This window comes from Maribacter sp. R86514, from assembly GCF_044597005.1.
Classification (GTDB): Bacteria; Bacteroidota; Bacteroidia; order Flavobacteriales; family Flavobacteriaceae; genus Maribacter.
This window is the reverse complement of sequence record NZ_CP138999.1, coordinates 1449287-1506957: the sequence shown is the minus strand read 5'-3', so window position 1 is coordinate 1506957 and position 57671 is coordinate 1449287. Positions and strand designations below refer to the sequence as shown.

Genomic DNA, 57671 nt, shown 5'->3' with positions numbered 1-57671 from the left:
TTACTTGAAAAGTATACTTATGCACTTTTTCAAAGAGGAACGGAAATTGCCGCTGAAAGAGGATTGATTTTGGTAGATACCAAGTATGAATTCGGAAAAACTAAAGAAGGAAAGATTGTTTTGATCGATGAGATTCATACTCCAGATTCTTCTAGATATTTTTATTCTGATGGATATCAGGCTAGGCAAGATGCCAATGAGCCTCAAAAACAATTATCGAAGGAGTTTGTAAGACAATGGTTGATTGCTAATGACTTTCAAGGTTTAGAGGGACAAACCGTTCCTGAGATGTCTGATGAATACATTGAGTCTGTATCTGAACGTTATATTGAACTTTACGAACATATAACTGGAGAGCCATTTGTAAAGGCTGATACTACTCATATTCATGATAGGATAAATAGAAACGTCTTAAGTTATTTGGAGAGCCTTTAAACTTATCTAAGTAAATATTTAAGCGAGAAGTTTTTCTTTTCCTTTAAGCGTGATATAATCTTTAAAAAGGCGACAGCTGTTATATAGGCGTCGCCTAAAGCAGTATGCCTGTCTTTTCTAGAAATGGAGAATTTTTCCGCAAGCTCATCCAGGGTATAATTGGATTTCGGTTGAACTAGGTAAGATTTTATTAATGTTTTCTTGTAAATCACTCCAGTATCTAAGACCATGTTTTTTAGTTTAGGTAGACCATGCCTTACTAAAGCAGTATTTAGCATTCCCATATCAAAACCTGCATGGTGTGCCACGATAACCGCATCACCAACATAAGCTAAAAACTTTTCAAGTGCCAAAATTTCACTGATACACTCTCGCTGTCCGTTTTTTAAAAGTCCGTGAACGTGGACAGTCTCTTTATTGAATTTTTCTTGCTCTAAATAGATATCGAATACTTCTTGAACAGAGATACTCTCATTTTTAATTTTTACCGCGCCAATGGAGAGGATACGGTCATCTTCAAAGCTAAAACCTGTTGTTTCGGTATCTAAGACTACAAAAATTTGGTCATTAAATTTTTTACTTTGAGTTTCCTTGAAAAGGCTTTCATAAGTTTTCCAAAATTCTGGTAGGTTTTTAGGTGTTCGTTTAAGTAATCCCATTACCCTAAAATATTAGTCACTTTAAAACGGAGCGTGATTAACTCTTGTATTTCCTTAATAGCTTTAAAGGTACGCTTCAATTTCATTTTTTCTTGCTTGCTCAACTGGTCTAGTTGAATAAACCTACCTGAATCATGATTAGCCAAACCTTGTCGTGTTCTAAATTTTACCAAGGCTTTTGTGGCGTAAGAGCAAGCCAAATACAACTCTTTGTTATTGGGTTCAAGTTCCGCTAATTTCTCATATCGTTCCCATGTATTGCTAATAGCTTTAACGGAATGTGATAGTATTAAAACACGCGCGGCATCAACCAAGGGTCGTAAAGCTCTTCTTTTTAAATCAAAGGAATCTTTGTGTTGACCGTCTTGCTCAACAACGAATTGCCTAAAAAAACCAGTAGGTGACGGACTTTGAAGTGCGCCGTTTGCCAAGTGCACCAAAAAAATAGGATAATTCTTAACGGTTCTAAATATATGGTCAGACATATTATCCAATAAACTTCTTTCTCCGAATGCCAAACTGTAATCAAAAAATATGGAAGACATTAAAACCTCGTTGGGTCCGGGGTTACCGATCCAATATGATAGTTTGTTTTTCCATTCTTCTAGACTTAAGCACCATTTTGGGTTAGAAGCCATCATATCCGCTGGGCAGTACTCATAACCTATAGTATTCAATCCTTTGGTTATATGTTTAGAAAGTTCAAGGAAGTAAGTGGTAGTTTTAGATAAATCTTCCTCAGGTACATTTTCAAATACCAAGGCATTATCTTGATCTGTATGTAAAAGTTGTTCACTTCTACCTTGACTACCTAATGCCAGCCAGGCAAATTTAACGGGTTGGGGCGTATCCATTTTAGCAATAGAAATTTCCACTACCTGCTTTATACATGTATCATTTAGTTCAGAGATGATTTTAGCAATCAGTCCTAATGGAATATTTTGCTCTAAGTATCCGGTTAAAAGAACCATAACACTTTTTCTGATCTGTTTTATTTTTTTAATGCGAGAGGTACGTTTAATCGCTTTTACCAATACTGCCGGGTTATCGCCTAAGGAAACCATTACGTCATGCTTGGATAAAATTCCTAATGCAGCCGAATTTGGCGTGCCATCTTCCGTAATGACCAAATGACTAACGTTGCTTTTCATCATCGCCATTTGTGCCTGTGTAATGGTAAGATTTTTTGGATACGTAATTACCGGGGTAGTCATTACAGTTTTTACTGAAGCAGTTATTGGCTGCTGACCTGATATTACTTTGTTTCTGAAATCTTTATCGGTAATAATGCCAACTGGTAAATCTTTACTGGTAATTAATAATGATCCAATTTTCTTCTTGGACATGATATCAGCAGCCTCTTTAATAGAGGTTCTTGTGGAACAGGTTACCAATTTTTTTGAGTAGTTAGCTAATTGTAGGTCTGGCAGTACCACTTCGGTAGTAACCTCTTCTTCACCTTCGTTATCATAAAGTTGCCCTTTTTGATTTTTTGCGTACGGATTACGGGTGTTGGAGGCAAAACTCTCCATTAAGAAAATAGTTACCTGATTGTTCTTCTTGGCAATAGGTTTAAAAATGTCGATTGGAATTCCGTAGAGAATACACTCTTCATGCGCTCTAGCTTCTAACTTATAATTTTCATTGGCAAAAAGCGGGCGTAACCCAAATATATCTCCTTCATCACAATAGTCAATAATATTTGAATTGGTAGGATTGTTTAAAGTAACCGCACCTTTATGAACCATATAAAAGTGTGAATGCTGAGGTTCATCAACATTGAAAATAATACTGTTCTTCTCTTTATAGACGATAAGTACTTGTTCAGCCAACTCAAAAAGAGATTTGCTGTTAAGAACATTAAAAGGCGGATAGTTTTTAATAAAATCGGCTACCCTTTCAGAAATCAGATTTTTCATAAATTAAAGTTAGCGGATTAAATGCAGATATAAAAAGACCTTCATATGTGCAACCACAAATTAAAGATTGCCTTGTTTAAAAAAAAATGTTAGCAATCGCTCAAGAAAACACCAACTGCTAATCCGCCTTCAGAGGTTTCTTTATACTTGGAACTCATGTCTTTTGCGGTTTCCCACATGGTCTGTACCACTTTGTCTAATGGTACTTTAGCTGCTGAAGGATCAGACCCCAAGGCTAGCTCTGCAGCATTAATAGCTTTTATTGCTCCCATAGAGTTGCGTTCAATACAAGGTATTTGAACCAATCCGCCAATAGGGTCACAAGTAAGCCCTAAATGATGTTCCATTGCAATTTCTGCAGCCATAAGTACTTGTTCTGGAGTACCTCCCAGTAATTCTGTAAGTGCTCCTGCGGCCATAGCCGATGAAACGCCTATTTCTGCTTGACAACCTCCCATTGCGGCAGATATGGTAGCTCCTTTTTTAAAGATGCTCCCAATTTCTCCTGCAACAAGCAAAAACTGTTTAACATGTTCAAAATTACCTGCGTGGTTTTCAATGACCATATAGTACATCAATACGGCAGGTATAACACCTGCACTTCCGTTAGTTGGTGCTGTGACTACACGACCTAAGGATGCATTAACTTCATTTACACTTAAGGCAAAGCAGCTTACCCACTGTAATATTTGTCTAAACTTTACTTCTGTCTGTCTTATGCTCTGTATCCACTCTTCGGGGTTGGAGTAGGGTAGGTCGCTTTTTAGTTTATTGTGCATTTCAAAAGCCCTACGCTTTACATGTAATCCGCCAGGTAAAGTTCCTTCGGTGTGGCAACCGGTAAACATGCATTCTAACATGGTAGACCAGATGCGATTTAATTCATGATCGATTTTCACATCATCTCGCAAAGATCTTTCGTTCTGTAAAACCAATTCAGAAATTTTTAAATCTTCGTTTTTACAAAAATCAAGAAGTTCAGTTCCTTTTTGTACAGGAAACGGAAACTTTTCAAACATGTCAACCTTGCGTTTGGCATTTTTACGCTCTTCGCTAATAACGAATCCTCCACCTATGGAATAATAAGTTTTTGAAATTTTTCTGCCCGATTTTAATTTCGCTTGAAACTTTAATCCGTTGGCATGAAAAGGAAGAAATTTTCTATTGAATATAATATGTTTGTCCGGGTCAAAGGTGATACGGTACGTACCATCTAAAAGTAAAATATGCTCGTTTTTAATTTTATTTATCAGAGGGTCAATAGTGTCAATAGGGATCAATTCTGGATCGGCACCTAACAGCCCTAGCATTACGGCATAGTCAGTGGCATGACCTTTACCTGTCAATGATAACGATCCGTATAAGTGCACTTCTACTTCTTCAACCTTCTCAAGATTGTCTTTAGAGTTCAATCTGGCTAACCACCGCTCTGCAGCACGCCATGGACCTAAGGTATGTGAACTAGAAGGACCTACGCCTATCTTTAGCATATCAAAAACACTAATGCTTTCTATCTCCAAATCTTATAAGTTTTGTAGGCTAAGGTACAATGTTTTGGTAATGTATTACCATACTATATTGGCATAATTATTATGTAGAAAAGTGTATTAATGACATCATGTCAGTTTTTCTGGCTTGGCATATTGTTTGTCAATTACTAATCGATTGTAAAATAAAGCACTTAATTTAAAACATATAAAATGAGTAAGATTATAGGAATAGATTTGGGTACTACCAACTCCTGTGTTTCCGTAATGGAAGGTAATGAGCCAGTAGTAATTCCAAATGCAGAAGGAAAAAGAACTACACCATCTGTCATCGCTTTTGTTGATGGAGGTGAAATTAAAGTTGGTGATCCAGCAAAAAGACAAGCGGTAACAAATCCTCATAAAACCATTTATTCTATTAAAAGGTTCATGGGTAATAAATATTCAGAATCTAGTAAAGAAGCTGAAAGAGTACCTTATAAAGTAGTAAAGGGAGATAACGATACACCAAGAGTAGATATTGATGGTCGTTTATATTCTCCACAAGAATTATCAGCTATGATTCTTCAGAAAATGAAGAAAACTGCTGAAGATTATTTAGGTCAAGAAGTTTCTCGTGCAGTAATTACCGTACCGGCATATTTTAACGATGCGCAAAGACAAGCTACTAAAGAAGCTGGTGAAATTGCAGGTTTAACTGTAGAGCGTATTATTAACGAACCAACGTCTGCTTCTTTAGCATACGGTATGGACAAAAAAGATACGGATCAGAAAATAGTTGTTTTTGACTTTGGTGGTGGTACACATGATGTATCTATCTTAGAGTTAGGTGACGGTGTTTTTGAAGTATTGGCTACTGATGGTGATACGCACTTAGGTGGTGATGATGTGGATCAAAAAATTATCGATTGGTTAGCTGAAGAGTTCAAGTCTGAAGAAGATATGGACCTTAGAAAAGATGCTATGGCTTTACAGCGTTTACGTGAGGCAGCTGAGAAAGCTAAGATTGAATTATCATCTTCTGCACAAACAGAAATCAATTTACCATACGTTACAGCTACAGCTTCAGGACCAAAGCACTTAGTGAGAACTTTGACAAGATCTAAGTTTGAGCAATTAATCGCTGATTTGGTAAAAAGAACTATAGAGCCATGTGAGACTGCTATGAAATCAGCAGGACTTTCTAAGAGCGATATCGATGAGATTATCTTAGTTGGTGGTTCTACTAGAATACCTGCAGTACAAGAAGCTGTTGAGAAGTTTTTTGGTAAGAAGCCTTCTAAAGGTGTAAACCCAGATGAGGTTGTTGCAATTGGTGCAGCTATTCAAGGTGGTGTTTTAACCGGTGATGTTAAAGATGTATTGTTATTAGATGTTACTCCGCTTTCATTAGGTATTGAAACTATGGGTAGTGTAATGACTAAATTAATAGAGGCTAACACAACAATACCAACGAAAAAGTCTCAGGTATTCTCTACTGCTGCTGATAACCAACCATCGGTTGAAATTCACGTATTGCAAGGAGAGAGACCAATGGCAAACGATAACAAAACAATCGGTAGATTCCATTTAGATGGTATTCCACCAGCAAAGAGAGGTACTCCGCAAATTGAAGTAACTTTCGATATCGATGCTAACGGTATTATTAAAGTATCTGCAACAGATAAGGCTACGAACAAAACTCAGGATATTCGTATTGAAGCTTCTTCTGGTTTAACCGAAGAGGAAATTCAAAAGATGAAAGCAGAGGCTGAGGCAAATGCTGAATCTGATAAAAAAGCGAAAGAAACTGCCGATAAGTTGAATGAAGCTGATGGTATGATTTTCCAGACCGAGAAGCAATTAGAAGAGTTTGGCGATAAATTATCTGACGATAAGAAAAAGCCAATTGAAGAAGCTTTGACAGAATTGAAAGCGGCTTACGAAACTAAAGATATCGCAGTAATTACACCAGCTTTAGATAAAATCAATGAAGCTTGGAAAGTTGCATCTGAAGAAATGTACAAAGCGCAAGCTGACGCACAAGGTGGTGCTCCACAAGGAGAACCAACTGCTGACGGTGGTGCTTCTGATGCTGATAATGTTGAAGACGTGGACTTCGAAGAGGTTAAATAATATAACTTTAAGTTGTTATAAAAAAAGGGATGGTATTTACCGTCCCTTTTTACTTTTATAGGATATTCTTTTATGCCTATTATTAATAAAGTAATTTTGTAGTATGGTTAAGAAACGACACTTTCTGTTTTTATCGGTTTTTATGGCAGCTTTCACTATTGTCAAAGGTCAAGAAATTCAAATCTTTACAATAGAAGATTTTGATTTAAAAGGTGATGTAAAAGTATGTTTGGTAAGTACCGATTACGGTAAAGAAGAATACGACTTTAATAAGAACGGCTTACTGACCAAATCTGTTACTAGGTATAATGAAGCAGATTATGATGTTGTTTATTATAAGTATAGTAAAGGAGAACTTTTAGAGAAAAGAGCGGAATCTTATAGGAACAATACTTTTGACCCAAGCACGTCTATAGCCCATTTTTATGAAATTGATTCTACTGATAATTTAAGTATTCAGGAGCGTATATTTTCTTACGATAAGCAGTTTTTAGATCAGTATATATATGGGTATGATGAGTTTGGAGATTTAGCCAGTATTGAGAGAACCAACAATGATGGTACAGATATTACTCAAGTAGAGCATAAGAAGTTCAAAGGAGAAAATACCGTTACTTACTTATTAAATGATGTTCCTCTAAAATCTATTCGTACATCAACCTTGAAACCAACGAATAAACCAGTTCAACGAGTAGTTTTGACCAAAGAGTATTTAAATGGTGAAGAGAGTAGTGCTTTTGAAGAAGTGTTTAGTATGGATGATAAACTAATGGCGCAACAAGAGTTTGAATACAATTCTGAATTGAAAAAATTTGAGCCAACTACCCGTACGACCTATGAATACGACGAAAAAGGTATGTTGATTGCTGGAACAGCTAAAAGAGGTGCCGGTATTATAAAGAAAGAATACATCTATCAATATGATAATTCTGAAGAAGGCAACTGGATCAAGCAAATTGTAACGCCAGATAATACATATACAACTAGAAAAATCACTTATTATCCAGCAGATACGAAAATTGTTGAAGAATAAAGCTTATTTATTGGTACTTAACCATTCTTCTTGCAGAAGGCCATAACAGCATGTATTTCTTTTAAAACCATCTAATAGGTACACGTCTTTTCTAAGTATGCCTTCTAAGGTGCATCCTAGTTTTTCTACTGCTTTTCTTGATGCCGTATTTCTTTCATCTACACGGAATTCAATTTTTTCAAAATCCAAGGTAGTAAAAGCATATGCTAGCATCAGCTTTTTCATTTCAGTATTTAAACCAGTACCCTGAAATTCACGTCCTATCCAAGTAGAACCAATGTGTAGTACTTTATTTTTACTGTTGATATGCATAAAGCGGGTAGAACCTGCAAAAGTATTATGTTCTCTATCATAAATGATAAACGGTATGCTTGAGCCTACTGCTAATTGCTGCAATGCCGTTTCTACATAATTTTTTAATCTGCTTGGTGTTTCAATATCAGAAGGGGAGTATTGAACCAATTTTTTCTGTGAAGCAATAGGAATCAGCTTTTCGTAATTTTCTAAGGTTAACGGACTCAATATAACCCGTTCGTTTTCTAAGGTTGGTGTATAGTTCATTTTGCCAATTGATTTATAATCTCTTTCTTAACCTCGTGTCCGCCATCAAAAGTGATGTTTTTAATACGGTCCCCAAAAAGTGTTTTAAGTTTGTTATTCTCTTCTGCTAATCTATTTGGTGTAAGGTACTCATCTTGGCTTCCGAAAACTGAAATAATTTCGGTGTCACTTTTCAAGTGGTTGAAATTAGCTGTTCTTAATTCCTTGGGAATTCCGCCTGCGTATAGAATCAATTTGGAACAACTTAATTCGGAATACGCCAGATAACGCAGTGCTATAGAAATACCTTGTGAAAATCCGAAGAAAAAAATATTACAATCAGACGGAAGCTTTTCATTCTCTAATACGGCATCTAAATAATTATAGAGATTCTTGGTTTCTTGTGCCGTATTTTCTTTTGTTAACCAACTTGCTCCTACATGCTTGTATTCATTCTTTAAATAGTATTTAGAAGGTGCTTGTGGTGCTATAATATAATTTTCTTTCTTAGGCAGTTCGTTGAAATACTTTAAGAAGAATCTACTTAAGAATCCTATGCCATGAAAAACAATCCAAACTTGTTTTGTATCGCTATTTAATTCATTTAAAGTTTCATACGTATTCGTAGTTTTATAAGTAACATTTTTTATCTGGTTCTCCATGAATCTATCATTACTGTTATACTTTTCTGTTGGTAATGTAATGCTTAATTTTACAAAAAAAAGGATGAACGACTACAAAGAGAAAATTCTAAAGATTTGTAACGAATCTTCTAAAGATACCTTAATGCAGACTTTAGAAATCGAATACATAGATGTAGGGGAAGATTTTTTGTTGGCTAAAATGCCTGTTACTCCAAAAGTCCATCAGCCAGACGGAGTTTTACATGGTGGGGCAACCGCTGCATTGGCAGAGAGTGTTGGTAGTGCGGCATCTTATGTTTTTTTAGATGGTAACAAATTTTTTGTTAGAGGTTTGGAGATTTCTGCAAATCACGTTAAAAGTGTAAAAGAAGGATTCGTTTATGCCAGAGCAACCATCTTACACAAAGGTAGAACTACCCAATTATGGGAGATTAGGGTGACCAACGAAGATGATCAACTGGTCTCTCTTTGTAAATTAACTACTATCGCTTTACCTAGAAAGTAGTATGATGCAAGAACTTTTTCATAGAGCTGAAAATTGCTTGAAAGAGCAGTTGCCGTTTGTGTTATATAGCAAACCTAATGATATTGAATTGGTCGGCGTTTTTCAAAATAACGATGACGTTCATAAGGTTATGGATTTCACGGAAACAGGATTCGTTTTTGCTCCGTTCGATTTGAATTCAGATGCTATTTTAATGAAAATGGATGCCGTAGATAAGGTTCCGTTAAATTTAAATGACGAATTTCAGGTCAGTGAGAAAAACATACCGGAAAGCGAAGCTACAGAAAAGGAAAGATATCTTATTTTAATATCTAAAGCCATTGAGAGAATTGGTAAAGGTGATTTCAATAAAGTTGTTCTGTCTAGGAAAATAGAAGTTGATGTCAAAGACAATTACTTTGAAGTGTATCAGCGAATTCTTCAAGTATATAAAAAAGCATTCTGCTACTTTTGGTACCACCCAAAAATTGGAATTTGGATGGGTGCTACCCCAGAAATCTTGATAAAAAGTAATGGTACTCAGTTTACTACAATGTCTTTGGCAGGTACACAAAATGCAATAGGTGCTAATGAACCAATGTGGGCAGAGAAAGAATTGGATGAACAGCAATTGGTAACCGATTATATTTTGGATACTTTAAAAGATAAGGTTATTTCTCTAAATAGTTCTGAACGAGAGTCTGTTAAGGCAGGCCAGCTTTGGCATCTTCGTACTGAAATTAAAGGCGCCTTTGCACCGAATAAATTTGGTGATATATTAAAAGCACTACACCCAACACCGGCAGTATGCGGTAGTCCGTTAGAAAATGCAAAGAATTTTATTTTAGAAAACGAATTGTATGAACGAAATTTTTACACCGGATTTTTAGGTGAGCTGAATACAAAAACAGAACTGCCAAGAAATAGCAACCGTCGTAACCAAGAGAATAGTGCTTATAGAAGTGTTATGAAAACCTCAGAGCTTTTTGTAAATCTACGCTGCATGCAATTGTTCAAAGAGAAAGTTGAGATTTATGTAGGTGGCGGTATTACTAGTGATTCTATACCTGAAAAAGAATGGGAAGAAACGGCTTTGAAAAGTAATACCATGTTTAGGGTTCTAGATGGTAAATAGATACTTAAGTTTTGGGTAATGACCTGCTTTGGTCGTATTTTTGAACTACATGAAATATTCCGCTATACCTACCGCACAATCTATTGTTCAACATTGCCAGGCAAAGAATATTTCTAATATCGTAATATCGCCAGGGTCAAGAAATGCACCACTGACAATAGCCTTTGCAGAGAATCCTTTTTTTACTTGTTATAGTATAGTAGATGAGCGTTGTGCCGCTTTTTTTGCATTAGGTATGGCACAACAATTACAAGAGCCTGTTGTAATTTTATGTACATCGGGCAGTGCATTACTAAATTATTATCCTGCAGTTGCAGAGGCGTATTTTAGTAATATTCCGCTATTGATTATTTCTGCCGATAGACCGGTTTATAAATTAGGAATAGGGGATGGGCAAACCATCAATCAGCAACATGTATTTGAAAATCATATTAGATATTCAGCCAATTTAAAGCAAGATGTCAGTCATGCTACATCAAAGGTTTTACAGTATAAGCCAGAGTGGATTTGCGATAGGGACATAAACCAGGTTCAACAGGAAGTTCAAAATTATAATGACGGCGAATTAAATCTCGCTTTAGAAATTGCATTGACCAAGAATAGTCCCGTTCATATAAATGCCCCTTTTGAAGAGCCCTTGTATGATACACTCTCAGAGCCTACAATAGCTCCGCAGATTAGTGCTCTACCTGCTGCAGTAGATAATATTGTTAATTTAGATCAGCACAAAAGTATTTGGAACTCCGCTTCTCGTAAAATGATTTTAGTTGGGGTAAATACTCCAAATATTATTTCAGATACGTTGCTAGAAAAATTAGCTAATGATCCCAGTGTTTTAGTACTAACGGAAACAACATCTAACATTCATAATCATAATTTTTTTAATAGTATTGATTCTTTAGTCGCTCCCATTGAAATGCATGCCGACAGAGAATTGGAATTTGAAAAACTAAAACCAGAAGTACTAATAACTTTTGGCGGCCTCATAGTTTCAAAAAAAGTAAAGGCATTTTTAAGAGATCATTCACCAGAACACCATTGGCATGTTGATGGTCAATTCGCAAACGATACTTTCTTTTGTTTAGAAGAGCACATTAAAGTTCCTGTACATGATTTTTTTAATGAAATGTATTCGGTTGATTCGACTATAAAAAGTGATTATTTTTCTCATTGGAATTTGGTAAAACAGCGCTATGAACAAAAAAGAGAGGCTTATTTAAAAGAAATTCCGTTTTCGGACTTCTTGGCTTTTGAACATATTTTGGCAGCTATACCTAATGATTATATGTTACAATTAGCTAACAGTTCTACCATTAGATATACGCAGTTGTTTCATTTAAATCCTACCTTAAAAGTATTTTGTAATAGAGGTACAAGTGGTATTGATGGTAGTACTTCTACAGCAATAGGTGCATCTATGGTAAGTAGTACACCTACACTATTTATTTCAGGTGATCTAAGTTTCTTTTATGATAGTAATGCGTTGTGGAATAGCTATTTAAAGCCTGATTTTAGAATTATTGTCATTAATAATAATGGAGGGGGAATTTTTAGAATACTTCCAGGAAAAGAGAATTCAGATGTTTTTGAAACTTATTTTGAGACAAGACATACTTTAACTGCCGAACACCTTTGTGCTATGTACGGCTTTGATTATAGATCAGCAGAATCATCTACAGAACTACATGATGAATTGAGTAACTTTTTCAAAGTGTCCAGTTGTCCGCAATTACTGGAAATTACTACACCTACAATAATAAACGATAAAATTTTGATTGATTATTTTCGTTTCATATCTTAGTGGAGTATTAACCATTAATTATAACACATTTAACATGAGTAAAAGAGACGATTTAATCGAAAAGTATGCTGCAGATATCAAAGATAAGTTTGGTGAAAATGCAGATATGGACTTGCTTAAAAAGGTAACTGTTGGTCTTGGGCCATCTATTTACAACATTGATGCTTCGAAAGTATCAGGTAGTGATCAAAAAGAATTGGATACTGTAAAGAACAATTACTTGATCAAGAAGTTAGGTCTTCCTGACAATGCTGAATTAGACGAGGCACTTGCATCTGTTATGGACAAGTATGGTTCATCTAACAGAAATAAGCATAGAGCGGTTATTTATTACAAGCTTTGTCAACATTTCAAAAAAGAATCTGTTTACGATAAATAGTCAGATGATAAATAAATTAAAGACCGTTGCCTTTTTGGTAACGGTCTTTTTTTTTAGGCTAAGTTTTTAAATATTTAAAATGTAATTTTGCAGCATGATAGAATTAGGACGTATAAACAACCTTGAGATTTTAAGAGACACCAGTGTAGGTCTTTTTTTGGGAGATGAAGAAGGAAATGATGTATTGTTGCCAAATAAATATGTGCCTAAGGCATATGAGATAGGTGAGAAAATTAAGGTTTTCTGCTATTTGGATTATGATGAAAGACCTGTTGCAACTACCTTGGAGCCAGATATTATGCTGGGCGAGTTTAGATTGCTACAAGTAGCTGAGGTTAATGAATTTGGTGCGTTTATGCAATGGGGTCTTGAAAAGCATCTTTTAGTACCTTTTCGTGAGCAACGCGTAAAAATGAAAGAAGGGCAGTGGTATGTAGTTCATTGTTATTTAGATGAACGTTCTGGTAGATTGGTAGCATCTAATAAGCTAGATAAATTTTTAAGTAATGATACAATTGACCTTAAAGAATGGGAAATGGTAGATTTGGTCGTTACCAGACAAACCGATTTAGGTTGGGAGGTAATTGTTAATGAAAAGCATAAAGGTCTAGTCTATTTTAACGAAGTATTTAAGCCAATAAATATAGGCGATGTAATACCTGGTTGCATCAAAACCATTAGAAAGGATAATAAATTAGATATTTCACTACAGCCGCTAGGAGCAAAAGTGTTGGAACCCGCTGCAAAAAAGATATATGAAGTTCTTGTTGAAAGCGGTGGTTTTCTAGGTTTACATGATAAATCTGCACCAGAAGAAATTAGGGATGTTTTTCAAATGAGTAAAAAGACATTTAAAAAGGGTCTGGGTACCTTGTATAGAGAACGAAAAATTAAGATTGAATCTGATGGTATTTCACTTTCAGATGATTAAGTCACAATTGTAGGAAAAATCTTTGATAATTGATTTTCAACAGAATATCTTAAATAAACGTCTAGTTTTTTGTAATACCTTACAATTAATTTTATTTTTGTTGTAAATAAAAAATTATTAACAATTTTTAGCTTACATTTAAGTTTTAAGCTTAAAAATTACCCCTGTATATATGCCTTTTATAGAAGAGAGTGATTTACTAGAATTACATAAAGATGTCGATAAAGCTCAGATTATTAACGAGCGTTTATTAGATCAAATAAAGTTTAAAAACAAAGAACTAAAGAAGAGTAAGATCCAACGTAATATTTTTGCGGGTATAACTGCTTTTTTTATTATCGGTGGATTAGCATTTACCTCTTATACAGCAGGTATTTCTAGTTCAGGTGGTTTCGGTAGAAATACTTCTAACGATTTGGTATTGACTTCAATAGATAGTGTAGATGCCATTAGAACCCGTTTAGAGAATTTAAAAGAGCAAAACGAAGAATTAAGCTTAGTAAAGGAATTTTATTTAGCAAAAGAATTTTTACAGAAAGAAAAGATATATTCTGTTCAGGTAAAATCTTTCGTAGATAATAATGTTACTTTAGCTTCAGAAGCTTTGACCAATACGCTCTTCGTTAAAACCAATCCATTTTACTCTTATTCTCTTGGTAATTTTGAAACTTTAGAAGAAGCGCAATCTTTTAGAAAGCAATTGGTAAATATTGGTTTTGGAGATGCTTTTGTAGCTTCATATCAAGACGGTAAAAGAGTTCAAATAGAAGATCCGTATTAGTGGCAATAGTTAAAGCTTGGCTCAATGCAGCAAGACTAAGAACACTTCCATTATCCATTTCAGGTATACTTGTAGGTACTGCTCTGGCAGCATATCACGGAATAACGAATTCCACTATTTTTATTTTAGCGATTTTGACCACAATTGGGCTACAAGTAACTTCCAATTTTGCCAATGATTATGGCGATGGGGTAAAAGGTACCGATGGTGACGATAGGCTTGGACCAAAACGCGCTCTACAAAGTGGTCTTTTAACAGCATCACAATTAAAATCTGGTATCTATATTAGTATTATAGTAAATGTAATTCTCATTGTAGCTTTAATTGTAACCTCATTTGGTTTAGAAAATATGCTATATCCCCTAGTATTTTTAATATTGGGAGGATTCGCGATTTGGGCTGCAATCAAATATACCGTTGGTAAGTCGGCTTATGGTTATAACGGGCTTGGCGATGTTTTTGTTTTTATTTTTTTTGGTTTGGTCAGTGTTCTAGGTTCTATGTTTTTGTACCTAAAAGCTATTTCTTTTATGACCTTTTTACCGGCTATTTCAATAGGGCTTTTAAGTGTAGGAGTACTTAATCTGAATAATATGAGAGACATTAAATCAGATGCTGCCGTAGGTAAGAATACCTTGGTCGTTAAAATGGGTTTGTCTAAAGCTAAAAGGTACCATTATACACTATTGATTATATCTTTTTTGTGCCTGTTTTGTTTTCTTCTTACAACAAATGGCTCACATTTACGTTATGTAAGTCTTACTGGCTACCTTTTTGTATTTATACATTTAAGAAAAGTGGTAGTTACAAATAACGAGGCAGAACTTGATCCAGAGCTTAAAAAATTAGCTTTAAGTACCTTTTTCATCGCCCTGTTGTTTTTTATTAGTTATTTTTATTTTTTGTAATTTTGAGTATAACCCACAAACCAATTTAAACCTTGGAACAACCCATAAAAATTCTAATTGTTGAGGATAATGTTATCATCGCCGATGATATGCAATCTATGTTAGAGGAGATAGGATATGAAATAGTCGATAACGTAATTGTTTACGAACAGGCTGTTGAAGTTCTAAAAACGCAGCAGGTAGATTTAGTATTGATCGATATCATATTAGCTTCAGATAAAACTGGTATTGACTTGGGTAAGCACATAAGAGAGAATTATGATATTCCTTTTATTTTCGTAACCTCTAATTCTGACCGTGCAACAGTTGAAAATGCTAAAACAGTAAAGCCAAATGGTTACTTGGTTAAACCATTTGAGCAACAAGATTTATATACATCTATAGAAATTGCATTATCTAACTTCATTTATGGAAAACAAACTGTTGCCAATAATGGCGCGGCAAATGCAACCAGCAATGAAGATGTTGCAATGTCTAATTCAATTTTAAAAGACTCTATTTTCGTTAAAAAACAGCACCTATATTATAGAATACAATTTGGAGATATTCAATTTATAAAAGCTGATAACGTGTATTTAGAAGTGAATACGGTAGATAAAAAGTTTTTAGTACGTTCTCCATTAAAAGACTATTTAGAAAAATTACCTCAAAATAAATTTTATAGGGCTCACAAGTCGTACATCGTAAATGTTGATCATATAGATGCTATTAATTCTAAAGATATTATGATCAATAATACTTTAATTCCTATATCTAAAGATTTTAAAGAATTTATCATCTCGGCTATGAATTCTTAAAACCATATTAAATTATAATAAAAACACTCTTTTAGGGTGTTTTTTTTTGATTTCGCCATAGATGAAATGTAATTTTTTATCGATAAAGTGTTTATTTTTATCGTTGAAATACGTTATTTGTAAAGGTGATTAGGTTTCACAACAATTTTATGGGGTTACACAACATTTAATCTATATAGCTATGTCTTATTTTTAATTTTGAAATATTAAGAATTGTAGGTTTTATGTAACGTTTATTTTTTAGACCTCAATATCCTTCAATTTTTAATGAATAAATGAAAAGTACGTAGAACACGCTTTTTGGGCTTTAGGTTATTTGATAATCATTTAATGGTGGCTCACAACAAAAATTGTAAAATTGACTTCAATTCAAAAGTTTGATTTTACTATTATGGAGATATGAAAAAACAGATTATTTTGAGATTAATTTGCACTTTGTTTTTAGGTGTATTTACATGCTTTGTTTTTGCACAAGACAATGTTGAAACTCAAAATGAGGATTACTACAAGCAATTTCAAGATTTAGAGAACGGTGAATTGCGTTCTTTCTTCTTTTTTAACACACCTAATCGTTACAATCAGAATTCTCCATATGATTGGTTAGATACGGTCAAAGTGTATTTAAATAGTTCTGAAAAAACTAAAGATTCAGCTTCCATTCGTAATTATCAACTCATCGAGTCTCAAATTTATTATGATTTGGGTAACTACCAGAAAAGTTTGGCAATAGCAAGACCTTTATTCGATGATTTATCAAAGTTAGATGCAGAGTCTAAAAAGGCTGTTCTTGGTATTTTGGATAGTAATTATAAAATGCTTGAATTATATGACAAGCAAATAGAGGTTAGACGAGTAAAGCGCGAACTAGGTTTTACTGAAAATGTTGCCTTTTATGATATTTATGCAAGTTTAGGTCAGTATAGAAAGGCTATGCGTGATTATATGACCGAAGAAAAGAAAGTACTTAAAGATGATGATTATTATGGTCAGGCAATTTATAACAATACTATAGGTGATTATCTAAGATTAGATAAGTCAACAGCTACTGCATTAAGCTATTATAAAAAAGCAGAAGGACTTATTAAGGTTTTTCTTAGTGATGTTACCAATGAGCGTTCGGATAAGGAAATTACAAATGGTAGAATTTTAAATGGCTTGATTATAGGTAATATAGGTAAAAGCCATGTGCAGTTAGAAGAGTATGAAAAGGCAATTCCGTTTTTAGAAGAAAGTAGGGATATCATTAAAAAATATAATAAAAGTAAATTTTCTTCAGATATTATAGAGAATACGCTTGCTTTATCAGAATGCTATTTAAAATTAGATGACTACGCCAAAGCAACCGATTATTTAAGTGATGACCTAAATCCTAAAAAAACCAATAATATTTTAAAGCGTAATCGAATTTATGCCGATTATTTTTATAAAACCGGTGATTTTAAGAACTCTACGGTCTATTTAAAGAAAAATATTAGAATTAGAGACTCCATAGATGCATTAGAATCGAATATAAAAAACCAACAGTTAACTTCAGTTGTTGCACAAGATTTAGAGAATTCTAGAAAAATGGTAGATCAGCAAAAAGCTGAATTAGAAGAATCTAGAAAAGATATTAAAGCTAGGGATGATAAAATTAGTTTGGTATTCGTATCCTTGATTTTTACACTTATTGGTTTTGCCGGTCTGGTTTATGCCTATTTAAAGAGTATTAAAAACCAACGTTTAATCGCAGAGCAAAAATTCATTATTGAAAACTCATTAGTTGAGAAAGATTCTTTATTGAAAGAAATTCACCATAGGGTTAAAAACAACCTGCAAATGGTATCTAGTTTGTTAAGTCTGCAGACTAAAAATACTAGAAGTAAAGCTGCTATTGCTGCATTAGAAGAAGGTAAGAGTAGGGTGAAAGCCATGGCATTAATACACCAAAAATTATATCAAAATGACGATTTATCTGTCATTGAGATGCAAGGTTATATTGAAAGCTTGATTAATAGCATTCAATCTGTATACAAAAAAGGCGGTCATAATATTAATATTACTATCGATGCCGAAGGTGTAGAATTAGATATTGACAGGGCTATTCCATTCGGACTCATATTAAACGAATTGGTTTCCAATTCATTCAAATATGCTTTTCCAAATGATGATAGCGATGGAAAAATATATATTCATTTACGCAAAATTACAGGTCAAGAAGGCTTCTTTGAGTATACTGATAATGGTATAGGTTTACCAGAAGATTCAGATGAAAGAGCAAGTTCTTCTATGGGTATTCGTTTAATGAGCAGATTGGCAAATCAGCTTCAGACTTCATTGAATACCGATAAAACCCAAGAAGGTGTACGTTTTTGGTTTAACTTTAAATAGGCTTAACGAACTTTACTTTTCATGACTACTTTATGTAAAAGTCTAGGAAAGAATCTCTTAAGGTAAATTCCGAATTTCTCTTTTCCACCAATGTAGGTTTCAAATCTTTTCTTTTTAATTGCAGAGATAATTTCTTGTGCACATTCGTTAACAGGCATACCGTTTTCCGTGGCGCTATCTTCTTTTTGTAAAGCAGAGCCATCACCGGTCAAAGCATTTTTTGCAACGTTTGTTTGTATGAACCCTGGGCAAATAATAGAAACATTTATATTGTCTTTTTCATGCTCCATTCGTAAAGCATCAAAGAAGCCATGTAACGCATGTTTAGCTCCACAATAACCGGAACGATAGGGTGATGAGAATTTACCCATTAAGCTAGTAATAGTTACGAAATGACCGCTTTTTTGTGCTATAAAACTAGGTAGTACATGCTTTGTTAGTTTTATAGTACCCAGATAATTAACATCTATCATTTGTTGGTAGACTTCAAATTTGGTGTCAATAATTAGTGAACGCTGGCTTAATCCGCCATTGTTGATTAAAACATCTATATTTCCATAAATATTAAAAGCCTTTGCGGTGATGTTTTCTAGAGAATCAAATTCGGTTAAATCTAAAGGCAGAATAGCCGCATGATCAGAAAACTCGCATCTATTTTTCACTTCTATAAGCACAGCCTCCCTTCTTGCAGAAAGTATAAGTTTAGCGCCAAGTTCATTTAATTTGTATGCTAATGCTTCCCCAATTCCTGAAGATGCCCCTGTAATCCAAAATACCTTATTGCTCATGCTGTCCATTCCGTCTTATTTAAACTCAAAATATAGTTAAATTTGAAGGATAATATGAAGGCAACATTTAAAAAGTATCTTTTAGATTTTAAAAACCCGAGCGGAACTTCTAGGGGAATTCTAAGAACCAAAGAAACTTGGTTTCTTTTTTTAGAAGAAGAAGGAAAATGGGGTATTGGTGAATGCGGACTTTTTAGAGGTCTTAGTTTTGATGACGTTCCTGAATATGAAGAAAAATGTACTTGGGTAGCACATAACATCAATTTGGGAGAAACTGAACTGTTAATGCAGTTACAAGATTTTCCAAGTATTCAATTCGGGATAGAGCAGGCTTTTATGTCGCTACGCTCAAAAAATCCATTTCATCTCTTTGATTCTTCTTTTGTAAGTCATCAAAAGCCAATAGCTATAAACGGATTGGTTTGGATGGGGGATAGGGTATTTATGCATAGACAAATAGAAGAAAAACTAAAGGATGGCTTTTCTTGTATAAAGATGAAAATTGGTGCAATTGATTTTGATACTGAAATAGCCCTGCTGAAATCTATTAGAGAGCGCTATTCAAAAGAAGATATTGAACTAAGGGTTGATGCAAACGGGGCATTTACACCACAAGAGGCCTTATTTAAACTAGATATTTTATCTAAACTTGATTTACACTCTATAGAACAACCCATTAAACAAGGGCAAACTGAAGAAATGAAAAGGCTTTGTAGTAATACACCTTTGCCAATTGCTTTAGATGAAGAATTAATTGGCGTGGTCGATGTAACAAAGAAGGGTGAGTTGCTACAAACTATACAACCACAATATATAATTTTGAAACCAAGTTTGGTTGGTGGTTTTGCAGGAAGCGGTGAATGGATTTCTATTGCGAAGGAGAATAACATAGGGTGGTGGGTAACGAGTGCCTTAGAGAGTAATATTGGCTTAAATGCTATTGCCCAGTGGACGGCAACTTTAAATAATAAAATGCCACAAGGGTTAGGTACCGGTTCTCTATTCACAAATAATATTGAGAGTCCGTTAGAGGTTGATAATGGAGGTTTGTTTTATAACAGCTCTAAAAAATGGAATACAAATTTAATTGAAAGCTTATGTATATAGAACAGGGGTATAAAGGTGATATTGGATTATGGAAGTACTTAATTATTCCCGGTTGTTTTATTGGGTTTATGATAATGAACTACATAGCAATCGTATTATCTCCAGTTAGTGTAGAGGATAGTATGGAGCAAATGATAGCAAGTTTAGGCTCTAATTTGGTATTGATTATTTTACTTGTACCACTTGCTGTGGGTTTATTTGTGGTACTGGGATGGACGAAATTAGTACACTCTCAGAGCATTACTAGTTTAACGACATCAAGAAAAAAAATAGATTGGAAAAGAGTTTTTTTTGCCTTTGGTGTATGGGGATTGATAACAATAATTTTAACTTTTATAGGTATTTATTTATCTCCTGAAGATTACCTGTTTAATTTTAAGCTGATGCCATTTTTAAGTTTGGCTTTAATTGGGATAATCCTAATTCCTTTACAAACTAGCTTTGAGGAGTATTTGTTTAGAGGTTATATGATGCAAGGATTGGGTATTGCTGCCAAAAATAAATGGGTACCTTTAGTTGTCACTTCTGTATTATTTGGATTAATGCATTTGGGAAATCCTGAAGTAGAGAAACTGGGTTACGGTATAATGATATACTATATAGGTACTGGTTTTTTTCTTGGTATTATAACACTCATGGATGAAGGTTTAGAACTTGCTTTGGGTTTTCATGCCGCTAATAATTTAATTGGAGCGTTATTGTTGACTGCTGACTGGACTGCTTTTCAAACTGATTCATTCTATAGGGATGTTTCTGACCCAATTTTAGGTTGGGATGTCTTGGTGCCGGTATTTATAGTATTCCCTATTTTATTAATCATCTTTTCAAAAAAATATGTTTGGACTAACTGGAAAGAAAAATTGGCTGGAAAGGTGTTATCTAAAGAAGAATTTTTAAAATTAGATAATTAGTACAATGTATAAAGCTGTAGTGCACCCAAGTTTTTCCATTAATGGAAGGTCTATTTCTTTTGCCGATTTAACAGAAGTAAGTTATAGTCTAATTAAAGAAGGAGAAGAATTTGAAAAGCTTATAGGAGAATTTCTTTTAGATTGGATAGATAATTCACCTACCATTTCGGTAAATACATCTGGTTCTACCGGTACTCCAAAAACAATCGTCTTAAAAAAGAGTCATATGGAGAATAGTGCCTTGGCAACAGGTAGCTATTTTAATTTATCTCCTGGTTCTTCTGCATTGTTGTGCTTGCCTGCTACTTATATTGCAGGTAAAATGATGTTAGTTAGAGCTATGGTGTTAGGGTTAGATATTCATTTCGTTCCACCTACTTCAAATCCGTTAGAAGGTATAAACAGGTCTTTTGATTTTGGCGCTATGGTACCCTTACAAGTTGCTAATTCGTTAACTAAGCTTTCCCTATTGCATAAATTATTTGTTGGTGGCGCTCCTATTTCTACTTCTTTAAGAAAGGAAATAAAAGAGATTTCAAATGCTAGTTATGAGACTTATGGTATGACAGAAACTATAACGCATATTGCAGTTAAGCCTTTGAATAATATCGTAAGTGATGATATGCCTTTTTCTGTCTTGCCAGATGTTGTAATAACTAAAGACGACCGAAACTGTTTGGTAATTAATGCTCCAAAGATTGCTGACGAACCTGTAGTAACTAATGATGTTATTGAATTGGTTTCTACGACAGAATTTAAATGGCTAGGCAGATTTGATAATGTAATTAATTCTGGGGGAGTTAAATTACATCCAGAACATATAGAGAAATTACTTTCCAAATATATAAATGTTCCTTTTTTTATTATAGGTGTTGAAGACGAAGAGTTAGGTCAAAAAGTGGTATTGGTAGTAGAGGATGCATCTAAAACTGAGATTCAAAAAGTAATTGATACTATTCAAGATATTAAGAAGTTCGAAAAGCCAAAGAATATTTTGGTTGCAAAAGAATTTCAAAGAACTGAAAACGGTAAAGTACAACGTTCTAAAACTCTCGAACAAATTTTGAAGCCTTAAATAATTCTACTATTTTCATCATTAGAAAATCCACTATCTAATGATCAAACAATTAATTATCTTATTATTTTTTGCACAAGGTTATGTATTAAACGCTCAGCAAATTCTAACTGAAAAAGAAAGAGCTCAGGTTATAGATGAAATATTAGACGACCGTTTCAATAATTTGCTGCCCGAACTTATGGATGCCGCAGACTTAGATATGTGGGTGGTTATCTCAAGAGAATATAATGAAGATCCCGTAATTAAGACAATGCTTCCGGCTACGTGGTTAAATGCCCGTAGAAGAACTATACTTTTGTTTTATAGAGATAAGGCAAAGAATACTATAGAGAAGCTGGCTGTAGCCCGTTACAACGTTGGTAAGAATATTGTTTCTGCGTGGGATAAGGAGAAAGAACCAAATCAGTGGGCACGATTAATGCAGTTGATTTCCGAAAGAAATCCGAAGAAAATCGGACTTAATTATTCTACAGATCACAATATTGCCGATGGCTTGGTAAAGACAGATTATGAAGAGTTTATGGCTAATCTGCCTAAGAAATACACTTCTAAGGTGACTTCAGCAGAACAATTGGCTGTTCGTTGGATTGAAACAAGGTCTGAGCGAGAAATGGTTATTTATAACCAATTGGTAGATATTACACATGACATTATTGCGGAGGCTTTTTCTGAGAAAGTAATTACGCCTGGTGTTACAACAACCTCGGATGTGGTGTGGTGGATGAGACAAAAAGTTACGGATATAGGGTTGGAAACTTGGTTTCACCCAACCGTAGATGTTCAAAGAAGTGAAAAGGGTAAAAAAAGCGAATTCTATTCTTTTGCAAATAAGCCTGATGATATGGTAATTCTACCGGGAGATTTAGTGCATTGCGATTTTGGTATTACTTATTTGCGTTTAAATACAGACTGTCAAGAATTGGCATATGTACTTAAGCCAGAAGAAACTTCTGCGCCTGACTTTTTGGTGAACGGATTAAAAGATGGGAATAGGGTACAAGATTTCTTGACCAACAATATGGTTAAGGGCAGATCTGGTAATGATATTCTAGCAAAGTCATTAAAAGAAGCAAAATCTGCTGGACTAAGACCTTCCATTTATACGCATCCACTAGGACTTTACGGTCATTCTGCAGGTACAACAATCGGTATGTGGGATTCTCAGGGCGGTGTTATGCGTGATGACGGTGAAAATTATGGTTTAAATCCAAACACGGTGTATGCTATTGAATTAAATACCACGGTTAACATACCAGAATGGAATAGAGATATACGTATCATGCTTGAAGAAGCCGGATTTTATGGTGAAGAAGGTTTTAGGTATGTTAATGGTAGACAAACAGAACTTTTGTTGATACCAAGAGTAAAAGGACATCAGGGTAATTAGTATTTCAGTTATAATTTTAAATACGTGTTGTCTGTTGAGAAAATTTAAGAATCTTATTTAAAATATGTCTTATACTTCATTTAAATAAAAAAACAAAATCTTGTCAAAATATTGATTAGGTGAATAATACTTTTATTTACCTAATCAATACTTTAAGTTATTGTTCATTTATTAAAGGGTGAGCTACACTACACCTGCAAAACCCCCATATTAAAAGGCTTTTCAATAGGTGCATGATCAGCGGCCTCTATCCCCATTGATATCCATTTACGGGTGTCTTTAGGATCTATAATGGCATCTGTCCATAATCTGGAAGCTGCGTAATAAGGAGAGACTTGGTTGTCGTAACGTTTCTTGATTTTATCGAATAGCTCAGTTTCCTTTTCTTCGGTAATGGTTTCACCTTTCTTTTTCAAAGAAGCCTTCTCAATTTGTAATAATACTTTTGCTGCCGAGTTTCCACTCATTACAGCAAGTTCTGCGCTTGGCCAAGCGACAATTAATCTTGGGTCATAAGCTTTACCGCACATGGCATAATTTCCTGCTCCGTAGCTATTTCCTATGACGATGGTGAATTTTGGAACGACGGAGTTACTTACCGCATTTACCATTTTAGCGCCATCTTTAATAATACCGCCATGTTCACTTTTGCTGCCGACCATAAAACCGGTTACATCTTGAAGGAAAACTAACGGAATTTTCTTTTGGTTACAGTTGGCTATAAATCGGGTTGATTTATCTGCGGAGTCAGAATAGATTACTCCGCCAAATTGCATTTCACCTTTTTTGGTTTTTACAACTTTTCTTTGATTGGCAACAATACCAACTGCCCATCCGTCTATACGTGCATAGCCGGTTATTATAGTTTGTCCGTAGCCGGCTTTGTATTCTTCAAATCCAGAATCGTCTACCAATCGTTTAATGATTTCCATCATGTCATACTGCTCGGCTCTTGAGCTCGGTAGAATTCCGTAAATATCATCCGGATTCTCTTTTGGCTTTACACTTTTCTTACGGTTGTATCCCGCTTTTGGGAAATCACCAATTTTATCCATTATATTCTTAATGGTGTCTAATGCGGCAGCATCGTCTTTCGCTTTATAATCCGTTACTCCGCTAATTTCACAATGCGTAGTTGCTCCGCCAAGAGTTTCATTATCAATACTTTCTCCAATAGCCGCTTTTACCAAATAGCTACCTGCCAAAAATATACTTGCGGTTTTATCAACTATTAAAGCCTCATCGCTCATAATAGGTAGATAAGCACCACCGGCAACACAACTACCCATAACAGCCGATATTTGGGTAATACCCATACTGCTCATAATCGCATTATTTCTAAAAATGCGCCCAAAGTGTTCTTTGTCAGGGAAAATTTCATCTTGCAATGGCAAGTATACTCCCGCGCTATCTACTAGGTAAATGATTGGAAGTTTGTTCTCGATAGCTATTTCTTGGGCTCTTAAATTTTTCTTTGCGGTTATCGGAAACCATGCTCCGGCTTTTACTGTTGCATCATTGGCTACAACAATACATTGCTTTCCCTGAACATAGCCAATTTTGATAACAACTCCGCCAGAAGGGCAACCACCATGTTCCTCATACATGCCATCACCTACAAAAGCCCCGACTTCTATTCGTTCAGATTTGGGATCTAAAAGATAATCAATACGTTCTCTGGCCGTCATTTTACCCTGGTCGTGCTGCTTGGCTATTTTGGCTTTTCCCCCACCTAAATAAACCTCGTTTAGCTTTCTTCTAAGGTCTGATAATAATAACTTATTCCTATCTTCGTTTTGATTGAATTTTAAATCCATTCTGTATAATTTCTTTTTCTTTCGATAAAGATAAGGAGTTAATTTTGGTGTTCATGCAACAAAAACAAAAAGTATGATAAAGTGGGGTATTGTTGGGGCAGGTAACATTGCCCATAGTTTTTCAAAAGATTTGGCTTTGGTAGATGGTGGTAAATTGGTTTCCGTTGCATCTAGAAGCTTATCGAAGGCACAAAATTTTGCAAATGAATATGGTGCACCCAATGCATTTGGTAGTTATGAAGATCTATTTAAAAGCGGTACGGCTGATATTATTTATTTGGCAACTCCACATACGTCACATGCAGATTTAAGTATTGCGGCAATGAAGGCGGGTAATGCTGTACTTTGTGAAAAGCCAATGGGTGTAAACAAAGTAGAGGTCGAAAAGATGATTACCGTGGCTAAGGAAAACAATGTTTTCTTAATGGAAGCCTTATGGTCACGTTTTAATCCTACTATCAAAAAGGTGAAAGAACTGGTAGATAATGGAACTATTGGCGACATTGGATATTTACATTCAGATTTTGCTTTTTATGCACTTGATAGAGATGAAGAAGGTCGATTGTTGAACCCTGATCTTGCAGGTGGTTCTTTATTGGATATAGGTATCTATGCCATATTTTTAGCTTATTTGATGTTAGGTAAACCAATAGATATTAAAGCAACGGCCAACTTCTACAAAACGGGAGTGGAGATACAGTGCAGTATGATTTTTAATTATGATAACGCACAGGCTTTATTGTATAGCGGACTTAATTCTAATTCAGAAAAAAAGTCTGAAATTGCCGGTAGCGAAGGTTCTATTTTTATTCACCCCAGATGGCATGAGTCTACAGGTTACACTTTAGAAAAAGATGGGGAAACAATTTCTTATGAAGTAGGAAAGAGGGGTAAAGGGTATGTGCATGAAATTGAGGAAGTTCATGATTGTTTAAATTCAGGAAAGAAGGAGAGCGGTTTATGGAATCACCAAAATACTTTGGATCTAATTGAGATTATGGATTCTGTACGAAAAATAACAGGAATTAAGTTTCCGTTTGAATAATAGCAGGGCTAATAGTGGACAAATGTCTTAAAATTTACGATATTTGACGTTCGCTTAAATTTTAATCAACTCGAAAATGAACAAGAATACTGTGCTCACTTGGGCTACTTTTATTATGATTTTTGTAGGTCTGGCACTAATTGCATTAGGGGCTTTTCGCTATGATCAAGTTGCTGGTTGGGGTTTTGCATCCGTCGGAATTGGTTTTTTCGCTATTGCTTGGGTGTTCAACGCACTTAAGGGTAGAGTATAATTAATAATTTAATCAGTAGTAAGGATCTTCTACTGCATGATAATTTTTTACTAAACACTATAATTTTATGTCAGACGATAAAAAGGTAATCTTCTCCATGTCAGGAGTTACGAAAACCTATAAAAACGCTAACACCCCAGTTTTAAAGAACATTTACTTAAGTTTTTTCTATGGTGCCAAAATCGGAATCTTAGGTTTAAACGGGTCTGGTAAATCTACTTTACTGAAAATAATTGCGGGAGTAGATAAGAACTTTCAAGGTGATGTTGTCTTTTCACCAGGTTACAAAGTTGGGTATTTAGAACAAGAACCTGAACTCGATGAAAACAAGACCGTATTAGAGATTGTAAAAGAAGGAGTTGCAGAAACAGTTGCTATTCTTGATGAATACAATAAGATAAACGATATGTTCGGTCTTCCTGAAGTATATGAAGATGCAGACAAAATGCAGAAGTTGATGGATCAACAAGCTGTGTTACAAGATAAAATTGATGCTGCAAACGCTTGGGAACTTGATACCAAGTTAGAAATTGCAATGGATGCTTTACGTACTCCAGATTCAGATAAGAAAATTGCCGTATTGTCCGGTGGTGAAAGAAGAAGGGTAGCTTTATGTAGATTACTGCTTCAAGAGCCAGAGATTTTATTGTTAGATGAGCCTACCAACCACTTGGATGCAGAATCTGTACACTGGTTAGAGCATCATTTGGCGTCTTACAAAGGAACGGTTATAGCCGTAACACACGATAGGTATTTTCTGGATAATGTTGCCGGTTGGATTTTAGAGTTGGATAGAGGTGAAGGTATTCCTTGGAAAGGAAATTACTCTTCTTGGTTGGATCAAAAGTCTAAGCGCATGGCTCAAGAAAGTAAAACAGCTTCTAAAAGGCAGAAAACATTGGAGCGAGAACTTGATTGGGTGCGTCAAGGTGCAAAAGGCAGGCAAACCAAACAAAAAGCACGTCTTAAGAATTATGATAAGTTAATGAGTCAAGATCAGAAACAGCTTGATGAAAAACTTGAAATTTATATTCCTAACGGACCACGTTTAGGTACCAATGTTATTGAAGCGAAAGGAGTAAGTAAGGCTTATGACGATAAGTTGCTATATGAAGATTTGAACTTTAAATTACCGCAAGCTGGTATTGTTGGTATTATTGGACCAAACGGTGCCGGTAAGACTACGATATTTAGAATGATCATGGGTGAGGAAACTCCTGATAAAGGGGAGTTTGAAACTGGTGAAACAGCTAAAATTGCATATGTTGATCAAAGTCATTCTAATATTGATCCTGAAAAAACCATTTGGCAGAATTTTAGTGATGAGCAAGAATTGGTGATGATGGGTGGTAAGCAAGTGAATTCTCGTGCTTACTTAAGCAGATTCAATTTCTCAGGTAGTGAGCAGAATAAAAAAGTGAATATGTTATCTGGTGGTGAACGTAACCGTTTGCACTTGGCAATGACCTTAAAAGAAGAAGGCAACGTTCTTCTATTAGATGAGCCTACCAATGATTTGGATGTGAATACGCTACGTGCATTGGAAGAAGGTTTAGAAAACTTTGCTGGTTGTGCAGTGGTAATATCGCATGATAGATGGTTCTTGGATCGTATTTGTACACACATCTTGGCTTTTGAAGGTGATTCTCAAGTGTATTTCTTTGAAGGGTCTTTCTCTGATTACGAAGAGAATAAGAAGAAGAGACTAGGTGGAGATCTTATGCCAAAGCGAATCAAATACAAGAAACTGATTAGATAATAAATAATCAAAATAAAAAAGCCCGCAATTGCGGGCTTTTTTATTTTCAGCTAACAGCTAACAGCTAACAGCTAACAGCTAACAGCTAACAGCTAACAGCTAACAGCTAACAGCTAACAGCTAACAGCTAACAGCTAACAGCTAACAGCTAACAGCTAACAGCTAACAGCTAACAGCTAACAGCTTAAATTAGTATTCCTCATTAGGGTACCAATCTAATTGTATTACTTCAATATCTTGGTTGCCTGCATCTACTAATTGCTTAAATTTTGCAACATCACTAACATCTGGCTTGCCTCTGTAATGATAAGGATATACTTGTTTAGGTTTAAAGTCTAAAACGGCAGCAGCAGCACTTTCCTCTGTCATAGTATATGGTAGGTTCATACATATAAAAGCTTTATCTATGTTTTTTAAAGAACGCATTTCAGGAATATCTTCGGTATCTCCAGAGAAATAAATACGCTGACCATCAATATTAAGAACATAACCGTTACCGCGTCCTTTTTCATGAAATTTTAAAGCCTCTTTTCTTAAGTTGTACATGGGTATGGCTTCTATGGTAATGTCGTTAAGTTCTGTATTAGTACCATTTGCCATAATTTCCAATTTTTCTGAATATTCTTTAGGTAATTTATCTGCAACCGCCTGTGGTACTACAAAAGTGGCGTTAGAAGTGTTTAGGGCATTTAAGGTTTCTACGTTTAAATGATCACCGTGTATATCGGTAATCAATATTAGGGTAGGGTTCTTTTGACCTTCAAAAGCAACAGCTCCGCCTACTGGATCAATATAAATGACAACATCGTTCCATTCTAAGACTGCCGTTGCATGTTCTATGGGAGTGATTTTAATGTCTGCTGATTTGCGCTCGTTAATTATTTCGGTAACCGATTTGCTTTCTTCAATTTCGGTTGTAGTGTCTACATCGTTCTCTGCTTTTTTGGCATCTTTACATGCAAATGTCATAGATCCCAATATTAGTAAAACAAGCAATTTATTTATTTTCATTATGTTACGTTAAAAGTGTTAGTTCCATTTTAATATTTGATCGAAGGTACTCTAAATTATCTTCCAAAGGCACATTTTTAAAACCGAATTTCTTATATATATGCAGTGCGGGGTCTAATTTGGTACTAGAGTATAATTCTAGAGTTTCCCATTTTTTAGTCTTTGAAAATTCTATAGCATGAACTAGCATTTTTTGTCCGATTTTTAAACCTTGATGTTTTTTGTCAACTGCCATCTTGCCCAATTCATAACGATTGGCCTTCTTTTTAATCAATGCAAAGCATCCAACGGGTTCATTATTCCATAATCCAATAAAGATATATCCGCCTTTATCAATAATGGTAGATTGACTATATTCCAATAACTCCCTGTCTTTTTCTTCGACCTTGAAATATTCAGTAATCCAGGCAATATTCAAATCTCTAAAGTTTTGAGTATATTTAGGCTCGTAAAGCACAATGCTAAGCATGGTTTTAAGGTGTTTTTTTTAACTTGTCAACTAAGGTATGTCATATTATATAGTCACTGCCAAGGTTTATAAATTAATTTAACAATAAAAAATCTAAAATTTGAATTACCACGTATATAAACTGAACAAACAGACACTTTATTAAATTAAACATTATGACTGAAACAAAAAACAACAATGGCTTAAAGGTTTTGACCGCTCTTTTAGGTGTTGTGCTTTTAGGTACTATCATTTACACAGTTAGTCTTTACCAAGACAAAAAGAAGACTGAAGTAGTACTTACCAAAGAAAAAGAATTGGTAGTTGAAGATTTAAATAGCTTAAAATCGGAATATGATAAGGCTATTTTAGAAAGCAACGCCACTAATGAGGAGTTGGTAAGCGCTAGAGATAATATTGCAAAATATATTGACTCTGTAAAAACTATGAAAGCCGATATTGGATCTTTATCTAGATATAGAAGACAAGTTGGTGTTCTTAAAGCTGAAAGAGAGCAATTATTGAAGCAAGTAGATTCTTTAACACGTTCTAATACTGCTATTGCTATGCAACGTGACAGTACGTACGTTGAATTGGAGAAGCAAACTGTATTTAATGATTCTTTAGTAGTACAAAACACAAACTTGGCTCAAGTAGTTGAAAAAGGTTCTGCGTTGAACCTATCTAAATTTAATGTAGATGCAGTTAAAGAGCGTAACAGTGGTAAATTGGTTTCTACACAAAGAGCTAGAGCAACTGATAAATTTAAAATTTGTTTTACTGTAGCCGATAACGTAATTGCACAAGCTGGTGACAGAGAATTTTTCTTAGAGGTTTTAGATCCTCAAGGTAATGTACTTGGTGGTAGCAACTCTATGACAAATGATAATGGAGCTTCTATTACTTATAGTAAGCAAACTGGTTTCTACTACGAGAACAAATCTTTAGATGTATGTGATTATATCAGTAAGCCTTCTGGTGATTTTAAAGATGGTAATTACATGGTAAACGTATATGACGATCAATTAAAATTATTGGGTACCTCTAAATTCATGTTGAAGTAATAGTTTTAAAAGCATATAATAAAAAAGGCGACCAATTGGTCGCCTTTTTTTATTCCGGAAAGTTGTAATTAGTCTTTTAAACTACCGACCATATTTTCAGGTTTTACCCATTCATCATAATCTTCAGCAGAAACATAACCTAGATTTACAGCTTCTTCTTTTAACGTTGTACCGTTTTTGTGTGCAGTATTTGCAATTTCAGCAGCTTTGTAATACCCGATTTTGGTATTTAAGGCAGTAACCAACATAAGTGAGTTATTCAATAACTCCTTAATTACATCATGATTTGGTTCTATACCAGCGGCACAATGCTCTTCAAAACTTACGCAGGCATCACCGATTAATTGTGCTGATTGTAAAATATTTGCAGCCATCATTGGTTTAAAAACATTTAATTCATAATGACCTTGCGTGCCACCAACGCTAACGGCAACATCATTACCCATAACTTGTGCACAAACCATAGTTAACGCCTCACATTGCGTAGGATTAACTTTTCCGGGCATAATAGAACTACCTGGCTCATTTGCCGGAATAATGATTTCACCTATACCTGAACGAGGACCTGAAGCCATCATTCTAATATCATTGGCTATTTTATTCAATGAAACTGCTAATTGCTTTAATGCGCCGTGACTTTCAACAATGGCATCATGTGCAGCAAGAGCTTCAAATTTATTTTCAGCAGTAATAAATGGTAAACCTGTAAAATCTGCAATGTATTTGGCGACCAAAACATCGTATCCTTCAGGAGTATTTAAACCTGTGCCAACAGCAGTTCCTCCTAAAGCAAGTTCACTTAAATGGGCAAGTGTATTGTTCAGTGCTTTTAAACCATGGTCTAATTGAGAAACATATCCTGAAAACTCTTGACCTAAGGTTAGGGGAGTAGCATCCATTAAATGCGTACGACCTATTTTGACTACGTTCTTAAATTCAACAGATTTTTTCTGAAGTGTATCTCTTAATTGAGTGACACCAGGTATGGTAACTTCAATTACCTTTTTATACACAGCAATGTGCATACCGGTAGGGAAGGTGTCATTTGATGATTGCGATTTGTTTACATCATCATTTGGTTGAATTGTTTTTTCGCCTTCACCAATTACATTGCCAGCAATTTCATGAGCCCTGTTGGCAACTACTTCATTTACGTTCATGTTACTTTGTGTACCAGAACCTGTTTGCCATATTACCAAAGGAAATTGGTCATCATGCTTGCCTTCTAATATTTCATCGCAAACCTGTGCTATCAAATCTCTTTTCTCTGATGTTAATACGCCAAGTTCGCAATTGGCATATGCAGCAGATTTTTTTAAATATGCAAAGCCATAAACTATGTCTAAAGGCATTGATGCCGAAGGACCAATTTTGAAATTATTTCTAGAACGTTCTGTTTGCGCTCCCCAATATTTGTCTTTGGGAACCTCAACATTACCCATGGTATCTTTTTCGATTCTGAACTCCATAATCTTATAATTTATATGAATCTTAAGTTAACTTATTAATATCGCCCCAAAAATAAGGTTTACATTTATTTTTATTGTGACAACTTTGTTGTGAAAAGTAAAATTAATTTTGCAGAACGTTTGCAAAAAATAATTCGTTTATGGTATCTTTGTAATATATAAGTAAGAAGATATGTTTGATTTTGACCAATATTTAGGATTTTTAGCTTTTTTAACCATATTAACTATAGGTTTTTGGCTAATGATGTTTTTGTTATTATTTGTTGTCCCTTACTGGTTAGGTGGTAACATTATGGAGTTATTGAAAGAAAGACGCGACAAGAAAAAAGCCGCAAGAGAAGCATAGATAAAAAAGTATAATAAAAAAAGGAGCCTATTGGCTCCTTTTTTTATGTCTTGTTTTATAATTCTATCCTTCTATTTCATCACCGTCATCACCGTTGTTCCCACCTCTATTACCCTTATTACGTTCCTTTGGTTGATTAAAACGATATACAAAGCCCATAGTTATTTGGCGTTGTCTCCATTGAAATTCACTGTCTGAAGTGAAGAACTCCGTTTCTGTATAAGATGTTCTTTTTCTAGAGTTTAATAGGTCGCTTACATTAAGTGAAAGTGTTCCATTATCGTTCAAAATATCTTTACTAAAAGCTAAGTTCAATGAGAATATACCTCCGTTTTCAGTTTGTGCGGTTGACGACGGTCCTCTATAGAATGCATTAGTTTGCCAGTCTACTTTAGCTGGTAGAGAAACCTTTGAGCTAAATCTAGCAAACCAACTTGTATTTGTTGTTCCGTAATCTACACCATTGAAATCTCCCTCGGTAGAAAACTGGAAAAAATTAAAGCTAGAATTTAAACGTAGCCATTTTGCTGCGCTATATAATACCCCTGCCTCAACGCCTATTCTGTCATTTGTAGATAGGTTGATAGGAATAGATCTAATAATTTCAATACCATCTGTAGTGATTTGCCCTGTTTCTTCTTGAACACGCTCAAAAGAATCCGTTTCTCTTTGGTAATAAATAGAAGAAGTCAGAGTGATTTTATCCCATCTTTTCAAATAACCAAGATCAAAAGCATTTGAGAACGCGGGATTTAAATCGGGGTTGCCTTGAAAGATATTTGTTCTACTTGACCTTGATGGGAAAGGATTTACATATCTACCTCTAGGTCTGTTTATTCTTCTGTTGTAACCCAATGAAATATTTTCATTTTCTGCCAATTCATATATAAAATTCACTGTGGGGAAAAGACCTAAATAATTTTTATCAAAATTTGCTTCTACGTCAACGCCTAATTGATCTTCTAGTTCGCTGGTGTCATACAGTGATGTTAACTCTCCTTTTAACTGGGTATTTTCTAATCGTAATCCCAATAAGAAAGAGAACTTTCCAAATTTGTTACCATACTGCGTGTATAATGCGTTTACATTTTCTGTATAAGTAAATAGATTGGTAAGATCTTCATTAATATCAAATAAACCTGTTGCCTGGTTTAAGGAATCTAAGCGATAGTCAGTGCCTGTTTCTTCAAAAGTACCTCTATAGCCAACTTCAAATTGAGCGTCACCCATTGGTAGTACATAATCTGCTTGTACTAAATACTCGTTATCGGTTTCTTCTTCGTAGACATTTTCTAAAACAATTAAATCATCATTTGGTAATGTATTATTTTCTTGAATGATGTTGAATTTTTCTTCTTCTCCTTTAGAATATTGTAAGTCTACGGTTAGCTTTTGACCATCATCATCTAAATCGTTCACATAATTCAAAGAAAATTGATAGTTGTTGTCATCTTCGCTTTCATCTTCACTTCTAAATGTTTCACTATCCAATGCATTGCTTATGAACCTTTGGTTTGTATTGGCGGTTTCATCTTCACTTTTAGAAGTTCTATAAAAAACACTACCGGTAATAGAAGATGACTCGGTTAAGAAATATTCTAATCCTAAGTTGGTATTGAATCCTTTTCTTAATCTATTATAATCTCTGTCTTCAATAATTCTGTCGTATGTTCCAGAAGAGTAGGTATTGTCATAAAAAGCATTCCCTGGTGCGTCTCTGTAGTTATACCCTGTGGTATTGAATAAGTTAAACTTATCTGTACGTAAGTTTGCATTGACAGAAATACCACTATTAACAGGGTAACCTATAGTTGTGTTTACAGAGCCATTGAAACCTAATGTCTTTTCTTTTTTAAGTACAATGTTCAAGATGCCGGCTGTACCTTCAGCATCATATCTTGCAGATGGACTTGTAATAACCTCAACTTTTTCAATAGCATCTGTGGGAAGTTGCGTAAGAGCATCGGTAGAGCCAAAACCTGCTAACGCAGATGGTTTTCCGTTGATTAGTATTCTAACATTCTCATTACCTCTTAGACTTATAGCACCTTCAACATCTACATCAACAGACGGTACATTGTTTAAGGCATCTGTAATGGTTGCACCACTATTGGTTAAATCTTTACCAATATTGTATATCTTTTTGTCTAGCCGAACTTCTACCGTAGTTTTTTCGCCAACTACTTCAACAGCCTCTAATTGAGCAACGTCTAAAGCAAGTTTAACGGTGCCTAAATCTGTAGATTTTGTTAGTGTTTGATTAGGTAGCTTGTATGTTTTATAAGAAATGTATTCAATGGAGATATTGTATTTGCCAGGCGTGGCTTCTACTTTAAAATTACCATCTATATCTGTGATACCACCCGTAATTTGATCTGGTTTGTTTACACTTTGTAGTACTAAGGTAGCATATTCTAAAGGTAGGTTGTCATCTTTGTCAATAACCTTGCCTGTGATAAAAATTGGACCTCTTTCCCGGTTTCCTCCCGGTCGTTGACTATATGTGTAATTGAATGATAGTGCTAAGAGTAGGAGTAAAGGGAAAAGTCGTTTCATTTAGTCAGTTTTAGATTTCTTTCGTTTTTCTTTTTTCTTCTTTTTGTTCTTCTTTAAAGTTTTTGAAACACCATCTTTTTGTAGTGCAACAAAAGCTTCATACTTTTCTAATGGCAAACCGGCTTTTAATTCTTCGTCTTGCCTTTTCGTAATATTCTCATATACCTCAGCCATTTTCTCTGGCGGAAGCTTTAATATCTGAGCTTCTATACGTTCTTGTACATATTTCTTTAAAACAGAGCTTAATACCGCCTGTTCAAATTCATTTAGTGCAAGCGCCTCGGTAATTCTTGGCATTTCACCATCTACCAATTCTTCAGCAGTTTTGGGTTTTGGTTCTTCAGCTGGTGTTTGTGCTTGTGGTATTGAACTTCTTTGTCTACCATAACCGTAGCCGCCGCGCGAACCATATCCGTTATTGCCATAACCGTACTGTGCATAAATTTCAGAACTTCCTAATAGAATTAACAGCAATGCTAATACCTTAATATTGCTAGATTTTATTACGTTTTTCATGTGTTTAGATTATAATGTTTTACGATGGTTTAACTGAAAATGGTTAATTGTTTGTTAAGATACTTATGTTCATCTTTATTTTAATAATTCATCTATGTTAGAAGCCGGTCTACCAATGACCGCACTGTTGCCATTTATAACAATTGGTCTTTCAATTAATTTAGGGTATGTAATCATCGCCTCTAGTACTTCTTCGTCATTTAATGGTAAATGCTTGAATTTCTCTTTCCAGATTGCTTCAGACTTCCTTACTAAATTAATTGGCTTAATACCCAGGCAACTGATAACATTTCTTAGCTCATCTTTTGTTGGTATGTCTTCTAAATACTTTACTACTTCAAATTTCTTGCCAGAATCTTCAAGTACTTTGAGCCCTTCTCTAGATTTACTGCATCTAGAATTGTGATATATTTTAATCATAATTTCTATTCATTTTAAATGTAGATAACCCTACTTGATTTAAAAACAAGTAGGGTTATCTGTTTTATTCTTCATCTTTTTGTCCCATCATCATTAAATAGGCTTTAAGAAACTGGTCTATGTCGCCATCCATTACATTGTCAACGTTACCGGTTTCTTGACCTGTTCTTACATCTTTTACCAATTTGTATGGATGCATAACGTAATTTCTGATTTGGGAACCCCATTCAATCTTCATCTTAGAGGATTCAATTTCTTGACGTGCCTCCATCTTTTTACGTAGCTCTATCTCGTACAATTGAGACTTTAGCATTTTCATTGCCGTGGCTCTATTGTCATGTTGACTTCTACTATCTGAACATGAAATTTGAATACCTGTAGGGTGGTGGGTCAATTGAACCTTGGTTTCTACCTTGTTTACATTTTGCCCGCCAGCACCACTAGACCTAGCTGTGGTAATGGTTATGTCAGCAGGATTGACATCTACCTCTATGCTATCATCCACTAAAGGATACACATATACAGATGCAAATGAAGTATGTCTCTTGGCATTACTATCAAACGGAGAAATACGTACCAATCTATGTACGCCGTTTTCACCTTTTAACCAACCAAAGGCATACTCGCCATCAATTTGTAGTGTAACGGTTTTAATACCGGCTACATCACCTTCTTGATAGTTGAGCTCTTTGATTTTGTAGCCGTTCTTTTCTGCCCACATCATGTACATTCGCATAAGCATGGATGCCCAATCGCAGCTTTCGGTGCCACCAGCTCCTGCGGTAATTTGTAGTACGGCCGGTAATTCATCACCTTCTTCAGACAGCATATTCTTAAATTCCATCTTCTCTAAAGTATTCAAGGCCTTTTCGTACTGGCTTTCAACTTCAGCTTCGGTAACCTCTCCTTCTTGTTGGAATTCAATGAGCACTTCTAGATCTGCAATTAGAACTTCTGCTGCATTATAATCATCTACCCATTGTTTTTTAGACTGGATAAATTTCATATGTGCCTGCGCTTCTTGAGGATTATCCCAGAAATCAGGCGCCAAGGTTTTTTCTTGCTCGTTTTCTATTTCAATTAATTTGGTATCAATGTCAAAGATACCTCCTTAACGCACCAAGGCGATCTATAAGACCTTTGTAGTGGTCTGTACTTACGTTCATATAATTCTATTTTGGGTAAAAATAATACTCTTTTAAATAATGATTAGAGATATCTTGAGAATACTTATTGTTGACTTTGAACAGTTACCGAGTGAGAGGTTTTATTTTGCCCGACCGTATGAATTATACCTTTTAATGGCGCACAATCATTGTAGTCTTTTCCGTGAGATACTTTTATATGGTTGGTGTTTGCCAAAATATTATTAGTGGGGTCAAATCCTTTCCAGCCAATTCCGGGAATAAATGATTCTGCCCAAGCGTGCATTTGAGAATCACCAACAAACCCGCTTTCTTGATCAAGGTATCCAGAAACATATCTGGTCGGTACACCGTTTGTTCTTGATAATGCACAAAATAGGTGGGCAAAATCTTGACAAACTCCTTTCTTTTTAGAAATGACATCTTTAAGTGGGGTGCCTACTTCTGTTACGCCAGTGGTAAATTTAATGTACTTATAAATCCATTGATTAAGGGCTTCAAGATTATCAAAAATAGAGTGAGAACTGTTGAATTTAAATAACTGTTCTTGTGAACTTTCTAAAATTGTAAAAGAAGTTGATTTTAAAAAACGCTCATAGGTTATTTTAAAATTAAAATCTTGCAATTGATTATATGCAATAGAGATATCAGGCTCTATGTAGAAATTATAAGGGTCGACTTCTTCTTTTTTAAATTTGAATTTAGCTTCGAAAGTGATTTTTTTAAATTTCTTCTTTGGATGTATGCGAAGGGTTTTAAAACCAAACCCGTTAATAGATTCTTCGGTAAGGGCAAATAAAGAGTTTTCAAACTCGATTTCGACCTCGTACTGACTTTCATTTTCAACGGGAATTATTAAAAATTGCCAATGTGCATCATACACCCAATCATCATAAACATTTTCCGCTTTATAGGTAATTTCAAATTCTCTCGGCATAAAAGCAAATATACCTTATTTTAATGGCCTAATAATTAAAAAATTCCTCGTCTACCTTGTCGCTTATGTCAACTAGACTTTTTAGAATATCTTCTATAAATGATTTAATGTCTTCATCTATTTCTTCAATATATTTAAACTCATATTCTGATCTTACCCTGCCAATTAGAAAGACTGTCGAATCTTTATTGTATCTCTTTTCTGGGTTAAGCATTTTTACGTGTCGGTTGACTTGATTTAAAGAGTTCATTACAGACCTAGGGCAGTTAGGGTTTAATATTAAAAACTCCAATGTCGAGATACTTGTTGGCGTCTTTTTGTAGAACCTACGCATCATATCATAAGACTCTGCACATTTTAATAATGTTGTCCATTCAAAACTTTTTCTGAATCTTTCATTTTCACCATCTTGAGATAATAATGCATCATTATACTTTGCATTGATCATTCTAGTAATTTGAGTGGCTCGCTCAATGTTTATACCCATGGAAATGATCGCATAGGTTGCATCATGTAATAGCGTACCACGTATTTTCCCTCTTAGAATATCTGTCATTTCAGCCACATGAGTAGTAAATTCATGAAGTCCGTTTTTTACAAATACTTCTTTAGGGTAGTTTATTACAAAATGGTAAAATTTATTAATTGCTTCATACAGCTCTGTTGAAATTAAATCACGAGCACTATTGGCATTTTCTCTTGCAAATTTTATGTTGTTTATTATAGATGAGCTGTAATTTTGATCAAGCCCCATTTTATACAATACATCTTCTTCCTTCAGAAATTTATTAGGTTCTTTTTCTGGGTCACCGACCATAAATAACATAGAACGCAATACAAATTGGCGGTCTTGAGATTTTAGATTTGGTGCATCTAGTGAAGAGAAATAATTTACATTTAAATATCTTGCTACGTGTTCAGAACGTTCGATATAACGCCCCATCCAAAATAGATTATTGGCAACTCTTGCTAACATATAGTTTCTTTATTTTTTTAATACCCAGGTATCTTTTGATCCCCCTCCTTGCGAAGAGTTTACAATTAAGTTTCCTTTTTTTAGTGCTACTCGCGTTAATCCGCCTTTTAGAACAAATTCTTTATCCTTGCCAAGTACAGTAAACGTTCTCAAATCTACGTGTCGTTGTTCAAAAGACTCTGAATCATCGATATATGTTGGGTGAACAGATAAAGACAATATTGGCTGAGCAACATATTTTCTAGGGCTAGCCTTAATTTCGGCTTTTACTTTTTCAATTTCTGCTTTGGTAAGTTTGTTACCTATGGAAATACCGTAACCACCAGCTTCATCAACTGGTTTAATAACCAATTCTTGTATATGTTCTAATACATATTTTAATTCGTCTGGTCTACTACAGTGGTAGGTGTGTACATTATTTAGTATAGGTTCTTCGTCTAAGTAATATTTAATGATCTCTGGCATGTAAGTGTAGACCGCCTTATCATCTGCAACACCTGTACCAGGAGCATTGGCCAATGTTACATTACCCTTTTTGTAAGCAGCAAACAAACCAGGTACGCCAAGTACGGAATCTGGATTAAATTCTAAGGGGTCAATAAATTGATCATCTATTCTTCTATAGATTACATCTACCTTTTCTGGTCCCTTTATAGTTTTCATGTACACAAAATCATTTTCTGCAAATAGGTCACGACCTTCTACCAGTTCAACACCCATGGTTTTTGCTAGGTATGAATGTTCGTAAAATGCAGAATTGTACATGCCCGGGGTAATGACAACTACATTAGGTATGTCAACACCTTTAGGTTTAACCGATTCTAATAGTTCTAATAAGTTTTCGGCGTAGTTTGTAACGGTATGGGTTTGGTAATGGTTGAACACGCCAAACAGTGCTTTTTTCAATGCAGTTCGGTTACATATAACATAACTTACCCCTGAAGGACAACGAATGTTGTCTTCAAGTACGTAATATTTACCATCATTATGTTTTATTACGTCTGTTCCTGAAATGTGATTGTAAATTCCGCCGGGCGGATTTACTCCATTCATTTGATCCAAGTAATTGGCAGAAGAGGTAATTAGTTCTATAGGTACTACCTTATCTTTAAGAATGTTTTTGTCATGATAAATATCCCAAAGAAATAAGTTTAAGGCTTTACTTCGTTGTATTGATCCACGTTCTATAATATCCCAATCTACCGGGTCTATTATTCGAGGGAATAAATCGAAAGGAAAAATTTTTTCTTGTACATTATTATCACCATATACTTGAAAAGTAATTCCTTGATTGAAAAAAGAAGACTTGGCTTTGTTATTCAATGATACATAATCAATAATAGAATGTTCGCCATAAAGGTTAAATAGTTTTTTGTATACCTTTTTTATTTTTCCATTCTTATCATATATTTCATCATATAAATCTGGATTTCTTTGATAAGAAGAAAAAATTTGATTTTCAATGTTGGTCATATATATTCTTTTGTTAAAAGGTACATGATAAAAAGCAATAAACAAATGACATTTTTGTAATAATCGGTAGCTTTTTTCTTTATTCTGTAATAATCACACAGCATTTTTAACAACTACGGTATTTATAATTTAGTTGGCTGCTCTTGTCTTTCATTCGTAAGTTTTTCTATATTTTTAGAGAAATCTAATTGAAAATGAGAAAGAATTACGCATTACTGGTTGGTCTGGTGTTACTATCTATTAATATAGCAAGGGCGCAGTTTAGTGATCAAAAGAAGAACTTTATAAAGTACGAGGGGCTTTATGATTTTTATTACGATGGCGATACTGACAAAATCTATTTAGAGGTTGATAATTTAAATGAAGAGTTTTTATATGTCTACTCGTTAAGTAGCGGAATTGGTAGTAATGACATTGGTTTAGACCGAGGTCAATTGGGAGATGAACAAGTAGTGTTTTTTAAGAAAGCTGGTAACAAACTTTTGTTGGTTCAACCAAACTTGAAATATAGGGCGATTACCGATAATGAATTAGAGCGTAAATCTGTAGAGCAGGCTTTTGCTAAATCCATTTTATTCGGTTTTCCTATTTTAGAAGAGAAAGGCGGTACGTATGTTATTGATATTACCGATTTTTTAATGCAAGATGCTCACGGTGTCTCTAATCGTTTAAAAAGAACAGAACAGGGTTCGTATAGTTTAGATAAGTCTAAAAGCGCATTTGCTTTAGATAGAACCAAAGCTTTTCCGAAAAACGTAGAGTTTGATGTTACCATGACTTTTAAAGGACAAGCAAAAGGTGGCTATATAAGAAGTGTAGCTCCAAATGCTAGTTTGTTAACCGTTGCAGAGCATCATTCTTTTATTGAGCTGCCAGATGATAAATATGAAAAACGTGTATTTGATCCAAGGTCAGGATCATCTCCTTTTAATTATTATGATTATGCAACTCCTGTTGAATCTAATATTTTAAAGCAATTTATTAGAAGACACCGTTTAGAGAAAAAAGACCCTACTGCTGCAGTTAGTGAAGCAGTTGAGCCAATTATTTATTATTTAGATAATGGTACGCCAGAACCCGTACGTTCTGCACTTTTGGAAGGTGGTCGTTGGTGGAACCAGGCTTTTGAAGCAATCGGATATAAAGATGCCTTTCAATTAAGAATGTTACCAGATGATGCTGACCCCTTAGATGTTCGGTATAATGTAATTCAATGGGTGCACCGATCTACAAGAGGGTGGAGCTATGGAAGTAGCATTACAGACCCAAGAACTGGCGAAATTATGAAAGGGCATGTAAGCTTAGGTAGCTTGAGAATACGTCAAGATTTTTTAATTGCCCAAGCGTTAATGAGTAAACCTTTTGCTGAAAGAAATGATAATTACCAACCAATGTTAGAAATGGCTATTGCTCGTATTCGTCAATTATCGGCTCATGAAATTGGACATACTTTAGGTTTTGCACATAATTATGCGGCAAGTACAACGGGTAAAGCTTCTGTGATGGATTATCCTCATCCGCAATTTACTTTAGTTGATGGTAAGGTGGATTTTTCTAAAGCTTATGAAGTAGGTATAGGAGATTGGGATAAAGTAACAGTTGCCTATTCTTATCAGAGCTTCAATGAAGGGGATAACGAGAAAGATGAATTAAATAAGATTTTAGATAAAGCTAAAGCTGATGGACTACGTTACATTACCGATCAAGATGCACGTCCGCAGGGTAGTGCGCATGTACTAGCTCATTTATGGGATAATGGCACGGATGTAAGTAAGGAGTTAGATGATATTCTTAAGTTGCGTAAAGTGGCTATTAATAATTTCTCTGTTGATAATATTCAAGATGGTACGCCATATTCTGTTTTAGAAGATGTTTTTGTTCCGTTATATTTCTTTCATAGATACCAAACTGAAGGTGTGGCAAAAGTTATAGGCGGATTAGAATATAATTATGCGGTTAAAGGTGACGGACAAGAAGTTGTGGCCATTGCAGATAAGACCGTTCAAGAGGAAGCATTAAAAAGTGTTTTGAAGACTTTAGATGCCAGTGAGATCGCCATACCAAAAGATAAATTGAGCTTGTTTCCGCCAAGATCTTTTGGAACACCTAGAACGAGAGAATCTATTAATGGTAAAACAGGAGTTTCTTTTGATGCATTGTCTCCTGTTGAAACTGCTTCTGATATGACATTGAAATTTTTGTTGCATCCAGAGAAAGCGTCTAGACTTATTCAACAAAAAGCTATTGATGTCAATAATGTTGGTTTAGAAGAGGTATTAGATAAATTGATAGCATCAACTATTAATAAGAAACAGAAAGATGCTTACCTGAACGAAGCACAGACTATTATCAATTTTAGGGTGTTGCTTCATATTATGAACTTGGCAGGGCATACAAATGTGCATCCGCAGGTAAATGCTATAGCATCTCAAAAATTAAAAGAGTTGCGTATTCAATTTAGTAACGATTCAAAATCAAATGCTATTAGTGCAGAAATGGTGAAAAGAATAAAAACTTTTAGTGAGCATCCAGAATTATTCAAAGTGATACCTTCGCCAAAGATTCCTGATGGTTCACCAATAGGGATGAGTTGTTTTCATTAATTCAATTTTAAAGTTTTTATGCTAATTAATCTTATCAGTGATACGGTAACGAAGCCTACGCCAGGCATGTTAGATGCTATGATGTCTGCAGTAGTTGGTGACGATGTATTCAAAGAGGATCCCACAGTAAATGCTTTGGAAGAAAAAGCGGCCAAACTTTTTGGAATGGAATCTGCGTTGTTTTTCCCTAGTGGTACTATGACCAACCAGACAGCAATTAAATTGCATACGCAGCCTGGTGAACAATTGATTTGCGATAAATATGCGCATATCTATAATTACGAGGGTGGGGGAGTAAGTTTTAATAGCGGAGTCTCTTGTAGGTTGGTAGATGGTGATAGGGGCACAATGACCGCTAATCAGGTAGAAGCTGCAATTAACCCTCCGGATTTTTATCATAGTCCGTTGACTTCTTTGGTATGTGTAGAGAATACGGCGAATAAAGGTGGTGGTACTTGTTGGGATTTTCAAGAATTACAGAAAATAAGAAAAGTTTGTGATGAACATCAATTAGGTTACCATTTAGACGGTGCTCGTTTATGGAATGCCATGGTAGAAAAGAAAGAGACCGCGTTGCAATATGGTCAACTTTTCGATACTGTTAGTGTCTGTTTAAGCAAAGGTTTAGGTTGCCCGGTAGGTTCTTTGTTGATCGGAACTAAAGAGAATATGGATAAAGCACTGCGTATTCGTAAAATTTTTGGCGGTGGTATGCGTCAGTCTGGTTTTTTGGCTTCGGCTGCAATTTATGCCTTAGACAATCATGTTGACAGATTAGTTGAAGATCATAAAAAAGCAAAAGAAATAGGAAAAGCATTAGCCGCAAAATCTTTTATAAAAAAGGTAGAGCCTATAGAGACCAATATTGTCATTTTTGAGATAGATGAAACTTTTATGACCAGTGATCAATTTGTAAATACCTTAAAGGATAAAGACATTTTGATCATAGGTATGGGTCAAGGAAAGTTAAGAATGGTTACCCATTTAGATTATACAGATGACATGCACAACGAATTATTACATCAATTGAAATCTATTTAAAATCTATATCTAAGCTATTGGATATGTTTAAAATGCCATTTTCCATACCGGCTTCAGAGGAATAAAGTCCGCTGGAGCCAATTATTTTTCCTTTAGAATTTTTTAATTCGACTAAAAATTTACCATCGGTATTTGTTCTGCGTTCGAACAATTTACCATTGGCGTTCTTCAGTGTTTTTATATCCTTTAAAGTGCTATCTATTTCGTTCTCAGTATTAAACGAAACGCTCTTCAATAATGTGTTACCATTATCAGACTTTAATATAAACTGATAAAACCCATCTTCCTTTTTGTCAATCTTAATCATATCAATAAAGATAAATAATAATTTCTCTGTTTTTCAGTGACTTTTTAAATAATACTGTGTCTTAACTATTGAGAAGTTAATCCGTTTAACTTTTGGTTAAGAGAAAGATTATAAAAAGTAGGTATTTTCTTATTCAAATGTTAAAATATTAACATAAATTGCCAAATATTAACTATTAAAATCCTTATCAAAAATGAAGAAAGTATTATTCCTAGCAGTTGCATTTTCAGCTTCTTTCGCAATGGCACAAGATCTGCCATCAAATCCAGAACCTGGTAAATGTTATGTTCGTTGTACAACTCCAGATGTTTATGTAAATGAAACAACTACGATTACAACGAATCCGTCGTACAAAATTTTAAAAACGATTCCTGCTACATTTAAGACAATTACAGAACGTGTACTAGTAAGAGAAGAAGAAAAAGTGCTTACCGTTGTTCCTGCAAAGTGGGGAACAGAAACTGTAACATATGTATCTAAAGGAGGTGGAAATTCTTTACAGGTAATCCCTGCTTCTTTTTCTCCTAGCACACAAACAATAGAGATAAAGCCAGCTTATGCTCAATGGGAATTAGGCGTTGCTGCTCCTGATTGTGAGTCTGGAAATCCAGATGATTGTAGATACTGGTGTTACAAAGGGTATCCTGCACAATTTGAAACAGTTTCAACTCAAGTTCTTGCAAGTGATGCATCTACTACAAGTACTCCATTAGGTTCTAAAAATGGATCGTACACTAAATCAGTATTGATTTCTCCTGCAACTGTTGTTGAGAAAATTATTCCTGCTGAATACAGAGAGATTACTAAAACGGTATTGGATAAAGATGCTTATACGGTTGAAGAAATAGTTCCTGCTAAAACTACGACGATTACGAAAGAAGTTTTAAAAGAAAAAGGTGGTTTAACTACATGGAAAGAAGTAGAATGTGCATTAGTTGAGTACCAAGCATTACCTATTAACTGGGATTCTGGTAGCGCTACATTAACATCTGCGGCAAAAAGTATTATCGATAACAGATTATTACCTGTATTAGCTCAAAACCCTGGTGTTAAAGTTGAATTAGCTTCTCATACAGATTCTCAAGGTGGTGCTGTTTCTAACCAAAACCTTTCTGAAAGAAGAGCTAAGGCGGTTGCAGATTACTTAATCTCTAAAGGTGTTAACTCTAGTCTTTTAGTAGCTAACGGTTACGGTGAAACTAAATTATTAAACAGATGTAGTGATGGTGTTTCTTGTACTGCAAGAGAGCACGCTGTAAACAGAAGAACTCAATTTAGATTGATCAATAACTAGTAATTAAGTTATTTAGTGAAAAAGGGCTTACATCATGTAAGCCCTTTTTTTATGCGTTAAAGTTGCCATTCTTTATATACAATGCTTTTTACTTTACGGTCTATTGTATAATCTATACACAATAGGTTATGGTCATAAAGATTCTTCGAAAATAGCTTCATGGTTAACAATAATGGTATTAAAGCTATGGTGCGAAAATTTGGTTTAGTTAGCCAGATGTGTAGTTGAATATAATGTTCGTAAATTATAGGTATATGATACAGTAGTTGAGTTTAAGCTTTGTAATGAAGTTGTAAGCGTTGAGGTTATCTATGTTATTATGGTAAAGACAATTGAATATTTGTCAAAGCTTTATTTTAAAACTGGTTTACAGAGGTATATAAACATAAAAAGGGCTTACATGATGTAAGCCCTTTTTATCTATTAGTAATGTTTTCTTATTTGTTCTTTTCTAAAAGTCTTAGGTGAGAATCTATAACACCGTTCATACTGTAGCCAGATAATTTGTCTAGTTCGTTTCCTTTAGCATCTATAATTTTAAACATTGGAAACACCTTCTTCTTATTCAGTTTCGTCAAAAGTTCTTTATTGTGAGCCATTTGCTTTTCTGATATTAAATCTCTGTTTCTAGGTACATCAATATATAGTAATATATAATTATTTGATAATTCTTGAAACTCATTAGTATCGAACAAATCAGTTTTTAGCATTTTACATGGCGGACACCAGTCGCTACCCGTAAAATAAACCAGTACATTTTTCTTTTGCTTTTTGGCTTTTGAAATAGCGGTGTCGTAATTGGTAAGCCATTTAGAATCATCTACGCTGTTAAAGTCAGCTTGTGCCGAGGCAAAAAGCGGAATCATGAATAATAGAATAAAATACTTCATAATTAATGTTTAAAAGGTTAACTACAAATAACTTGCCAATCTTACTTAAATAACGAATCCATGCCAGGAATATTGGGCATTCCGTCTTTAGCAACAGCTGCTAATTCGGTTTCGTTTACGTTAGTTGCATTTTTTATAGCCTTATTCAACGTTAGAATTAAATAATCTTCTAGTTGCTCTTTATCTTGCAAAAGACTGTCGTCTATTGCTATTTTCTTAATTTCTCTATTCGCTGTTATGGTAACAGAAACTAAACCGTCATTAGACTTTTCTTCTAAAGAAACTGTATCTAATCTTTTTTTGGTTTCTTCTACTTTTTTTTGGGTCTCTTTAAGCTTTCCCATCATACCCATCATATCTCCGAACATAATTTCTTTTTTAATTTAGGTTGTAAAAATAATAAAAATAGGGGCATTTTAGTTTTTAACTGTAATAAAACGGGGGTCTGTTAATTAGTCTTATTTTTGCCGTCTTATTTTATAATGTAGTTTGTATGAGTGTTAAGCAACCGCCAAAGGCGCAAAAAATTCCCAAAGAATTGGTTATTCATGATGATGTACGGGTAGACAATTATTATTGGTTGAATGATAAGGAAAACAAAGATGTTATTTCTTATCTAGAAGCTGAAAATGAGTATTATGATGCCTTGACCGAGCATACTAAAGTTTTTCAGGAAGATTTATTTCATGAAATGAAGGGTAGGATCAAAGAAGACGATTCTTCTGTTCCTTATAAATTGAACGATTACTGGTATAGCACTAGATATGTCATTGGAGGTGAATATCCTCTATACTCTAGATTTAAGAATAATTTAGATACTGAAGAGGAAATCATGTTCAATTGTAATGATATGGCTAAAGGCCATGATTATTTTAGTCTTGGTGGTATAGCTATTAGCCCGAACAATAAAATGGCCGCTTTTGGGGTAGATACGGTTTCTAGAAGACAATATACCTTACAGATCAAAAACCTTGAAACAGGAGTTGTTCTAGATGATAAAATTGAAAATACGACTGGTGGCGGAGTTTGGGCAAATGATAATGAGACATTGTTTTATACTCGTAAAGACCCGGTTACTCTGCGTTCAGATAAAATTTACAAGCATAAATTAGGTACTCCAACTTCTGAAGATGTATTGATTTTTCATGAGGAAGATGATACGTTTAGCACATTTATATATCGAACAAAATCTAAGAAATACTTGGTTATTGGTTCGTTCAGTACTTTAACCTCTGAATTTCAAATTCTATCTACGGATACGCCCAATGGGGAGTTTCAAATATTTTCGCCTAGAGAACGCGGATTGGAATACACCATTTTTCATTATGAAAATAGCTTTTATATTTTAACGAATAAGGACAAGGCGGAGAATTTTAAATTGATGCAAACCTCAGAGGACAAGACTTCTTCTGAGCATTGGCAAGAATTTATTCCACATAGAAAAGATGTGCTTCTAGAAGATATAGATATTTTTAAAGAGTATTATGTGCTTTCTGAACGTGAAAACGGACTTAATAAGATTAGAATTATTCGTTGGGATGGAACGTCAGAGTACTTTTTACCTTTTGAGAGTGAAACGTATACTGCTTATGTGGGTAATAATCCTGATTTTGATACCGAGGTTTTAAGATATTCTTATAATTCTATGTCTACACCTAGTTCTGTAATCGATTTTAATATGCGAACTAAGGCAAAGGAAATCAAAAAAGAACAAGAGGTACTTGGTGGATTGTTCGATAAAGAAAATTATAAAGAAGAACGTTTGTGGGCTACCGCGAGAGATGGTGAAAAAATACCTATGTCCATCGTTTATAGAAAAGATACTGTCTTAGATGAAAATACACCTATTTTACAATATGCGTATGGATCTTACGGTTCTACCATCGATCCTTATTTTTCTACCGTTAGGTTGAGTTTATTGGATCGCGGTTTTGTATTTGCCATTGCTCACATTAGAGGAGGTGAATATCTAGGACGTAGATGGTACGAAACCGGTAAACTTTTGAAAAAGAAAAATACGTTCACAGATTTTATCGATTGTTCTAAATTTTTGATTGAACAGAAAATGACTAGTTCCAAGCATTTGTATGCAATGGGCGGTTCTGCCGGTGGTCTGCTAATGGGTGCGATAATCAATTTACAACCTGATATTTACAACGGCGTTATTGCAGCGGTACCTTTTGTAGATGTTGTTACTACTATGCTAGATGATTCCATACCCTTGACAACAGGTGAGTATGATGAGTGGGGCAATCCTAATGAAAAAGAATATTACGATTATATGAAATCATATTCTCCCTATGACAATGTTGTTGCTCAAGAATATCCAAATATGCTGGTAACAACAGGGTTGCACGATTCTCAGGTACAATACTTTGAACCTGCAAAGTGGGTGGCTAAATTAAGGGAATTAAAAAAAGATGACCACCTTTTGATGTTAAATACCAACATGGAGGCAGGTCATGGCGGTGCTTCTGGTCGGTTTGAGTCATTAAGAGAGGTAGCTAAGGAATATGCATTTCTTCTAGATTTAGAAGGGAAAATCGCATAGTGGAAAAAAAACTGTAAATTTGCTACTGAAATTTTAAATAATTTCTTTAATAATAATTAAACATTGATATCCCCCTTATGAAAAATGAGATCAGGGCTTACAACAATATTTTAGAACTAGTTGGTAATACACCACTAGTTAAGTTGAACAAAATTGCAAAAAACCTTACAGGTAATTTTTACGCCAAGGTAGAAGCATTTAATCCAGGTCACTCTTCTAAAGACAGAATTGCGATTCATATTATTGAGCAGGCAGAGAAAGCAGGTATACTTACCGAAGGCAGCACAGTAATAGAAACAACTTCAGGAAATACAGGTTTTAGTATTGCAATGGCAAGTATCATTAAAGGGTACGATTGTATACTAGCGGTTAGTTCAAAATCATCTCCAGATAAAATAGATATGCTTCGCTCAATGGGTGCTAAGGTATATGTTTGTCCGGCTCACGTAAGTGCAGATGATCCTAGATCGTACTATGAAGTGGCTAAACGATTACATAAAGAAACTAAAGGTTCCATATACATCAATCAGTATTTCAATCAGCTGAATATGGAAGCGCATTACAAATCTACCGGTCCTGAAATTTGGGAACAAACTGGCGGACAAATTACACACCTAATTGCTTGTAGTGGTACTGGTGGTACCATTTCTGGTACAGCTCGTTTCTTAAAGGAGCAAAACCCTAATATTAAAGTTATTGGTGTTGATGCGTATGGTTCCGTATTGAAAAAATATCACGAAACCGGTAAGTTGGATGCTAACGAAATCTATCCATATAGAATAGAAGGTTTGGGTAAAAACTTAATTCCTGGAGCTACCGATTTCAGCGCTATAGACGAGTTTATTAAGGTAACCGATGCCGAAAGTGCACATACGGCTAGAGAGATTTCTAGAACAGAAGGTATCTTTGTTGGGTATACAAGTGGTGCGGTAATGCAGGCTATTAAGCAGTTAGATGAATTAAATACGTTTGACGAAAATAGTAATGTAGTTTGCATCTTTCCTGATCATGGCTCTCGTTACATGAGTAAAATATATAGCGACCAGTGGATGGAGGATCAAGGTTTCTTGAATACGGCAACTGTAGAAGAAACACAAGAAATACAATACGTAAAGTAATATTAACTAGATGTAGTTATTAAAAAGTGGGTTTATAGCCCACTTTTTTGCGTTGTAAATAATTTATGAATTTTTGTCAAAATTATTTACTTTTGCAGACAGATCCAAATTAAACAATGAAAGACTTATTTGATAGAATTTTAGCGAATAAAGGCCCTTTAGGTAAATGGGCTTCACAGGCAGAAGGGTACTTTGTGTTCCCTAAATTGGAAGGTCCTATTTCTAATAGAATGAAATTTCAAGGTAAAGATGTTATTACTTGGAGTATCAATGACTATTTAGGATTGGCAAATCTTCCAGAGATAAAGCAGATTGATGGTGAGGCTGCAGCTGAATATGGTTCTGCATACCCAATGGGAGCAAGAATGATGAGTGGTCATACGGAGTTTCATGAGCAATTAGAGCAAGAATGTGCTGCTTTTGTTCAAAAAGAAGCTTCTTACTTATTAAATTTTGGATACCAAGGTTTCATGTCTGTAATTGACGCCCTTGTTACCAAAGATGATATCATAGTTTATGATGTAGATTGTCACGCTTGTATTATTGATGGTGTACGTTTGCACATGGGTAAACGTTTTACCTTCGTGCATAATAACGCAGAGAGCTTAGAAAAGAATTTAGAGCGTGCCACTAAATTGGCCGAGCAAACTGGTGGAGGTATTTTGGTTATCTCTGAAGGTGTTTTTGGTATGCGTGGTGAGCAAGGTATCTTAAAGGAAATCGTTGCTTTAAAAGAAAAATTCAAATTTAGATTATTGGTCGACGATGCACATGGTTTTGGTACCTTAGGTGAAACCGGTGGCGGTGCAGGTCAAGAGCAAGGTGTACAAGATGGTATTGACGTTTATTTGGCAACTTTTGCTAAGTCTATGGCCAGTATTGGTGCATTTGTTGCCGCAGACCAAGAAATCATTGATTATTTAAAATATAACCTACGTTCGCAAATGTTCGCTAAATCATTACCAATGGTTTATGTGAAAGGAGCATTGAAACGTTTAGATATGCTGCGTACACAACCAGAGCTTAAAGCTAAACTTTGGGAGAACGTAAATGCATTACAAAACGGATTAAAAGAAAAAGGTTTTGATATTGGTACAACTTCTAGTTGTGTAACACCGGTATACCTTAATGGTAGTATTCCAGAAGCAATGGCGTTAGTGAAGGATTTACGTGAAAATCACGGTATTTTCTGTTCTATTGTTGTGTATCCGGTAATACCGAAAGGACTTATTCTTTTACGTTTAATACCTACTGCTACACATACGTTGCAAGATGTTGAAGAAACATTAGAAGCATTCTCAGCTATTAGAGAGCGTTTGCAGAATGGTACTTACAAAAGATTATCTGCTGCTGTTGCGGCTGCAATGGGGGAGTAATTTCTTATTGAATGATATTAAAAAAGCCCGAAATCAAGTGATTTCGGGCTTTTTATTTTTCTCTTTTTTTAAAGCGATTTTCTATACGTTCTTCTGCGTTTATAGACTTTAGGGTCAAAGTGTTTCCACATCTGTTTAATAGCTATATTTTCTTCCAATTCAGGTGTTCTGTAACACATATCAATACCTTTCTCGCTAAATGTTTTATGGTATTCGTTGAATATTACAGCCGTAACGCCTTTATTTTGATATTCTGGATCTATACCTATTAAATAGAAAATAACATCCTTACTGTTTTTCTTAGCTTTTAATAAATGGAACAAACCGAACGGAAATAACTTTCCTTTTGCCTTTTGTAAAGCTTCGGAAAAAGCAGGCATAACAATGGCAAAGGCTATTAGCTTGTCATCTTTATCCTTTACAAACTTTATATATTCTGGATTTATAAAGCTGATGTATTTTTTCTTGAAGTATGCTTTCTGTATTTCTGTAATTGGTACGAATGATGAAAGGTTGGCATATGTTGCGTTAAAGAGGTCGAACATTTCATCTGCCATAGGCATGACTTCTTTAGTTTTAGTGAAATTGACTTCTTTAAGTCCGTAGCGTTTTTTTACCAAATCATTTAGTCTGGTAAACAAAGCGGGATCTGCATTTTTTGCAGGGAACTTGTTTTCCATGTATTCCTTTTCCTTAACAAAGCCTAAATTTTCATAATGGTTTTTGTAGTAAGCGTGGTTATACCAAGTGATCATGGTGCCAATATGGTCAAAACCTTCTACTAGAACTCCAACTTTATCTAGATTTGAAAATCCTACCGGACCCTCCATATATTCTAAGTTGTGTTCTTTTCCTATTTCGGCAACCTTCTCTAAAAGTGTTTTTGAAACTGCTGGGTCATCAACGAAGTCGAACCAGCCAAATCGCATTTTCTTTACGTTTTGTTGATTTATTTCTAGGTGATTGATTACTGCAGCCACACGGCCTACAATCTTATCTCCATCTTTAGCCAGAAAGAACCAAGCTTCAGCATCCTTAAAAACGGGATTTTTATCTTTGTCAAAGCTTTCTAGCTCATCATTAATGATTGGTGGTACCCAATATTTATTGTCTTTATATAGCGAAAACGGAAAGGTTACAAAGCGTTTTAAGTCTTGCTTTGTTTTAGCTTCATGTAATGTGATCATTGAACTTCTTTAGAAGTGCCAATATTAGTGATATTAATCAACAAATTAAAGTGGTTGATAGTGAAAAATAGGGCAGGGTAGTGGCTAATTAAAAGTCTATCTCGCTACTCTCTTTCTTTTTCTTCTTTTCCTCTTTCTTTAATTTCTTAAGTTGTTTTTTAGAAGGACCAAGGTCAATGTCTTCTGCACCGCTTCCTTTTTTATTCTTTTCCTTCTTTTTCTTTTTCATGGCTTTCTTGTCAATGGCTCCGCCATTTTGGTCAGCTTCTTGGTCTTCAATTGGTTTAAGCTTGTCTTTATGGAAATCCATTCTATACGAACCACCTAGTCCAAAGAAAATACGAGTAGGGGTATTTTTTAAACTGGCTCCCATGTTAATATCCAATTGAAAATTTTCTTTAAGTAAATGTGCAATACCACCACGAATCAATAAATCTGAATAACGATCACTATCTATACCTTGGTGTTCAACAAAAACACTCCATTTTGGGTTTCTAAAAGCATGAGATAACGAAATAGTATAGCTTAACTCTGGGTCATCTGTTGTAATGCGATTGTAAGCTGTATTGGTAATTAAAACAAACCTTGGTGTCAAACGACTTTGGGTTGCAATCATACCACGGTAAGAAATAGTTGGTTCTCCAATGTAAAAAGGATTGTCTCCTAATATAAAGTTTGCGCCGCCATAAATAGAAACGGCAGGCAAAAGATTTTTAAATTGAAATTTGTTGTTCGCTCTCCAGCTATAAAGATTTGGCTTATTTGCCTCCGGATTTTTAAACGGATCGTAAACAAGAAACTTTAATCCTAATCTATTTCTGGTAAAATCTGTTCGCTTCCCTGAAACATCAAAATTTAAATATGTGGTATTTTGGTTTTGAAAAGTGCCCTCATAATTCAGTTCTAACTTCTCAAATAGTAATCCGTAGCGTAATGATACGTCGGTACCCCAAATATTAGATTCTGTATTTAAAAGTGTATGGTCTTTTTGCTCATAAAACAGTCCCATTTCCGCTTGCACCACATTTTTTCCAACGGCATAAGCACTTACAGATACTCCTGGTCTATTAGAATTTATAACATCTGTGTACTGTGAAATACCCGCCAGCGGTAGAAGAAATAATAGGGTTAATACGTATTGATATGATTTAGAGTAGACAAAAAGACTATTCATGAACACGATTTTATATTTATTTTAATAGTATGATTCTTTATATACAACGTGATAATTGTATTTTTGATATATCTTAAGTAAGAATAAATGGCTTTTTTAAAAACTATATTAATTATTCTTTTGGTGTATTACTTGCTGAAATTTTTGGCGAAGTTGTTTGCACCAAAAATATTGAACTACGCAGCCAAGAAAACAGAATCTCATTTTAGGGAAGCTTTTGATAATCAACGTCCTTTTCAACAAGAGGAAGATGAAAGTGTTATTATCAATAAAAAACCATCTCGAAAAAAGAACGATTCAGAAAAAGTAGGTGAATACATTGATTTTGAAGAGCTAGACTAGTTATCTTTGCCAAAACACTACTTATTTAGCAAATGAAGCAAGGCTTAAAATTCTTTTTCATCCATTTTTTTGTTGTCGTATTTTTTATCATTGCTGCACTGGCATATTTTAGCCCTGTGCTTCAAGGTAAAGTTATGTACCAGCATGATATTGCCCAGTATACGGGTATGGCGAAAGAGCAGAATGATTTTCGAAAATCTAACGACCAAGAACCGTATTGGACCAATAGTGCATTTGGTGGCATGCCGACATACCAACTTGGTGCAAACTATCCGCATAATTACATCAAAAAATTAGATCGATTAATTCGATTTTTACCTAGACCTGCAGATTACCTTTTTCTTTACTTCATAGGTTTTTATATTCTTCTTTGTTGCCTAAAAGTAGACTATAGACTGGCAGTTGTAGGTGCTTTGGCATTTGGTTTTTCCACTTACCTTATTATTATTTTAGGTGCCGGGCATAATGCAAAAGCACATGCTATGGCTTATTTGCCAGTATTGTTGGCTGGTATTGTTCTAGTTTTTAGAAAGAAATACCTCTGGGGATTTGTTTTAACAGCCTTGGCTATGGCTCTTGAAATTACAGCCAACCACTATCAAATGACCTATTACTTTATGCTACTAGTTCTCATTTTGGGTGTGGTGTATTTGGTGTATGCAATAAAGGATAAAAAATTAAAACACTATTTCGTTTCTGTTGGTATCCTATTGTTAGCGGTAACTTTGGGTATCGCTGCCAATGCAACAGGGCTAATGGCAACTAAAGAATATGCTGACTGGAGTACACGTGGTAAAAGCGAATTGACCATTAATCCAGATGGTTCACCAAAAGCAGACACAGGTGGGTTAAGTAAAGCCTATATTACCAATTGGAGTTATGGTATTGCGGAATCTTTAAACTTATTTGTTCCCCGTCTTTTTGGTGGTGCAAGTCAAGAGAACTTGGGTGAGAATTCTAAATCATATAATTATCTGATTGATAAGGGCTTGGCAAAATCAAGTGCTTTAGATTTTGTAAGTGGTTTACCTTTGTATTGGGGAGAACAGCCTGGAACCTCTGGTCCTGCATATTTGGGTGCGGTTATATTCTTCTTGTTTATTCTAGGATTATTTTTGGTTAAAGGCAAGCACAAATGGTGGTTGCTGTTCGGTTCAATAATGTCATTGATACTATCCTGGGGTAAAAACTTTAGTGCTTTAACCGATTTCATGATAGATTACTTTCCGCTATATGATAAGTTTAGGGCAGTGTCATCTATACAAATTGTATTAGAACTTTGTGTACCTGTTTTAGCCATTTTAGCTTTAAAAAAATTGTTTAAGGACAAAGTTCCACAAGCGGATAATTTAAAATCCCTAACTATTGCATCAGCTATTATTTTAGGTCTTGGGGTAGTGCTATTCATATTCAAAGGCGCTTTTCATTTTGTTGGTGCCAACGATGATAGCCTTAGAATGACAGGTTTAGAAGAGCTGCCAGAAATGCTTAGACTAGATCGTAAGAGTGTTTATACTAGTGATCTATTACGTTCTTTAGCTTTTGCTTTGGGTACGGCATTATTAATTTGGCTGTATTTAAAAGGGAAATTAAAAATGAATTTCTTGATTGTTGCAATAGGAATATTAGTTGTGATAGATTTAGTAGGGGTTGATTTACGCTATGTAAACAATGATAATTTCGTGTCTAAACGAAAAATGTTAGAACCTTTCCAAGAATCTACTGCTGATAAAATCATTGCTAAAGATGACGGAGTATTCCGTGTTTTTGATCAAACAGACGGATTTGATTCGGCTAAAACTGCCTACTTCCACCAAAGTATAACGGGTTATCATGCTGCTAAACCTGCCGGTATGCAAGACTTGTTTAATTTTCATGTGTACAATGGTAACTTATCTGTCTTGAATATGATGAACATTAAATATGTTATTAGACAAGATCAGGAGGGTAATGTTTTTCCTATTGAAAACCCCAATGCAAATGGAAATGCTTGGTTTATTTCTCAACTAGAACCTGTTGCCAATGCCGATGCTGAAATAATGGCTTTAGATAGTTTAGATACTAAGAATGTAGCTGTTTTCAATTCTTCTAAGTTTTCTGATATTTATCCATTGACATATCAAGTAGACTCTACGGCTTCAATTTCTTTAATTGATTATGAGCCCAATCATTTAACGTATACCTCCAAAAATAGTAATGAAGGTGTCGCTGTTTTTTCAGAAATGTATTATAAGAATGGATGGAATGCTTATATAGACGGAAAAGAAAGTGATTACTTTAAAGTTGATTATGTACTAAGAGCTTTGAAAATTCCTTCAGGAGAACATAAAATTGAATTTAAATTCGAACCAGAAGTAGTTGCTACGGGAAGTAAAATCACTTTAGCCAGCACTATTTTATTGGGTCTTGTAATTATTGGAGGATTCGGTTTTTCTTTTTGGAGGTCTAAGAAAGAAGAGGAAGCATAATGAGAAAGGTTCTGGTCATTACCTATTATTGGCCACCCGCTGGCGGACCTGGAGTTCAGCGTTGGTTAAAGTTTGTAAAGTACCTAAGAGACTTTGGTATTGAACCGGTTCTGTATATTCCTGAGAATCCACATTATCCGCTTTTAGATGAATCTTTTTCTCATGATATCCCAGATGATTTAAAAATTTATAAGCATTCTATAAGGGAACCCTACCGTATAGCCTCTGTATTTTCTAGTAAGAAAACAAAGCGTATAAGTTCTGGGATTATTCAAACTAAAAATCAATCTTTTTTAGAGAAAGTTCTATTGTGGGTTAGGGGTAATCTATTTTTACCTGATGCAAGAAAATTTTGGGTAAAACCCTCTGTTGGTTTTTTAAAAGATGTTTTGATAA

At 34.8% G+C, this 57671-nt stretch carries 52 protein-coding genes (2 of these 52 running past the window's edge); 30 read left to right on the top strand and 22 right to left on the bottom strand.

Annotated features, from left to right (window positions below):
* A protein-coding gene (locus SJY30_RS06820) for a phosphoribosylaminoimidazolesuccinocarboxamide synthase (protein ID WP_396634823.1) crosses the window boundary here: on the top strand, positions 1-435 show its 3' end. The gene continues 522 nt to the left of window position 1, outside the view; only the last 435 of its 957 coding nucleotides appear in the window; its start codon lies off the left edge, out of view; it ends in the stop codon at positions 433-435.
* Positions 436-437: 2 nt separating this feature from the next.
* On the opposite strand, the gene SJY30_RS06815 is transcribed toward SJY30_RS06820, so the two are convergent.
* The 3 genes from SJY30_RS06815 to SJY30_RS06805 form a co-directional block, all read right to left on the bottom strand.
* Entirely contained in the window at positions 438-1094 is a 657-nt protein-coding gene (locus tag SJY30_RS06815; protein ID WP_396634822.1) for a PolC-type DNA polymerase III, read from the bottom strand.
* Positions 1094-3013 (bottom strand): DUF294 nucleotidyltransferase-like domain-containing protein, encoded by a 1920-nt coding sequence (locus SJY30_RS06810; protein ID WP_396634821.1) that lies wholly within the window; start codon positions 3011-3013, stop codon positions 1094-1096. The genes SJY30_RS06815 and SJY30_RS06810 overlap by 1 nt, the downstream gene beginning before the upstream one ends.
* A gap of 89 nt (positions 3014-3102) precedes the next feature.
* The gene (locus SJY30_RS06805; RefSeq protein WP_396635311.1) at positions 3103-4527 is read right to left on the bottom strand and encodes an L-serine ammonia-lyase; all 1425 of its coding nucleotides are present in this window, start codon (positions 4525-4527) and stop codon (positions 3103-3105) included.
* Between the two features lie 186 nt (positions 4528-4713).
* Between SJY30_RS06805 and dnaK the strand changes: the two genes are divergently transcribed.
* Positions 4714-6615, top strand: a complete 1902-nt coding sequence (dnaK, locus tag SJY30_RS06800) for a molecular chaperone DnaK (protein WP_396634820.1) — start codon at positions 4714-4716, stop codon at positions 6613-6615.
* 103 nt (positions 6616-6718) lie between these two features.
* Positions 6719-7648: a hypothetical protein gene (locus tag SJY30_RS06795; protein WP_396634819.1), complete on the top strand. Its 930-nt coding sequence runs from the start codon at positions 6719-6721 to the stop codon at positions 7646-7648.
* A gap of 3 nt (positions 7649-7651) precedes the next feature.
* Here the strand turns inward: SJY30_RS06795 and SJY30_RS06790 are convergent, their stop codons facing one another.
* Both SJY30_RS06790 and SJY30_RS06785 read right to left on the bottom strand, forming a co-directional pair.
* A complete protein-coding gene (locus SJY30_RS06790) occupies positions 7652-8209 on the bottom strand; it encodes a GNAT family N-acetyltransferase (protein ID WP_396634818.1) in 558 nt (185 codons plus the stop codon).
* Positions 8206-8850, bottom strand: coding sequence for an alpha/beta hydrolase (locus SJY30_RS06785; protein WP_396634817.1), 645 nt, complete (start codon positions 8848-8850; stop codon positions 8206-8208). The genes SJY30_RS06790 and SJY30_RS06785 overlap by 4 nt, the downstream gene beginning before the upstream one ends.
* Positions 8851-8914: 64 nt before the next feature.
* On the opposite strand from SJY30_RS06785, the gene SJY30_RS06780 reads away from it, so the two are divergent.
* From SJY30_RS06780 to SJY30_RS06740, 9 genes are all read left to right on the top strand, one after another.
* Positions 8915-9337, top strand: coding sequence for a PaaI family thioesterase (locus SJY30_RS06780; RefSeq protein ID WP_036153624.1), 423 nt, complete (start codon positions 8915-8917; stop codon positions 9335-9337).
* A gap of 1 nt (position 9338) precedes the next feature.
* Positions 9339-10451, top strand: coding sequence for a chorismate-binding protein (locus SJY30_RS06775; RefSeq protein WP_396634816.1), 1113 nt, complete (start codon positions 9339-9341; stop codon positions 10449-10451).
* 49 nt (positions 10452-10500) lie between these two features.
* Positions 10501-12252, top strand: a complete 1752-nt coding sequence (gene menD, locus SJY30_RS06770; RefSeq protein WP_396634815.1) for a 2-succinyl-5-enolpyruvyl-6-hydroxy-3-cyclohexene-1-carboxylic-acid synthase — start codon at positions 10501-10503, stop codon at positions 12250-12252.
* 34 nt (positions 12253-12286) lie between these two features.
* Positions 12287-12631 (top strand): DUF2853 family protein, encoded by a 345-nt coding sequence (locus tag SJY30_RS06765; protein WP_396634814.1) that lies wholly within the window; start codon positions 12287-12289, stop codon positions 12629-12631.
* Between the two features lie 94 nt (positions 12632-12725).
* On the top strand, positions 12726-13562 hold the full coding sequence (locus SJY30_RS06760; protein WP_396634813.1) for a S1 RNA-binding domain-containing protein: 837 nt from the start codon (positions 12726-12728) through the stop codon (positions 13560-13562).
* A gap of 172 nt (positions 13563-13734) precedes the next feature.
* Complete coding sequence (locus tag SJY30_RS06755; RefSeq protein ID WP_396634812.1) at positions 13735-14343, top strand: SPOR domain-containing protein; 609 nt, start codon at positions 13735-13737, stop codon at positions 14341-14343.
* Complete coding sequence (gene menA, locus SJY30_RS06750) at positions 14343-15251, top strand: 1,4-dihydroxy-2-naphthoate octaprenyltransferase (protein WP_396634811.1); 909 nt, start codon at positions 14343-14345, stop codon at positions 15249-15251. Before SJY30_RS06755 ends, menA begins: the two co-directional genes overlap by 1 nt.
* Positions 15252-15283: 32 nt before the next feature.
* A complete protein-coding gene (locus SJY30_RS06745; protein ID WP_396634810.1) occupies positions 15284-16048 on the top strand; it encodes a LytR/AlgR family response regulator transcription factor in 765 nt (254 codons plus the stop codon).
* A gap of 399 nt (positions 16049-16447) precedes the next feature.
* Complete coding sequence (locus SJY30_RS06740; RefSeq protein ID WP_396634809.1) at positions 16448-18418, top strand: histidine kinase dimerization/phosphoacceptor domain -containing protein; 1971 nt, start codon at positions 16448-16450, stop codon at positions 18416-18418.
* A 2-nt stretch (positions 18419-18420) separates the two neighbouring features.
* On the opposite strand, the gene SJY30_RS06735 is transcribed toward SJY30_RS06740, so the two are convergent.
* Entirely contained in the window at positions 18421-19206 is a 786-nt protein-coding gene (locus tag SJY30_RS06735; protein WP_396634808.1) for an SDR family oxidoreductase, read from the bottom strand.
* Positions 19207-19260: 54 nt separating this feature from the next.
* On the opposite strand from SJY30_RS06735, the gene SJY30_RS06730 reads away from it, so the two are divergent.
* The 4 genes from SJY30_RS06730 to SJY30_RS06715 are packed head-to-tail and all read left to right on the top strand — an operon-like array spanning position 19261 to position 23689.
* The gene (locus tag SJY30_RS06730) at positions 19261-20313 is read left to right on the top strand and encodes an o-succinylbenzoate synthase (RefSeq protein ID WP_396634807.1); all 1053 of its coding nucleotides are present in this window, start codon (positions 19261-19263) and stop codon (positions 20311-20313) included.
* A complete protein-coding gene (locus tag SJY30_RS06725; RefSeq protein WP_396634806.1) occupies positions 20304-21224 on the top strand; it encodes a lysostaphin resistance A-like protein in 921 nt (306 codons plus the stop codon). Before SJY30_RS06730 ends, SJY30_RS06725 begins: the two co-directional genes overlap by 10 nt.
* Positions 21225-21228: 4 nt before the next feature.
* Positions 21229-22299, top strand: a complete 1071-nt coding sequence (locus SJY30_RS06720) for an AMP-binding protein (protein ID WP_396634805.1) — start codon at positions 21229-21231, stop codon at positions 22297-22299.
* Between the two features lie 40 nt (positions 22300-22339).
* Positions 22340-23689, top strand: a complete 1350-nt coding sequence (locus SJY30_RS06715) for a M24 family metallopeptidase (protein WP_396634804.1) — start codon at positions 22340-22342, stop codon at positions 23687-23689.
* A gap of 188 nt (positions 23690-23877) precedes the next feature.
* On the opposite strand, the gene SJY30_RS06710 is transcribed toward SJY30_RS06715, so the two are convergent.
* Entirely contained in the window at positions 23878-25506 is a 1629-nt protein-coding gene (locus tag SJY30_RS06710) for an acyl-CoA carboxylase subunit beta (protein ID WP_396634803.1), read from the bottom strand.
* Positions 25507-25579: 73 nt separating this feature from the next.
* Between SJY30_RS06710 and SJY30_RS06705 the strand changes: the two genes are divergently transcribed.
* The 3 genes from SJY30_RS06705 (at position 25580) to ettA (ending at position 28563) form a co-directional block, all read left to right on the top strand.
* Complete coding sequence (locus SJY30_RS06705) at positions 25580-26551, top strand: Gfo/Idh/MocA family protein (protein WP_396634802.1); 972 nt, start codon at positions 25580-25582, stop codon at positions 26549-26551.
* Between the two features lie 76 nt (positions 26552-26627).
* Positions 26628-26804 carry a CAL67264 family membrane protein gene (locus SJY30_RS06700; RefSeq protein WP_167333101.1) on the top strand — a complete coding sequence of 59 codons (177 nt, stop codon included), beginning with the start codon at positions 26628-26630 and terminating at the stop codon, positions 26802-26804.
* Positions 26805-26871: 67 nt separating this feature from the next.
* The gene (gene ettA / locus SJY30_RS06695; protein ID WP_396634801.1) at positions 26872-28563 is read left to right on the top strand and encodes an energy-dependent translational throttle protein EttA; all 1692 of its coding nucleotides are present in this window, start codon (positions 26872-26874) and stop codon (positions 28561-28563) included.
* Positions 28564-28752: 189 nt separating this feature from the next.
* On the opposite strand, the gene SJY30_RS06690 is transcribed toward ettA, so the two are convergent.
* Complete coding sequence (locus SJY30_RS06690; protein WP_396634800.1) at positions 28753-29574, bottom strand: MBL fold metallo-hydrolase; 822 nt, start codon at positions 29572-29574, stop codon at positions 28753-28755.
* Positions 29575-29578: 4 nt separating this feature from the next.
* Positions 29579-30043, bottom strand: a complete 465-nt coding sequence (locus SJY30_RS06685) for a GNAT family N-acetyltransferase (RefSeq protein ID WP_396634799.1) — start codon at positions 30041-30043, stop codon at positions 29579-29581.
* A gap of 155 nt (positions 30044-30198) precedes the next feature.
* Between SJY30_RS06685 and SJY30_RS06680 the strand changes: the two genes are divergently transcribed.
* On the top strand, positions 30199-31086 hold the full coding sequence (locus SJY30_RS06680; RefSeq protein WP_396634798.1) for a hypothetical protein: 888 nt from the start codon (positions 30199-30201) through the stop codon (positions 31084-31086).
* Positions 31087-31154: 68 nt separating this feature from the next.
* Here the strand turns inward: SJY30_RS06680 and fumC are convergent, their stop codons facing one another.
* Positions 31155-32555 (bottom strand): class II fumarate hydratase, encoded by a 1401-nt coding sequence (gene fumC, locus SJY30_RS06675; RefSeq protein ID WP_396634797.1) that lies wholly within the window; start codon positions 32553-32555, stop codon positions 31155-31157.
* 172 nt (positions 32556-32727) lie between these two features.
* Here fumC and SJY30_RS06670 point away from each other — a divergent pair, with 172 nt between their 5' ends.
* Positions 32728-32901 (top strand): hypothetical protein, encoded by a 174-nt coding sequence (locus SJY30_RS06670; protein ID WP_167333102.1) that lies wholly within the window; start codon positions 32728-32730, stop codon positions 32899-32901.
* Between the two features lie 63 nt (positions 32902-32964).
* Here the strand turns inward: SJY30_RS06670 and SJY30_RS06665 are convergent, their stop codons facing one another.
* The 7 genes from SJY30_RS06665 to SJY30_RS06635 all read right to left on the bottom strand — a co-directional run bounded on the left by SJY30_RS06665 (position 32965) and on the right by SJY30_RS06635 (position 40924).
* Entirely contained in the window at positions 32965-35457 is a 2493-nt protein-coding gene (locus tag SJY30_RS06665) for a TonB-dependent receptor domain-containing protein (protein WP_396634796.1), read from the bottom strand.
* Complete coding sequence (locus SJY30_RS06660) at positions 35458-35973, bottom strand: hypothetical protein (RefSeq protein ID WP_396634795.1); 516 nt, start codon at positions 35971-35973, stop codon at positions 35458-35460.
* A 75-nt stretch (positions 35974-36048) separates the two neighbouring features.
* Positions 36049-36393: an arsenate reductase (glutaredoxin) gene (gene arsC, locus SJY30_RS06655; protein ID WP_396634794.1), complete on the bottom strand. Its 345-nt coding sequence runs from the start codon at positions 36391-36393 to the stop codon at positions 36049-36051.
* Between the two features lie 64 nt (positions 36394-36457).
* Positions 36458-37559 (bottom strand): peptide chain release factor 2 gene (prfB, locus tag SJY30_RS06650; protein WP_396634793.1). Its coding sequence is split into 2 segments (ribosomal slippage): positions 36458-37492 and positions 37494-37559, totalling 1101 coding nucleotides; the frame shifts between segments, so codons are not numbered across the junction.
* 64 nt (positions 37560-37623) lie between these two features.
* Complete coding sequence (locus SJY30_RS06645) at positions 37624-38475, bottom strand: transglutaminase family protein (protein ID WP_396634792.1); 852 nt, start codon at positions 38473-38475, stop codon at positions 37624-37626.
* A 28-nt stretch (positions 38476-38503) separates the two neighbouring features.
* Positions 38504-39451, bottom strand: a complete 948-nt coding sequence (locus SJY30_RS06640; RefSeq protein ID WP_396634791.1) for an alpha-E domain-containing protein — start codon at positions 39449-39451, stop codon at positions 38504-38506.
* A 9-nt stretch (positions 39452-39460) separates the two neighbouring features.
* Positions 39461-40924 carry a circularly permuted type 2 ATP-grasp protein gene (locus tag SJY30_RS06635; RefSeq protein WP_396634790.1) on the bottom strand — a complete coding sequence of 488 codons (1464 nt, stop codon included), beginning with the start codon at positions 40922-40924 and terminating at the stop codon, positions 39461-39463.
* A 194-nt stretch (positions 40925-41118) separates the two neighbouring features.
* Between SJY30_RS06635 and SJY30_RS06630 the strand changes: the two genes are divergently transcribed.
* Together SJY30_RS06630 and SJY30_RS06625 are read left to right on the top strand one after the other, a co-directional pair.
* Positions 41119-43527: a zinc-dependent metalloprotease gene (locus tag SJY30_RS06630; protein WP_396634789.1), complete on the top strand. Its 2409-nt coding sequence runs from the start codon at positions 41119-41121 to the stop codon at positions 43525-43527.
* Between the two features lie 18 nt (positions 43528-43545).
* The gene (locus SJY30_RS06625) at positions 43546-44568 is read left to right on the top strand and encodes a threonine aldolase family protein (RefSeq protein WP_396634788.1); all 1023 of its coding nucleotides are present in this window, start codon (positions 43546-43548) and stop codon (positions 44566-44568) included.
* Here the strand turns inward: SJY30_RS06625 and SJY30_RS06620 are convergent.
* A complete protein-coding gene (locus tag SJY30_RS06620) occupies positions 44561-44875 on the bottom strand; it encodes a YegP family protein (protein WP_396634787.1) in 315 nt (104 codons plus the stop codon). The two genes, SJY30_RS06625 and SJY30_RS06620, sit on opposite strands and share 8 nt — an antisense overlap.
* A 193-nt stretch (positions 44876-45068) precedes the next feature.
* On the opposite strand from SJY30_RS06620, the gene SJY30_RS06615 reads away from it, so the two are divergent.
* Positions 45069-46169: an OmpA family protein gene (locus SJY30_RS06615; RefSeq protein ID WP_396634786.1), complete on the top strand. Its 1101-nt coding sequence runs from the start codon at positions 45069-45071 to the stop codon at positions 46167-46169.
* Positions 46170-46606: 437 nt separating this feature from the next.
* Here SJY30_RS06615 and SJY30_RS06610 read toward each other — a convergent pair whose 3' ends face one another.
* Both SJY30_RS06610 and SJY30_RS06605 read right to left on the bottom strand, forming a co-directional pair.
* Positions 46607-47059, bottom strand: a complete 453-nt coding sequence (locus tag SJY30_RS06610; protein ID WP_396634785.1) for a thioredoxin family protein — start codon at positions 47057-47059, stop codon at positions 46607-46609.
* A gap of 41 nt (positions 47060-47100) precedes the next feature.
* The gene (locus tag SJY30_RS06605; protein ID WP_036153701.1) at positions 47101-47427 is read right to left on the bottom strand and encodes a YbaB/EbfC family nucleoid-associated protein; all 327 of its coding nucleotides are present in this window, start codon (positions 47425-47427) and stop codon (positions 47101-47103) included.
* Between the two features lie 125 nt (positions 47428-47552).
* Here SJY30_RS06605 and SJY30_RS06600 point away from each other — a divergent pair, with 125 nt between their 5' ends.
* The 3 genes from SJY30_RS06600 (at position 47553) to SJY30_RS06590 (ending at position 52104) form a co-directional block, all read left to right on the top strand.
* Positions 47553-49610: a S9 family peptidase gene (locus SJY30_RS06600; RefSeq protein ID WP_396634784.1), complete on the top strand. Its 2058-nt coding sequence runs from the start codon at positions 47553-47555 to the stop codon at positions 49608-49610.
* Between the two features lie 77 nt (positions 49611-49687).
* On the top strand, positions 49688-50728 hold the full coding sequence (locus tag SJY30_RS06595; RefSeq protein WP_396634783.1) for a PLP-dependent cysteine synthase family protein: 1041 nt from the start codon (positions 49688-49690) through the stop codon (positions 50726-50728).
* A gap of 116 nt (positions 50729-50844) precedes the next feature.
* Positions 50845-52104, top strand: a complete 1260-nt coding sequence (locus tag SJY30_RS06590; RefSeq protein ID WP_396634782.1) for an aminotransferase class I/II-fold pyridoxal phosphate-dependent enzyme — start codon at positions 50845-50847, stop codon at positions 52102-52104.
* A 68-nt stretch (positions 52105-52172) separates the two neighbouring features.
* On the opposite strand, the gene SJY30_RS06585 is transcribed toward SJY30_RS06590, so the two are convergent.
* Together SJY30_RS06585 and SJY30_RS06580 are read right to left on the bottom strand one after the other, a co-directional pair.
* Positions 52173-53291: a GTP cyclohydrolase gene (locus SJY30_RS06585; protein WP_396634781.1), complete on the bottom strand. Its 1119-nt coding sequence runs from the start codon at positions 53289-53291 to the stop codon at positions 52173-52175.
* 88 nt (positions 53292-53379) lie between these two features.
* Positions 53380-54465, bottom strand: coding sequence for a transporter (locus tag SJY30_RS06580; protein ID WP_396634780.1), 1086 nt, complete (start codon positions 54463-54465; stop codon positions 53380-53382).
* An 87-nt stretch (positions 54466-54552) separates the two neighbouring features.
* Here SJY30_RS06580 and SJY30_RS06575 point away from each other — a divergent pair, with 87 nt between their 5' ends.
* The 3 genes in view from SJY30_RS06575 to SJY30_RS06565 are tightly spaced (at most 32 nt apart) and all read left to right on the top strand, a layout consistent with a single transcriptional unit that may run on beyond the window.
* Positions 54553-54807, top strand: a complete 255-nt coding sequence (locus SJY30_RS06575) for a DUF4834 domain-containing protein (protein WP_396634779.1) — start codon at positions 54553-54555, stop codon at positions 54805-54807.
* 32 nt (positions 54808-54839) lie between these two features.
* The gene (locus SJY30_RS06570) at positions 54840-57275 is read left to right on the top strand and encodes a YfhO family protein (protein ID WP_396634778.1); all 2436 of its coding nucleotides are present in this window, start codon (positions 54840-54842) and stop codon (positions 57273-57275) included.
* Positions 57275-57671: the 5' portion of a glycosyltransferase family 4 protein gene (locus SJY30_RS06565; RefSeq protein ID WP_396634777.1), read on the top strand. It continues 875 nt past the right edge of the window; 397 of the gene's 1272 nt are visible here — the first part of the coding sequence; its start codon is at positions 57275-57277; its stop codon lies off the right edge, out of view. Before SJY30_RS06570 ends, SJY30_RS06565 begins: the two co-directional genes overlap by 1 nt.

Excerpts from the sequence above, each read along its gene's own strand:
- SJY30_RS06815 (WP_396634822.1), bottom strand. The coding sequence starts at position 1,094 with ATGGGATTACTTAAACGAACACCTAAAAACCTACCAGAATTTTGGAAA.
- SJY30_RS06810 (WP_396634821.1), bottom strand. The coding sequence starts at position 3,013 with ATGAAAAATCTGATTTCTGAAAGGGTAGCCGATTTTATTAAAAACTAT.
- dnaK (WP_396634820.1), top strand. The coding sequence starts at position 4,714 with ATGAGTAAGATTATAGGAATAGATTTGGGTACTACCAACTCCTGTGTT.
- SJY30_RS06795 (WP_396634819.1), top strand. The coding sequence starts at position 6,719 with ATGGTTAAGAAACGACACTTTCTGTTTTTATCGGTTTTTATGGCAGCT.
- SJY30_RS06790 (WP_396634818.1), bottom strand. The coding sequence starts at position 8,209 with ATGAACTATACACCAACCTTAGAAAACGAACGGGTTATATTGAGTCCG.
- SJY30_RS06785 (WP_396634817.1), bottom strand. The coding sequence starts at position 8,850 with ATGGAGAACCAGATAAAAAATGTTACTTATAAAACTACGAATACGTAT.
- SJY30_RS06780 (WP_036153624.1), top strand. The coding sequence starts at position 8,915 with ATGAACGACTACAAAGAGAAAATTCTAAAGATTTGTAACGAATCTTCT.
- SJY30_RS06775 (WP_396634816.1), top strand. The coding sequence starts at position 9,339 with ATGATGCAAGAACTTTTTCATAGAGCTGAAAATTGCTTGAAAGAGCAG.
- menD (WP_396634815.1), top strand. The coding sequence starts at position 10,501 with ATGAAATATTCCGCTATACCTACCGCACAATCTATTGTTCAACATTGC.
- SJY30_RS06765 (WP_396634814.1), top strand. The coding sequence starts at position 12,287 with ATGAGTAAAAGAGACGATTTAATCGAAAAGTATGCTGCAGATATCAAA.
- SJY30_RS06760 (WP_396634813.1), top strand. The coding sequence starts at position 12,726 with ATGATAGAATTAGGACGTATAAACAACCTTGAGATTTTAAGAGACACC.
- SJY30_RS06755 (WP_396634812.1), top strand. The coding sequence starts at position 13,735 with ATGCCTTTTATAGAAGAGAGTGATTTACTAGAATTACATAAAGATGTC.
- SJY30_RS06740 (WP_396634809.1), top strand. The coding sequence starts at position 16,448 with ATGAAAAAACAGATTATTTTGAGATTAATTTGCACTTTGTTTTTAGGT.
- SJY30_RS06735 (WP_396634808.1), bottom strand. The coding sequence starts at position 19,206 with ATGAGCAATAAGGTATTTTGGATTACAGGGGCATCTTCAGGAATTGGG.
- SJY30_RS06730 (WP_396634807.1), top strand. The coding sequence starts at position 19,261 with ATGAAGGCAACATTTAAAAAGTATCTTTTAGATTTTAAAAACCCGAGC.
- SJY30_RS06725 (WP_396634806.1), top strand. The coding sequence starts at position 20,304 with ATGTATATAGAACAGGGGTATAAAGGTGATATTGGATTATGGAAGTAC.
- SJY30_RS06720 (WP_396634805.1), top strand. The coding sequence starts at position 21,229 with ATGTATAAAGCTGTAGTGCACCCAAGTTTTTCCATTAATGGAAGGTCT.
- SJY30_RS06715 (WP_396634804.1), top strand. The coding sequence starts at position 22,340 with ATGATCAAACAATTAATTATCTTATTATTTTTTGCACAAGGTTATGTA.
- SJY30_RS06710 (WP_396634803.1), bottom strand. The coding sequence starts at position 25,506 with ATGGATTTAAAATTCAATCAAAACGAAGATAGGAATAAGTTATTATTA.
- SJY30_RS06705 (WP_396634802.1), top strand. The coding sequence starts at position 25,580 with ATGATAAAGTGGGGTATTGTTGGGGCAGGTAACATTGCCCATAGTTTT.
- SJY30_RS06700 (WP_167333101.1), top strand. The coding sequence starts at position 26,628 with ATGAACAAGAATACTGTGCTCACTTGGGCTACTTTTATTATGATTTTT.
- ettA (WP_396634801.1), top strand. The coding sequence starts at position 26,872 with ATGTCAGACGATAAAAAGGTAATCTTCTCCATGTCAGGAGTTACGAAA.
- SJY30_RS06690 (WP_396634800.1), bottom strand. The coding sequence starts at position 29,574 with ATGAAAATAAATAAATTGCTTGTTTTACTAATATTGGGATCTATGACA.
- SJY30_RS06685 (WP_396634799.1), bottom strand. The coding sequence starts at position 30,043 with ATGCTTAGCATTGTGCTTTACGAGCCTAAATATACTCAAAACTTTAGA.
- SJY30_RS06680 (WP_396634798.1), top strand. The coding sequence starts at position 30,199 with ATGACTGAAACAAAAAACAACAATGGCTTAAAGGTTTTGACCGCTCTT.
- fumC (WP_396634797.1), bottom strand. The coding sequence starts at position 32,555 with ATGGAGTTCAGAATCGAAAAAGATACCATGGGTAATGTTGAGGTTCCC.
- SJY30_RS06670 (WP_167333102.1), top strand. The coding sequence starts at position 32,728 with ATGTTTGATTTTGACCAATATTTAGGATTTTTAGCTTTTTTAACCATA.
- SJY30_RS06665 (WP_396634796.1), bottom strand. The coding sequence starts at position 35,457 with ATGAAACGACTTTTCCCTTTACTCCTACTCTTAGCACTATCATTCAAT.
- SJY30_RS06660 (WP_396634795.1), bottom strand. The coding sequence starts at position 35,973 with ATGAAAAACGTAATAAAATCTAGCAATATTAAGGTATTAGCATTGCTG.
- arsC (WP_396634794.1), bottom strand. The coding sequence starts at position 36,393 with ATGATTAAAATATATCACAATTCTAGATGCAGTAAATCTAGAGAAGGG.
- SJY30_RS06645 (WP_396634792.1), bottom strand. The coding sequence starts at position 38,475 with ATGCCGAGAGAATTTGAAATTACCTATAAAGCGGAAAATGTTTATGAT.
- SJY30_RS06640 (WP_396634791.1), bottom strand. The coding sequence starts at position 39,451 with ATGTTAGCAAGAGTTGCCAATAATCTATTTTGGATGGGGCGTTATATC.
- SJY30_RS06635 (WP_396634790.1), bottom strand. The coding sequence starts at position 40,924 with ATGACCAACATTGAAAATCAAATTTTTTCTTCTTATCAAAGAAATCCA.
- SJY30_RS06630 (WP_396634789.1), top strand. The coding sequence starts at position 41,119 with ATGAGAAAGAATTACGCATTACTGGTTGGTCTGGTGTTACTATCTATT.
- SJY30_RS06625 (WP_396634788.1), top strand. The coding sequence starts at position 43,546 with ATGCTAATTAATCTTATCAGTGATACGGTAACGAAGCCTACGCCAGGC.
- SJY30_RS06620 (WP_396634787.1), bottom strand. The coding sequence starts at position 44,875 with ATGATTAAGATTGACAAAAAGGAAGATGGGTTTTATCAGTTTATATTA.
- SJY30_RS06615 (WP_396634786.1), top strand. The coding sequence starts at position 45,069 with ATGAAGAAAGTATTATTCCTAGCAGTTGCATTTTCAGCTTCTTTCGCA.
- SJY30_RS06610 (WP_396634785.1), bottom strand. The coding sequence starts at position 47,059 with ATGAAGTATTTTATTCTATTATTCATGATTCCGCTTTTTGCCTCGGCA.
- SJY30_RS06605 (WP_036153701.1), bottom strand. The coding sequence starts at position 47,427 with ATGTTCGGAGATATGATGGGTATGATGGGAAAGCTTAAAGAGACCCAA.
- SJY30_RS06600 (WP_396634784.1), top strand. The coding sequence starts at position 47,553 with ATGAGTGTTAAGCAACCGCCAAAGGCGCAAAAAATTCCCAAAGAATTG.
- SJY30_RS06595 (WP_396634783.1), top strand. The coding sequence starts at position 49,688 with ATGAAAAATGAGATCAGGGCTTACAACAATATTTTAGAACTAGTTGGT.
- SJY30_RS06590 (WP_396634782.1), top strand. The coding sequence starts at position 50,845 with ATGAAAGACTTATTTGATAGAATTTTAGCGAATAAAGGCCCTTTAGGT.
- SJY30_RS06585 (WP_396634781.1), bottom strand. The coding sequence starts at position 53,291 with ATGATCACATTACATGAAGCTAAAACAAAGCAAGACTTAAAACGCTTT.
- SJY30_RS06580 (WP_396634780.1), bottom strand. The coding sequence starts at position 54,465 with ATGAATAGTCTTTTTGTCTACTCTAAATCATATCAATACGTATTAACC.
- SJY30_RS06575 (WP_396634779.1), top strand. The coding sequence starts at position 54,553 with ATGGCTTTTTTAAAAACTATATTAATTATTCTTTTGGTGTATTACTTG.
- SJY30_RS06570 (WP_396634778.1), top strand. The coding sequence starts at position 54,840 with ATGAAGCAAGGCTTAAAATTCTTTTTCATCCATTTTTTTGTTGTCGTA.